The 57408-nt window shown below is 63.1% G+C and carries 56 protein-coding genes and 1 tRNA gene (2 of these 57 running past the window's edge); 29 read left to right on the top strand and 28 right to left on the bottom strand.

What is annotated here, in order from left to right:
• On the top strand, positions 1–1188 hold the 3' portion of the coding sequence (locus JQ600_RS13090) for a cation diffusion facilitator family transporter (protein WP_212386817.1). It extends 201 nt beyond the left edge of the window; only the last 1188 of its 1389 coding nucleotides appear in the window; the start codon falls outside the window, past its left edge; the stop codon is at positions 1186–1188.
• A 229-nt stretch (positions 1189–1417) separates the two neighbouring features.
• On the top strand, positions 1418–3718 hold the full coding sequence (locus JQ600_RS13095) for a PAS domain-containing sensor histidine kinase (protein ID WP_212386820.1): 2301 nt from the start codon (positions 1418–1420) through the stop codon (positions 3716–3718).
• A 7-nt stretch (positions 3719–3725) separates the two neighbouring features.
• Here JQ600_RS13095 and JQ600_RS13100 read toward each other — a convergent pair whose 3' ends face one another.
• A complete protein-coding gene (locus JQ600_RS13100) occupies positions 3726–4622 on the bottom strand; it encodes a LysR family transcriptional regulator (RefSeq protein WP_212205530.1) in 897 nt (298 codons plus the stop codon).
• 533 nt (positions 4623–5155) lie between these two features.
• Here JQ600_RS13100 and JQ600_RS13105 point away from each other — a divergent pair.
• The gene (locus JQ600_RS13105; RefSeq protein ID WP_249135855.1) at positions 5156–6322 is read left to right on the top strand and encodes an acyl-CoA desaturase; all 1167 of its coding nucleotides are present in this window, start codon (positions 5156–5158) and stop codon (positions 6320–6322) included.
• An 85-nt stretch (positions 6323–6407) separates the two neighbouring features.
• Here JQ600_RS13105 and JQ600_RS13110 read toward each other — a convergent pair whose 3' ends face one another.
• The 6 genes from JQ600_RS13110 to JQ600_RS13135 form a co-directional block, all read right to left on the bottom strand.
• On the bottom strand, positions 6408–6608 hold the full coding sequence (locus JQ600_RS13110) for a hypothetical protein (protein WP_212386822.1): 201 nt from the start codon (positions 6606–6608) through the stop codon (positions 6408–6410).
• Positions 6609–8249: 1641 nt separating this feature from the next.
• The gene (locus JQ600_RS13115; protein ID WP_212265827.1) at positions 8250–8408 is read right to left on the bottom strand and encodes a hypothetical protein; all 159 of its coding nucleotides are present in this window, start codon (positions 8406–8408) and stop codon (positions 8250–8252) included.
• A gap of 145 nt (positions 8409–8553) precedes the next feature.
• On the bottom strand, positions 8554–8739 hold the full coding sequence (locus tag JQ600_RS13120; protein WP_212489941.1) for a hypothetical protein: 186 nt from the start codon (positions 8737–8739) through the stop codon (positions 8554–8556).
• A 7-nt stretch (positions 8740–8746) separates the two neighbouring features.
• Positions 8747–9124 (bottom strand): hypothetical protein, encoded by a 378-nt coding sequence (locus tag JQ600_RS13125; protein WP_212386825.1) that lies wholly within the window; start codon positions 9122–9124, stop codon positions 8747–8749.
• Between the two features lie 181 nt (positions 9125–9305).
• Positions 9306–12266, bottom strand: coding sequence for a bifunctional [glutamine synthetase] adenylyltransferase/[glutamine synthetase]-adenylyl-L-tyrosine phosphorylase (locus JQ600_RS13130; RefSeq protein WP_212386828.1), 2961 nt, complete (start codon positions 12264–12266; stop codon positions 9306–9308).
• Positions 12263–13729 carry an ATP-binding protein gene (locus JQ600_RS13135; RefSeq protein WP_212386831.1) on the bottom strand — a complete coding sequence of 489 codons (1467 nt, stop codon included), beginning with the start codon at positions 13727–13729 and terminating at the stop codon, positions 12263–12265. Before JQ600_RS13135 ends, JQ600_RS13130 begins: the two co-directional genes overlap by 4 nt.
• 355 nt (positions 13730–14084) lie before the next feature.
• Here JQ600_RS13135 and JQ600_RS13140 point away from each other — a divergent pair, with 355 nt between their 5' ends.
• Entirely contained in the window at positions 14085–14828 is a 744-nt protein-coding gene (locus tag JQ600_RS13140; RefSeq protein WP_212386833.1) for a phage integrase central domain-containing protein, read from the top strand.
• A 597-nt stretch (positions 14829–15425) separates the two neighbouring features.
• Here JQ600_RS13140 and JQ600_RS13145 read toward each other — a convergent pair.
• Positions 15426–16493: a hypothetical protein gene (locus JQ600_RS13145; protein ID WP_212265834.1), complete on the bottom strand. Its 1068-nt coding sequence runs from the start codon at positions 16491–16493 to the stop codon at positions 15426–15428.
• 233 nt (positions 16494–16726) lie between these two features.
• Between JQ600_RS13145 and JQ600_RS13150 the strand changes: the two genes are divergently transcribed.
• Entirely contained in the window at positions 16727–17782 is a 1056-nt protein-coding gene (locus tag JQ600_RS13150; protein ID WP_312010908.1) for a patatin-like phospholipase family protein, read from the top strand.
• Between the two features lie 3 nt (positions 17783–17785).
• Here the strand turns inward: JQ600_RS13150 and JQ600_RS13155 are convergent, their stop codons facing one another.
• Together JQ600_RS13155 and JQ600_RS13160 are read right to left on the bottom strand one after the other, a co-directional pair.
• Entirely contained in the window at positions 17786–18214 is a 429-nt protein-coding gene (locus tag JQ600_RS13155) for a CBS domain-containing protein (RefSeq protein WP_212265835.1), read from the bottom strand.
• 206 nt (positions 18215–18420) lie between these two features.
• Positions 18421–19215 (bottom strand): rhomboid family intramembrane serine protease, encoded by a 795-nt coding sequence (locus tag JQ600_RS13160; protein WP_212386835.1) that lies wholly within the window; start codon positions 19213–19215, stop codon positions 18421–18423.
• Positions 19216–19786: 571 nt separating this feature from the next.
• Here JQ600_RS13160 and JQ600_RS13165 point away from each other — a divergent pair.
• Positions 19787–20347 (top strand): PAS domain-containing protein, encoded by a 561-nt coding sequence (locus JQ600_RS13165; RefSeq protein WP_212386837.1) that lies wholly within the window; start codon positions 19787–19789, stop codon positions 20345–20347.
• Here the strand turns inward: JQ600_RS13165 and JQ600_RS13170 are convergent.
• Positions 20334–21107 (bottom strand): enoyl-CoA hydratase-related protein, encoded by a 774-nt coding sequence (locus JQ600_RS13170; protein ID WP_212386839.1) that lies wholly within the window; start codon positions 21105–21107, stop codon positions 20334–20336. The two genes, JQ600_RS13165 and JQ600_RS13170, sit on opposite strands and share 14 nt — an antisense overlap.
• Positions 21108–21254: 147 nt before the next feature.
• On the opposite strand from JQ600_RS13170, the gene JQ600_RS13175 reads away from it, so the two are divergent.
• The 8 genes from JQ600_RS13175 to JQ600_RS13210 all read left to right on the top strand — a co-directional run bounded on the left by JQ600_RS13175 (position 21255) and on the right by JQ600_RS13210 (position 28604).
• Positions 21255–21641, top strand: coding sequence for a hypothetical protein (locus tag JQ600_RS13175; protein ID WP_212386841.1), 387 nt, complete (start codon positions 21255–21257; stop codon positions 21639–21641).
• A gap of 99 nt (positions 21642–21740) precedes the next feature.
• Positions 21741–22904 carry a CynX/NimT family MFS transporter gene (locus JQ600_RS13180; protein ID WP_212386843.1) on the top strand — a complete coding sequence of 388 codons (1164 nt, stop codon included), beginning with the start codon at positions 21741–21743 and terminating at the stop codon, positions 22902–22904.
• A 96-nt stretch (positions 22905–23000) separates the two neighbouring features.
• Positions 23001–23615: a PilZ domain-containing protein gene (locus JQ600_RS13185; RefSeq protein ID WP_212204845.1), complete on the top strand. Its 615-nt coding sequence runs from the start codon at positions 23001–23003 to the stop codon at positions 23613–23615.
• 330 nt (positions 23616–23945) lie between these two features.
• Positions 23946–24575: a transglutaminase-like cysteine peptidase gene (locus JQ600_RS13190; protein ID WP_212265841.1), complete on the top strand. Its 630-nt coding sequence runs from the start codon at positions 23946–23948 to the stop codon at positions 24573–24575.
• A 135-nt stretch (positions 24576–24710) separates the two neighbouring features.
• Positions 24711–25331 carry a hypothetical protein gene (locus JQ600_RS13195; RefSeq protein ID WP_212489942.1) on the top strand — a complete coding sequence of 207 codons (621 nt, stop codon included), beginning with the start codon at positions 24711–24713 and terminating at the stop codon, positions 25329–25331.
• A gap of 202 nt (positions 25332–25533) precedes the next feature.
• Positions 25534–26430, top strand: a complete 897-nt coding sequence (locus tag JQ600_RS13200; protein WP_212386847.1) for an alpha/beta hydrolase — start codon at positions 25534–25536, stop codon at positions 26428–26430.
• Positions 26431–26598: 168 nt separating this feature from the next.
• Entirely contained in the window at positions 26599–27117 is a 519-nt protein-coding gene (locus JQ600_RS13205) for a hypothetical protein (RefSeq protein ID WP_212386850.1), read from the top strand.
• 674 nt (positions 27118–27791) lie between these two features.
• Positions 27792–28604 (top strand): dienelactone hydrolase family protein, encoded by an 813-nt coding sequence (locus JQ600_RS13210; RefSeq protein ID WP_212387294.1) that lies wholly within the window; start codon positions 27792–27794, stop codon positions 28602–28604.
• Positions 28605–28922: 318 nt separating this feature from the next.
• On the opposite strand, the gene JQ600_RS13215 is transcribed toward JQ600_RS13210, so the two are convergent.
• Both JQ600_RS13215 and JQ600_RS36840 read right to left on the bottom strand, forming a co-directional pair.
• On the bottom strand, positions 28923–29435 hold the full coding sequence (locus JQ600_RS13215; protein WP_212386851.1) for a hypothetical protein: 513 nt from the start codon (positions 29433–29435) through the stop codon (positions 28923–28925).
• A gap of 134 nt (positions 29436–29569) precedes the next feature.
• A complete protein-coding gene (locus tag JQ600_RS36840) occupies positions 29570–30052 on the bottom strand; it encodes a hypothetical protein (RefSeq protein ID WP_249135856.1) in 483 nt (160 codons plus the stop codon).
• A gap of 114 nt (positions 30053–30166) precedes the next feature.
• On the opposite strand from JQ600_RS36840, the gene JQ600_RS13225 reads away from it, so the two are divergent.
• Both JQ600_RS13225 and JQ600_RS13230 read left to right on the top strand, forming a co-directional pair.
• The gene (locus JQ600_RS13225; RefSeq protein WP_212265959.1) at positions 30167–30403 is read left to right on the top strand and encodes a hypothetical protein; all 237 of its coding nucleotides are present in this window, start codon (positions 30167–30169) and stop codon (positions 30401–30403) included.
• Positions 30400–30567: a hypothetical protein gene (locus JQ600_RS13230; RefSeq protein ID WP_212265848.1), complete on the top strand. Its 168-nt coding sequence runs from the start codon at positions 30400–30402 to the stop codon at positions 30565–30567. The genes JQ600_RS13225 and JQ600_RS13230 overlap by 4 nt, the downstream gene beginning before the upstream one ends.
• An 8-nt stretch (positions 30568–30575) precedes the next feature.
• Here JQ600_RS13230 and JQ600_RS13235 read toward each other — a convergent pair whose 3' ends face one another.
• Positions 30576–31106: a gamma carbonic anhydrase family protein gene (locus JQ600_RS13235; RefSeq protein ID WP_211996227.1), complete on the bottom strand. Its 531-nt coding sequence runs from the start codon at positions 31104–31106 to the stop codon at positions 30576–30578.
• Between the two features lie 104 nt (positions 31107–31210).
• Positions 31211–31540, bottom strand: coding sequence for a DUF6949 family protein (locus tag JQ600_RS13240; RefSeq protein ID WP_212386853.1), 330 nt, complete (start codon positions 31538–31540; stop codon positions 31211–31213).
• Between the two features lie 222 nt (positions 31541–31762).
• Here JQ600_RS13240 and JQ600_RS13245 point away from each other — a divergent pair, with 222 nt between their 5' ends.
• Positions 31763–32476 (top strand): hypothetical protein, encoded by a 714-nt coding sequence (locus tag JQ600_RS13245; protein ID WP_212386855.1) that lies wholly within the window; start codon positions 31763–31765, stop codon positions 32474–32476.
• Positions 32477–32498: 22 nt separating this feature from the next.
• Here JQ600_RS13245 and JQ600_RS13250 read toward each other — a convergent pair whose 3' ends face one another.
• Both JQ600_RS13250 and cysE read right to left on the bottom strand, forming a co-directional pair.
• Positions 32499–32717, bottom strand: coding sequence for a DUF3126 family protein (locus tag JQ600_RS13250; RefSeq protein WP_192734033.1), 219 nt, complete (start codon positions 32715–32717; stop codon positions 32499–32501).
• 109 nt (positions 32718–32826) lie between these two features.
• Complete coding sequence (cysE, locus tag JQ600_RS13255) at positions 32827–33654, bottom strand: serine O-acetyltransferase (RefSeq protein WP_212265851.1); 828 nt, start codon at positions 33652–33654, stop codon at positions 32827–32829.
• 189 nt (positions 33655–33843) lie between these two features.
• On the opposite strand from cysE, the gene JQ600_RS13260 reads away from it, so the two are divergent.
• Positions 33844–35271, top strand: a complete 1428-nt coding sequence (locus JQ600_RS13260) for a hypothetical protein (protein ID WP_409410656.1) — start codon at positions 33844–33846, stop codon at positions 35269–35271.
• Here the strand turns inward: JQ600_RS13260 and JQ600_RS13265 are convergent.
• Positions 35257–36009: an alpha/beta fold hydrolase gene (locus JQ600_RS13265; RefSeq protein ID WP_212386857.1), complete on the bottom strand. Its 753-nt coding sequence runs from the start codon at positions 36007–36009 to the stop codon at positions 35257–35259. The two genes, JQ600_RS13260 and JQ600_RS13265, sit on opposite strands and share 15 nt — an antisense overlap.
• A gap of 117 nt (positions 36010–36126) precedes the next feature.
• On the bottom strand, positions 36127–37275 hold the full coding sequence (locus JQ600_RS13270) for a hypothetical protein (protein ID WP_212386859.1): 1149 nt from the start codon (positions 37273–37275) through the stop codon (positions 36127–36129).
• Positions 37276–37526: 251 nt separating this feature from the next.
• Between JQ600_RS13270 and JQ600_RS13275 the strand changes: the two genes are divergently transcribed.
• Together JQ600_RS13275 and JQ600_RS13280 are read left to right on the top strand one after the other, a co-directional pair.
• The gene (locus JQ600_RS13275) at positions 37527–37772 is read left to right on the top strand and encodes a zinc-finger domain-containing protein (protein ID WP_192734038.1); all 246 of its coding nucleotides are present in this window, start codon (positions 37527–37529) and stop codon (positions 37770–37772) included.
• Between the two features lie 10 nt (positions 37773–37782).
• Entirely contained in the window at positions 37783–38982 is a 1200-nt protein-coding gene (locus JQ600_RS13280) for an FAD-dependent monooxygenase (protein ID WP_212265854.1), read from the top strand.
• A gap of 46 nt (positions 38983–39028) precedes the next feature.
• Here the strand turns inward: JQ600_RS13280 and JQ600_RS13285 are convergent, their stop codons facing one another.
• Positions 39029–39475: a twin-arginine translocation pathway signal gene (locus tag JQ600_RS13285; RefSeq protein WP_212386861.1), complete on the bottom strand. Its 447-nt coding sequence runs from the start codon at positions 39473–39475 to the stop codon at positions 39029–39031.
• Between the two features lie 172 nt (positions 39476–39647).
• On the opposite strand from JQ600_RS13285, the gene JQ600_RS13290 reads away from it, so the two are divergent.
• Together JQ600_RS13290 and JQ600_RS13295 are read left to right on the top strand one after the other, a co-directional pair.
• Positions 39648–39734 (top strand) — tRNA-Leu (locus JQ600_RS13290).
• Positions 39735–39944: 210 nt separating this feature from the next.
• The gene (locus JQ600_RS13295) at positions 39945–40502 is read left to right on the top strand and encodes a TMEM175 family protein (protein ID WP_212265961.1); all 558 of its coding nucleotides are present in this window, start codon (positions 39945–39947) and stop codon (positions 40500–40502) included.
• 121 nt (positions 40503–40623) lie between these two features.
• On the opposite strand, the gene JQ600_RS13300 is transcribed toward JQ600_RS13295, so the two are convergent.
• On the bottom strand, positions 40624–41352 hold the full coding sequence (locus JQ600_RS13300) for a 1-acyl-sn-glycerol-3-phosphate acyltransferase (protein ID WP_212386874.1): 729 nt from the start codon (positions 41350–41352) through the stop codon (positions 40624–40626).
• Between the two features lie 154 nt (positions 41353–41506).
• On the opposite strand from JQ600_RS13300, the gene JQ600_RS13305 reads away from it, so the two are divergent.
• Complete coding sequence (locus tag JQ600_RS13305) at positions 41507–42367, top strand: alpha/beta fold hydrolase (RefSeq protein ID WP_212386876.1); 861 nt, start codon at positions 41507–41509, stop codon at positions 42365–42367.
• A 15-nt stretch (positions 42368–42382) separates the two neighbouring features.
• On the opposite strand, the gene JQ600_RS13310 is transcribed toward JQ600_RS13305, so the two are convergent.
• The 4 genes from JQ600_RS13310 to JQ600_RS13325 all read right to left on the bottom strand — a co-directional run bounded on the left by JQ600_RS13310 (position 42383) and on the right by JQ600_RS13325 (position 47510).
• Positions 42383–43999 (bottom strand): ABC transporter ATP-binding protein, encoded by a 1617-nt coding sequence (locus JQ600_RS13310; protein ID WP_212386878.1) that lies wholly within the window; start codon positions 43997–43999, stop codon positions 42383–42385.
• 1 nt (position 44000) lies between these two features.
• Entirely contained in the window at positions 44001–44924 is a 924-nt protein-coding gene (locus tag JQ600_RS13315) for an ABC transporter permease (RefSeq protein WP_212265859.1), read from the bottom strand.
• The gene (locus JQ600_RS13320) at positions 44924–45865 is read right to left on the bottom strand and encodes an ABC transporter permease (RefSeq protein WP_212265860.1); all 942 of its coding nucleotides are present in this window, start codon (positions 45863–45865) and stop codon (positions 44924–44926) included. The genes JQ600_RS13315 and JQ600_RS13320 overlap by 1 nt, the downstream gene beginning before the upstream one ends.
• 64 nt (positions 45866–45929) lie before the next feature.
• Complete coding sequence (locus JQ600_RS13325; protein ID WP_212265861.1) at positions 45930–47510, bottom strand: ABC transporter substrate-binding protein; 1581 nt, start codon at positions 47508–47510, stop codon at positions 45930–45932.
• Positions 47511–47900: 390 nt separating this feature from the next.
• On the opposite strand from JQ600_RS13325, the gene JQ600_RS13330 reads away from it, so the two are divergent.
• From JQ600_RS13330 to JQ600_RS13355, 6 genes are all read left to right on the top strand, one after another.
• Complete coding sequence (locus JQ600_RS13330) at positions 47901–49031, top strand: M20/M25/M40 family metallo-hydrolase (RefSeq protein ID WP_212386880.1); 1131 nt, start codon at positions 47901–47903, stop codon at positions 49029–49031.
• Positions 49032–49290: 259 nt separating this feature from the next.
• Positions 49291–50820, top strand: a complete 1530-nt coding sequence (locus JQ600_RS13335) for a M81 family metallopeptidase (RefSeq protein WP_212386883.1) — start codon at positions 49291–49293, stop codon at positions 50818–50820.
• Positions 50821–50826: 6 nt separating this feature from the next.
• Positions 50827–51990, top strand: a complete 1164-nt coding sequence (locus JQ600_RS13340; RefSeq protein WP_212265864.1) for a M20 aminoacylase family protein — start codon at positions 50827–50829, stop codon at positions 51988–51990.
• Between the two features lie 6 nt (positions 51991–51996).
• A complete protein-coding gene (locus tag JQ600_RS13345; RefSeq protein ID WP_212386885.1) occupies positions 51997–53418 on the top strand; it encodes an amidase in 1422 nt (473 codons plus the stop codon).
• 129 nt (positions 53419–53547) lie between these two features.
• Positions 53548–54438, top strand: coding sequence for a crotonase/enoyl-CoA hydratase family protein (locus JQ600_RS13350; RefSeq protein ID WP_192734048.1), 891 nt, complete (start codon positions 53548–53550; stop codon positions 54436–54438).
• Positions 54439–54549: 111 nt separating this feature from the next.
• Entirely contained in the window at positions 54550–55221 is a 672-nt protein-coding gene (locus JQ600_RS13355; protein ID WP_212489943.1) for a triacylglycerol lipase, read from the top strand.
• 144 nt (positions 55222–55365) lie between these two features.
• Here the strand turns inward: JQ600_RS13355 and JQ600_RS13360 are convergent, their stop codons facing one another.
• The 3 genes from JQ600_RS13360 to JQ600_RS13370 all read right to left on the bottom strand — a co-directional run.
• The gene (locus JQ600_RS13360; protein WP_212386890.1) at positions 55366–56340 is read right to left on the bottom strand and encodes an NADPH:quinone oxidoreductase family protein; all 975 of its coding nucleotides are present in this window, start codon (positions 56338–56340) and stop codon (positions 55366–55368) included.
• Positions 56340–56960, bottom strand: coding sequence for a 2-hydroxychromene-2-carboxylate isomerase (locus tag JQ600_RS13365; RefSeq protein WP_212489944.1), 621 nt, complete (start codon positions 56958–56960; stop codon positions 56340–56342). Before JQ600_RS13365 ends, JQ600_RS13360 begins: the two co-directional genes overlap by 1 nt.
• Positions 56961–57083: 123 nt before the next feature.
• A protein-coding gene (locus JQ600_RS13370) for a glutathione S-transferase N-terminal domain-containing protein (RefSeq protein ID WP_212386895.1) crosses the window boundary here: on the bottom strand, positions 57084–57408 show its 3' portion. It continues 377 nt past the right edge of the window; the window shows 325 of its 702 coding nt (coding positions 378–702); its start codon lies beyond the right edge, outside the window — the gene reads right to left on this strand; it ends in the stop codon at positions 57084–57086.

The following is a 57408-nucleotide window of genomic DNA, read 5'->3' on the forward strand; positions in this document are numbered from 1 at the left end:
CAGCCGGCCGACGCGGAACATCATTACGGCCACGGCAAGTTCGAAAGCCTGTCGGCGCTGTTCGTCATCGCGCTGCTCTATGTGCTGGCCGGCGGCATCCTGGTGGAATCCTGGAGCCGCCTGCGCGAAGGCGCCGCGCCGCCGACGCTCTCGGCCGTGCCCTTCGTGGTGCTGGTGATCGACATCGGCGTGAATTTCTGGCGGGCGCGGGCGCTGCATCGCACCGCGCGCGAAACCAAGAGCCAGGCGCTGGCCGCCGACGCGCTGCATTTTGCCTCCGATGTGCTGGGTTCGATCGCCGTCATCATCGGCCTGGTGCTGACCGGCTTCGGCTATGCGTGGGGCGACACGGCGGCGGCAATCGCGGTCGCCGTGATGATATCGCTGCTGGGCTTGCGGCTGGGACGATCCACCATCGAAACCCTGCTCGATCGCGCGCCGGAAGGCGCGGCGGAGAAGGCCACCATCGCGATCCGCGCCGTACCCGGCGTGGTCGGCGTCGAGCGCCTGCGCGTGCGCATGGTCGGGCCGACCCATTTCATCGACGCCATCGTCAACGTGCCGCGCACCACCCCGATCGACCGGGTCGAGGCGATCAAGCGGACCGCGCAGGCGGCGGTGAGCCAGGCGCTCGGCGACGCCGATTTGACGTTCACCGCGGTGCCGGTGGCGCGCGACAATGAGAGCGTGCGCGAGCGCATCATGGTGATCGCGCGCAATTCCGGCCTCGCGGTCCACCATGTCACGGTGCACGATCTCGGCGGCCGGCTGACGGTCAGCATCGACCTCGAAGTCGACGGCGACATGGTGCTATCAGCGGCGCACGACATCGCCCATGAACTGGAACGCAGCATCCGCGAGGACTTTGGCGAGGATGTCGAGGTCGACACCCATATCGAGCCGCTGGAGCCCGAACTGCCCCACGGCACCGACGCCTCACCCGAACGGGTGGAAGTCATCAAGGCGGCGCTGGCGGGTTTCGCGGCCAACGGCGCCATCCACGACATCCATAATGTGCGGGTGCGCGACACCGACGCCGGCGAAATCGTCAACTTCCATTGCCGCGCCGCGCCCTCGATGAGCGTCATCAAGGTGCATGAGAACGTCGACGAGATCGAGCGCGCGCTGCGCCGCGCCTTCCCGACCATCAAGCGCGTGATCAGCCACGCCGAACCGCCTTATCTGTGATTCCTGTTTTCGCTCGAAAACGCCATGCTGCGTAATATTACGGACGCGTTCCTGTTTCGGACTCTTTTTGGAGTCCCCGATTCGTCGTTGGACAAGATTTATTTCATATTAACGAATCGTTGACTCTCGACAGCCCGGGAAAAACGGATTCAAATCGCTGTGATTCGGAAACGACGTGGGGTTCTTCCGAACGATGTGAAAAAATTAATTTCGGCGGGGGTTTATTAGCATGGCGCGCGCGCATGCGGCGAACGCGTGTGTCCAATCCGACTCGATCAAGGGATTGGCGCAATCGATCGCTAAACCGGCTTACCACAGGCTGCTCATCGCCGAGCCGGCGCTGCGACGCGCCGTGCCGACCCTGATCATTGCCTTCCTGATCACGATCTGCCTCGGCGCGGTCGTGCAGGTGATCGACCAGACCCGGCAGAAGCGCGCCGCCATGAAGCGCGACCTCGCCGCCGTCACCGACCTCATGGCCGAACGCATCGATCGCCTCGCCTCCGTCCGGCAGGATCGCGCCCTCACCATCGACCGGCTGCAGAGCCTGCTGCCCGAACTCATTCCCTCCTGGGGCAACGCGGCCGGCCGCCATTTCATCATCACCGGGGTTGAGCATCGCGTGCTGGCGCGGATTCCGGTCGAAGGCCTCAGCGGAAGCGACCGCGTGCTCGACGTGATCTCCACCGCGCAACTGCTCGCCGCGCCGGCTCAGCAGGGCGTCGTCAACGACATGACGCTGCCGAGCGGCAACGGCGCGCTGGCGATTTCGCGGCTGGTCAAGGCGCTGCCCGGCCAGGTCATCGTGATCCAGGAGAAGAGCGATCCGCTGTGGGGATCGGACGCGGCGCTGTCGATGACGCTGTCCGCCACCACCGGCTTCGTCGTGCTGATCCTCGGCTTTGCGTTCCACTGGCAATCGACCCGCGCCCGCGAGGGCGACCTGATCAATGACGCGGTGCGCGGGCGGATCGACACCGCGCTCAACCGCGGCCGTTGCGGCCTGTGGGACTGGGACCTGTCGCGCGGGCGCATTTTCTGGTCGCAGTCGATGTTCACGATGCTCGGGCTCGACTCCCGCAACGACCTGCTGACGTTCGGCGAAGTCAACGCGCTGGTGAAATCCGACGACATCGATCTGTTCGCGATCGCCGACCAGCTGATCTCCGGCAAGCTCGACCATATCGACCAGACCTTCCGCATGCAGCACACCGGCGGTCACTGGATCTGGCTGCGGGTCCGCTGCGAACTCAGCCAGGCCGCCGCCGACTCTGGCCTGCATCTGATCGGCATCGCGGTCGACATCACCGAACAGAAGAGCCTTGCCGAGAAAACGGTCGAGGCGGATTTGCGGCTGCGCGACGCGATCGAGACCATTCCGGAAGCCTTCGTGCTGTGGGACGCGGAAGACCGCCTGGTGCTCTGCAACTCGCATTTCCAGCGCCTGCACAAACTGCCTGACTCGGCGGTGACATCAGGCACCTCCTATGAAACCGTGATCGAAGTCGGCAGCATGCCGGAGGTCCGCACCAGGCTGCAGGAGACCGGCGCGCAAGCGCCGGGAGCGCGCACCTTCGAAGCCCAGCTCGACGACGGCAGCTGGCTGCACATCAGCGAACGCCGCACCAAGGACGGCGGCTACGTCTCTGTCGGCACCGACATTACCCGCATCAAGGAGCACGAGCAGAAGCTGGTCGAGAACGACGCGCGGATGCGCGCCAACGTGCTCGATCTGAAGCGCTCGCAATCCGAACTGGCCGACCTCGCCGAGAAATATTCGCAGGAGAGGACCCGCGCCCAGGAAGCCAACCAGGCAAAATCAAAGTTCCTCGCCAATATGAGCCACGAGCTGCGCACACCTCTGAACGCCATCATCGGTTTCTCCGAGATCATGGGCAGCGGCATGTTCGGCGTGCTCGGCTCCGACAAATACCAGGAGTACTGCCACGACATCCTGACATCGGGCAAATATCTGCTCGAAGTCATCAACGACATCCTCGACATGTCGAAGATCGAGGCCGGCCGCATGAAGCTCGACATGGAGCCGCTCGACCTGTCGAACATTCTGGCGGAGTCGCTGCGCGTGGTGTCCGGGCGCGCGGAAGACAAGCATCTGACGCTGGACGCCGATATCGAAAGCACCATCTCGGTCATGGCCGACCGCCGCGCGGTCAAGCAGATCTTCGTCAACCTGCTGTCGAACGCCGTCAAATTCACCCCCGACGACGGCCGGGTCACCGTGCGCGGCCAGGTGCTCAGCGATTCCATCGTGCTCGTGATCGCCGACACCGGCATCGGCATCGCGCCGGATTCGCTGCGGCGGCTGGGCAAACCGTTCGAGCAGGTCGAGAGCCAGCTCACCAAGACCTATCAGGGTTCGGGCCTCGGGCTCGCCATCGCGAGATCGCTGACCAGTCTGCACGGCGGAACGATGCGGCTGCGTTCCAAGCTCGGCACCGGAACGGTGGTGCGGATCAAGCTGCCGCGCGAGCCGCAAAAGCCGAGCGCAAAGCTGTCGGTCGCGGCGTAGCCGGCCCTCAAGCCGATTCCAGGGTCGGCGCGACTTCGCGGGCGATCTGCACCAGGGCTGCGATCAGCGGCGTCATCGGATCGCGCTGCGGGATCACCATGCCGATGCTGTAATCGACCACGGGATCGACGATCGGAATGCTGCGGACGGTGTCCGCGAGCCCCAACGTCTCCGCCAGCTTCGCCGGCATCACGCTCGCCCAGCGTCCGGTTTTGACGTGGGTATAGAGCACCAGCAGCGAGTTCGACGTCAGCGTCGGCATCGCCTCGGCGCCGACCGACGTCAGCGCGCGGTCGATGATCCGGCGGTTCTGCATGTCCGGCGTCAACAGGCACAGCGGCACCTGGCCGACTTCCTTCCAGGTGACCTGCTTGCGATCGCCGAACATCGCATCGGGCGCGGTCAGCAGGCGGTAGCTCTCGTTGTAGAGCGGAATGGTGCGAACCTTGCCGATCGGCTCGTTCTCGATATAGGTCAGCCCGGCGTCGACCTCGAGATTTTCCAACAGCCCCAGCACCTCGGCCGAGGTGCATGACCGGATCTGGAAACGCACATCGGGATGGCGCGCGCGGAACGGCGTGGTGAGCTGCGCCACCATGCCGAGCACGGTGGGGATTGCCGCCAGCCTGATCTCGCCGGAGAGCTTGTCCTTGAGGCTGTTGATCTCCTGCCGCATGGCGCGGGTGTCGCCGACGATCCGCCGCGCCCAGTCGAGCGTGCGTTCGCCCTCGGGCGTAAAACCCTGAAAGCGCGAGCCACGCTGCACCAGCATGACGCCGAGGATTTCCTCGAGCTGCTTGAGGCTCGTCGACATGGTCGGCTGGGTGACGCCGCACGCCTCGGCGGCGCGTCCGAAATGCCGCTCCTTTGCGAGCGCCAGCAATAGTTCAAGCTTATCGAGCAAGAAGGCCTCAGTGAATCTGGTCGGTTAACCCCATCGTCCCGCGGTGACAAATACCACGGCCACCGCTGGACCCATACGTCAAAAGCCGAACTCCGATACACGGTATCGGCGCTCATTGGATACTGATATCGCCCGATTTTCAGGTCCTATCGGGCGAGCGGCATGGAACGGGTTCCCAATAATTGGAACAATTCCAATTCCGATCAGGGCGCGGGGCCGGCCGTCATTTCGCCTGCCCTTTCGCCTGCCCCGCGCCCCTTTCGGCCGAGTGCGACCCACGGCCTCAGGATCGGTACCGGACATTGCCTTGCGCCGCCAGCTGGCCGGAACTATTTATGGTGATCGAACTTCGGCCGACCGACTTGGCCCCGCCCATAGTGCGCGTGACTGACGAGCCTCAGCCCACTCTCGACTAACATCGTCCGGCCCCTCAGCGGGTCTTTAACCGGTGGATGCGATCATCACCTCGTCCATCAGCCGTGAGTCATGCCCGGCAGCGGCCGGCATGCGCCAGGGAGCCAAGTACGCACTTCATGTCCGACAAGCCAGACAATGCCGACGCCCAAACCGCCGATGCGCATGACGACATCATGTACCCGTCCGCGCTGCCGTTCATCGTGCTGCACCTCAGCTGCTTTGCCGCGTTCTGGACCGGCATCACCTGGCAGGCCGTCGCGATCTGCGTGACGCTGTACTGGCTGCGCATGTTCGCGATCACGGCGGGATATCACCGCTACTTCTCGCACCGCTCCTATTCGACCAGCCGGCTGTTTCAATTCGTGCTGGCGTTCCTGGCCCAAAGCACCACCCAGAAGAGCGTGCTGTGGTGGGCCGCCAAGCATCGCCACCACCATCTGCATTCCGATACGCAACATGACGTGCATTCGCCGCGCCACAAGGGCTTCTTCTACAGCCATGTCGGATGGATTTTTTACCGGCAACACGACCTGACCGATCTGGTCAAGATCGCGGATTTTGCGGCCTTTCCGGAATTGAGGTTCCTGCACCGGTTCGAACAGCTGCCGAGCGTGATCCTCGCGATCACCTGTTTCCTGATCGGCGGATGGTCTGGCCTCGTGGTCGGTTTCGTCTGGAGCACGGTGCTGCTCTATCACGCGACCTTCTGCATCAATTCGCTGGCGCATGTTCACGGCCGCAAGCGCTACGTCACCGGCGATGATTCCCGCAACAACTGGCTGCTGGCGTTCTTCACCATGGGCGAAGGCTGGCACAACAACCATCACGCCTACCAGAGCAGCGCCCGCCAGGGTTTTCGCTGGTGGGAAATCGACGTCACCTTTTATATCCTGAAGGCGCTGTCATTCGTTCGCGTCGTCCGGGACCTGAAGACGCCGCCCGCGGAGGTGCTGCGCAACGAGCAGCGGCTGGGTTCGCGCGTCATCAATCGCGCCGCCGACGAACTCGTCGCATGGTTCAATCCCGAGCGGATTGCGCTCGCCGTTTCGTCGGCGCTGCATTCATCCGAATTGCTGGCGTTGCAGGAGACGCTGAGCCAGGCCCGGTCGCAAACGGCCGAAGTACTGGCGTCGTTCCATCCGAGGATTCCCACGCGCGACGAATTACTGGCGCAGGCGCAGGCCATGTTTGCGCGCACCCGCTCGCTCGACGAAATCGTCGATCGCGCGCACCAGCTCCTGCTGGGCGCGGTCGGCTCGCAGCTGATTGCGGTGCGGGCTTAGGAAAAAGCGGCGGAATGGATTCCGCCTTCGCCCGTTGGGCTACGGCGTGACAAGTGCCATTCCGCCCTGCAAGCCATTCAGACTATCAGAATCCAATGGGGCCGAGCGCCCTGACTGAATCCATGGTCAGATAGCCGGGGAACGGCTTCCACCAATCCGGCGCACCGGTGCCGGAGCCGCCGGTCGTGGTGGTGGTGGTCGGCAGCTTATCAAACGCCGATTTCAAGCCGCCTCCACTGATCAGATCCAGCTCATCGATGCGCAGTTCATGATTGACCTTGGTCATGGCAAGTCTCCATCCGTTGGCGCAAGCGATCATCGCTCGTTGTGATTGCAACCTATGCCGGCAAGGCCAACTCTTCCGTGACTGTCGTCACGTGAGCGCCGCGCGGGCCCAGGACAGGCTGCGGGGCCATCGCCCACCACAAAAACTGGCGGAATAGTTTCCGCCTTCTGTTAGCCTTTGCGCGCAAAAGTTCCGACATCCATGGTGCGCGGTCAAAAACATTTGGCTTGCATGAGCACTATTGATTGGCACTTTCGCGTAATAGCGCGCATCCTGCCTTATCACCGCCCTGCCCGTGGCACCCTTCGGTGACTGAGAGTTCGGTAACACTCCCGCCTCAGTTCGAGGTCAGTTCATGGATCGATTGATCCGCGAACGAGATCTCGCTCGCAAAGCGCTGTCGGGAATGACCGACCCAGTGAAACGTCAGCGGCATTGACGCTCTGACGGGCAAGTGAACGTCCGCCGCTACCGCGCGATTTGAAACCAGCTTGATGCGCAACATCGACTGGTGGGACTGCAAGCGATCAACCCTGTTGGAGGATGTCATGGAAACAAGTTTTGGATCAACGTTCCTTGCATGCGGGGGGATATTCGTCCTCTCGTTCGTTGCCATCTGGGCATTCTGGTATGTCGAACGATTGCGCGGATCGAGCGCGCCTCACGTCTAGAGCCACGGTCTGTCGCTGCGGTGACAATGTGCGAAGTCATTGGCTGTCTCCATGGTTGGTCCGGCAACGGACCACCCGTTGTCGGACCGGCAGCCTCATGTCGGCCGACGATCGCGGCTGTGCGCGCCATCACGGATAAGCGCTGCTTGCCCCAAGGCGCTTCGCCTTCATTGCGCTTCCGATTCAAATTTCAAACAGCCCAGCACGTCGTTGCGCTTCTCAGCTCTCTCCACTCGTCGTCCGGCGAAGGCCGGGACCCATACTCCGTGACGCTCGTTGTTGCGGAAGGTCACTAATGCCGGCGCTCTTACCGATGGGCCGCGGCGTATGGGTCCCGGCCCCCCGTGCGCAATTGCGCACTAGGCCGGGACGACGCGGATATAGTTTCGCGTTCTCGCGGCGCGGTGCGTCCGAGGTTTGCTATCAAATTCTTCACCCCCAAAATTCAGAGGGCGCAGGGAATGCCGGATGCGCGCTGCACCCGCGGTCTCATGTGCGATTGTGCATAAGAATGCTGCACATGAGCATACAGGGCAGCGGAGAGCATCCGACATTCCCTGCGCAGTGGCTTTACGGCTTATAACGCGCTCTCCCCGGTGAGACGGCCTCTATTGCCACCGTCGCCCCTCGGAAGCGTTAGCTCCCGAAAGACTTGACGCCGTTACGGGCGCCAGGACCACACGCCTTCACCGTACGCATCAGCCGCGACCGTCAATCGCAACATCAGCGTCCACCGCGACCCGCCCCTCGTTGTGACGATGGCCAACGCCCCTCTGAGTGGGACGGGATGGCGAGAATGTGCCGATGATTTGGGTCGAAGGAAAGGAAAATATTTTTGATTTTCGGAAATTCTGGACTTGACACGATTTCCGTAAATCAGAATTGATTTGCCCGTCGGGCAAATTTTGTTGATTGCGCTCGCCTTTTTTGCGTCATTCCCGATCGGCAATTGCGTATCGTACAAGGCACCTCAATCAGCGTCGGTAATTTTTCCTTTGCCGGTACAGGCCACGCACTTGGCCGGATAGATTCTGCGGGTTGCCAGCACAGGCTGCTTCACCACGGGGAAGCCCGTTCCTTTGCAGGCGGAGCACGTATGCTCCCTGATTTTTTGCGTCATGATTTTCATTCGCTGCCTCCTGGGTGGTGATCCCGCCAATATGCACGCTGGCCGCCCCAAGACGCTGATCAATATTGCTCATCCTGTGCGAATTTGTACAAGCGGCGGCGGGTCGGGAAAAAGCGCAGCCTGGGTCGATTTGGCAATACAGCTATCATTTCCTTGAAATGAGAGACGCCAATTTCATGTCATTGTTCAAAATGGACTGTTCGGCCCGATTATCCCATTTAAGGGATACGCCCGACCAGTTCCTCTCCGTGACGGTTGCCTGATCGCCTTCATCTGCACCCCAGCGAATGCGACTACCGACCTTGAGATTCCTTGATTCATCGCCGGTCATGGTCGGCTCATGTCCCCGGTGGCCGCTGCCCCTGGAATTGGATGCCGCACTTCTTGATGTTTGCGGCTTGTTCAATGGCAACCATCTGCCCCTTCATTTGGGCAAGCTCGGCTGCGGTCTGCTTGTCGCCGCCGACGAAAAACGCGGCTGGCCAAAAGATGACAACGGCCGCGGCGGTTGCCAGGCCGTCGTTGGTTCGCTTTTGATCCTGAACGCCCGATAGCGAAGCGGCCCGGGTTGAAACGGCCTGTGCTTCCTGAGCCAGTTGCTGACACGTATAACTCTGATACGCGACCGGCGAGACGTAAGCCGGCATGATATCAGATGAACTCGACGCGCAGCCAGCCAGCGCGGTGCAAAGCACCACGATCCCGAGATTTCGCATTTTTGACTTCCCCCTGCCCAGGAGGTGTTGCGCCTACTGTGGCGGGAACACAAGGCACTCGCAGGCAGTTTGGCGCTTCCCGGTATTAGTACTGCCTTCCCGCCAAATGATGCGCGGGATTTCCATGGCCAACAAAAGGTTGCTGCTTAGCGAATCCACGACGCATCGCACATCCTGTGAATTACCCCCCACCCACCAGCGCCAGAAACACCCGTCGCACCTCCGCCTCGGTCTCCCTTACCCTTGCCTGCAGCGTCGAGAAATCCGGGGTGTCGCCGGCGCGCGCCATTACGCGCTGCAGATTCTCGCCTGCGGTTTCCGGGTTGAACTTGCCGTTCACGCACAAACGCAAAATCTGGGTCAGGTCGTGATAGAGCCGCGCAGCCTGGCGCAGCACTTCGGCTTCGGCTTGCGGCAGCACGCCTGACCGAGCGGCGTTGTCGAGCACCTGCAGGGTGGAGACGCTGAGGATTTCGGGCTTCTGGGAGGCATGTGCGAGCTGCAGATATTGCGCGATGAAATCGATATCGACGAGGCCGCCGGCGGCGAGTTTCAAATCCCAGATGTCGTCCTCGCCCTTTTCCAGCGCGATGGCGCGGCGCATGTCGGCGACGTCGGTCGCGGTGCTGGCGGGATCGCGGGAGCGGATCAAGACGCCGCGGATGATGTCCTCGATCTTCTTGCGGAACGCAGGGGATGCCGAAATCACCCGCGCCCTCGTCAGCGCCATGTGCTCCCAGGTCCAGGCCTCGCGTTCCTGATAGTCGGCGAATGAATCGATCCGCGACGCCACCGGGCCGGCGCGGCCCGAGGGGCGCAGCCGCATGTCGACGTCATAGAGCACGCCGTAATTGGTCCGCGTCGTGAAGGCCGAGATCAGGCGCTGGGTCAGCCGCGCAAAATACTGCGCGCCGTGCAGCGACCGCTCGCCGTCGGAATCCGGATACTCCTCGTCGAAATCATAAAGCAGGATCAGATCGAGATCGGAGGACGCGGTCATCTCGCGGCTGCCGAGCCGGCCCATCGCAATGATCGCGGTCTCCTGCCCTTTGATCCTGCCATATTGGGTCGCGAACTGGTCGGTGACGAGACCATGCACGGTGTTCACGATACCTTCGGCCACATCGGCAAAGGCGACGCTGGCCTGCTGCGCCGATACGGTACCTGAAAGAATGCGCGTGCCGATCAGGAACAGGCTTTCCTGGCCGAACAACCGCAACCGGTCGAGAAAGTCCTCGTAGGAATCCGCGTCCTTCAATGTCGTCGCAAGCCGCGCGGACAATTCCTTCTGGTCCGGCATCGCGCCGAAAAAGCGCGGGTCGATCAAGCCGTCCATGATCTGCGGCTGACGCGCCAGCATGTCGCCGAGCCGCGGCGCGGCGCCGAGGATCAGCGCCACCAGCGCAACGAGATCGCGGTTCTGGCTCAATAGCGAGATCAACCGCCCGCCGCGCTGCAGCGCGCCGAGGAAACGGTCGAACGCCGTCACGGCATCGTCGGGGTCCTCGGCATGCGCGAGGCCGTCGATCAGGCCGGGGATGAATTCGATGAACGCGCTTTTGGTGGCCTCGTTACGCAGCCCGCGATAATCGCCCGTCATCCATTGCTGCAGGGTGCCTGCGACCATGACCGGCTTCTTGAAACCGAGCGTCGCCAAATGATCCAGCAGCCGCGGGTCTTCGGGTCCCGCGCCGTAATTGACATCGGGCAGTTTCTCGGTGCCGGTCGGATCGCCCTCGAACAGCTTGCTGTAATGCCCCTGCACTGTCTTGAGGTGGCCGAGCAAATCTTTTGCGAAGGCGGCGCGGCTCTCATAGCCGAAGAAGTTTGCGAAACGCTCCATGGCTTCGGGCTCGTCGGGCAGCGCATGGGTCTGCTCGTCCGATATCATCTGCAGCCGGTGCTCGACGCGGCGCAGATATTCGTAAGCGATGGTGAGCTCTTCCTGCGCCTGAAACGTGATCCAGTTGCTGGTCGCCAGCACCTGCAACGCCTGCAGCGTCGGCCGCACCCGCAAATGCGGATGCCGGCCACCCGCGATCAATTGCTGGGTCTGGGCGAAGAATTCGATTTCGCGGATGCCGCCGCGGCCGACCTTGACGTTATGGCCCTCGACCGAGATCTCGCTTTGGCCGCGATAGGTCTGCATCTGCCGCTTCATGTCATGGACGTCGGCAAGCGCGGCGAAATCGAGATGCTTGCGCCAGACAAACGGTGCCAGTTCGGCAATCAGCGCCTCGCCGGCCTTGGGATCACCGGCGCAGGGCCGCGCCTTGATCATCGCGGCGCGTTCCCAGGTGCGCCCTTCCCGCTCGTAATAATGCAGCGCCGCGTCGGTCGACATCGCGACTTGCGTCGAGGCGGGATCGGGGCGCAGCCGCAGATCGACGCGGAACACATAGCCGTCGCCGCTGCGCTGCTGCAGAATCCGTGCGAGCGCCTGCGTGACGCGCACGAAGAACGGCGCCGGTTCGATGTCGGCGACGAGCGAGGTCGCGGCGGGATCGAAGAACACGATCAGGTCGATGTCGCTGGAGTAGTTCAGTTCGCCTGCGCCCATCTTGCCCATCGCGAGCACGATCAGGCCGCAGCCTTCCTCGGGCCGGTCATGGTTGGCTGCATTCATCCGGCCGCGCACGACCTCCTGTCGGAGCAGGAACCGCAGCGCCGCCTGCACTGAAGCGACCGCGAGATCGGTCAGCGCCGCCGTCACGCGCATCACAGGCCAGACCCCGCCGATGTCGCACAGCGCGGTCATCAACGCGGCTTCCGCCTTCATGCGGCGAAGCAGATGCATCACGTCGGCTTCGCTGGCCGCATTGAATACGTCGCTGGTGGTTTTCTCGATCAGCGAGGAAAGGTGCGACTCCGGGTCGCACGCCAGCAAGCGGATCAGCCGCGCGGCGTCGGCGCGGAACAGATCGAACAGATAGGGCGAGAACTCCGCGATGCCCAGCAGGATGCGCCTGGCGAACGGCTGCGCCAGCACGGCCTCGAGCGCAGCCGACTGCGCCGGCTCCAGTTCGGAGAGCCAGGCTGAAAATATCTGTTCGGCATTGCTGGAAGCGGAGACATGCGGCCCGTCCACGAAGCGCGCGGCGAGGCCCTGTCCTTCCGCGTTGCCCGGCGCGGATGAGTTCATGCCACCTTCTGTGGCACATCCTGCGTTTGAGCCGCAAGCCTGTCACCGGAGGCCGCGCGCGCCGGAATGGCCAGCGTCGCGACCAGGCCCGGATGCGCATCGCCGAGCCGCAGTTCGCCGCCATGCAGGGTTGCCACCGCCGAGGCCAGGCTGAGGCCGAGGCCGGACCCCGGCAGCGTCCGGCTGGCCTCCAGCCGCACGAACCGTTCCACCGCGTGCTTGCGATCGCCTTCGGGAATGCCGGGGCCGTGATCGGTGACGCTGAGCAGCACGGTATCGCCCTCGCGCCGCGACTCGATCAGGATCTCCCGGGAACGTGCCGCCACCGCGGCGTCCAGCGGCTGCACCGCCGGATCCGGCTTGCCGTATTTGATCGCGTTCTCGACCAGATTGGCCAGCGCCTGGCTGATCAGCTCGCGGTTGCCGTGCAGGGCTGCGGGTGCGGCCCTGACGCGCAAGGTCAGGCCGTCGTCTTCGGCCAGCGGCTCGTAGAGTTCGTGGATGCCTTTTGCGACGTCGGCGGCGTCGAAATCGTCCATGTTGCCGCGCGCCTGCCCGGACTCGGCGCGCGCGATCATCAACAGCGCGTTGAAGGTGCGGATCAGGCCGTCGGATTCCTCGATGGTGCGTTCGAGCGCGGCGCGGTATTCGCTCTCGCTGCCTGAACTCGCCAATGCCTCCTCGGCGCGGTTGCGCAGCCGCGTCAGCGGTGTCTTCAGGTCATGGGCGATGTTGTCGGAGACTTCCTTGAGCCCCGTCATCAGGGCCTCGATCCGCTCCAGCATGGCGTTGAGGTTTTCCGCGAGCCGGTCGAGTTCGTCGCCGCTGCGGCCCACCGGCAGCCGGCCGGAGAGATCGCCGGCCATGATGCGCCGGGTGGTGCCGGTCATGGCGTCGATCCGGTGCAGCACCCGCCGCGCCACGAAGATGCCACCGCCGAGACCGAGCACGATGACGACCAGCAGCGACCATTGCGCGGCGTTGGCGACGATGCCGAACATCCGCCTTCGTTCCTCGAGGTCGCGTCCGACCAGCAGCCGAAAACCGTTGTCGAGTTGGGTGACGCGCACCAGCGCGCGATGGTGGGCGGTGTCCTGCTCGTCGAGCCGGCGGTACGCCGTCTCGGACCAGCCCGAAGAGGCCATTACGCCCGGAGACAGCGATTCGACATTGCCGCCGAACGCCGTTCCTGCCGGCGTGGTGACGAGATAGAGGTTGGCGCCGGGCCGCAGCGTGCGGCGGCCGAGCGTGAGGGCAAGGCCCTGCAGCCCGCGGCGTGCGTAGATGATCTCGATCTCGGCGATCTCGGCGTTGACGGTCGCGGTGATCTGCTCGTTGATCAGCCGGCGCGTATTCCAGGCGAAATAGCCCAGCAACGAAGCGGCAAACAGCGCAAACAAAAACAGGTAGACCAGCGTCAGGCGAAACGCCGTGGTGCGGATCAGTTTACCGAATGCCGTCACGGATCATGTATCCAATCTGAGTGCTTCGTCTGTTATCACTGACCGTCGTCACAGCTTTTATTTCCATTTATTTTCAATGTATTGCTGGCATCTACCGTCGTCTGGCTTCGCTAAAAATCGCCGAACGCCGGCCGGTTTTGGTGAAATAATGGCAAGTTAACGCTGCTTTCCCTCGTAAAGTATCCGTGATGGTCACCGATCCAAAGCAGGTCGATTTTGGAACAACTAACCATCACGACCGAGCATCCGTGACGGTAAGTGGTAAGCAGAACGGGAACGTTAAAGTGGCACTCAATTCGAACCAAGTTAAATCCCTGCAACCTGGCGTGCATGCGGACGGTGGGGGCTTTATCTGGTGGTGCGCGAGAGCGGTGATCGGGTGTGGGCCTTCCGCTTCACCGACCTCGAGGGCAAGCGGGCGCAGATGGAGTTCGCCAGGGCTGGCGACCGCGACGGCGCAAGCGGTGACGTTCTGACCCTTGGGGCGCGCGAGAAGGCGCGCGACTATAAGGTCGCGTTGAAGCGCGAGGGCATCGATCCGCGCGTCAAAAAGCGGGCCACCGCTCAGGGCAGCAAGACCTTCAAGGAGTTTGCCGAGGAGCAGTATCCTGATTGGTGCCAAGGGCTGTCCGAAGAGGAGTTAAAGCAGTGGCAGCGCTCCATCCGGGACGTGCCGAGCCTGCACAACAAGAAGCTCCAGGAGATCACCACCGAGCACGTATTGGAGGCGCTCAAGGCGATCTGGACCGTGAAGCCGGTCACAGCGTCGCGGACGCGCCAGCGGATCGAGCGGCTGATAGATGCTGCCAAAGCGTTGAGACTGCGCGCGGGCGAGAACCCGGCCGCATGGCGCGGCAACCTCAAACACCTGCTGCCGTCGCCTCGCAAGCTGAATCGCAAGAAGGGGCATCAGTCCGCGCCATATACGAAGATGCCGGGAATGATGACAGGGCTGCGCTATGATCCCGGCAACGCCGCGCGCTGCACAGAAGTCGGCATCCTCACCGTGTCGCGGAGGCAGGAAATCCGGCTGATGGAGTGGACGGAGCTCGACTTCGAAGCAAGGACGTGGATGGTTCCGGCTGAGAAGATGGGCTGACTTCATCAAGCCGCGCAAGGATACGTCGAGCGAGCAGCCACCAAGAAAGCGGCCAAAGCTCAATCTCGTCGCCTAACGAGGCGCACAAACCTACAGCATGCGGTGTCAGCTTAGTGCTGCTTGGTGCACTCAATTCCAACATGAGAATAGTTTGATGCCAACGCCCCCACGCAGGTTAGAAGACATTGTAGAGGCGCTGCGGCCGAAACCAGGCACAACGCGAAAATGCACCGTGCTACTTGGTGCTGGCTGTTCGATCAGCGCGGGGATTCCGTCGGCAGGTGCAGTGGTAGAGCATATTGGGCTCTATTGGGTAGGCTATGGAAAGGCGCCGCCGGCCCATGTCTCTCTCCAAACGGCTCCTCGCCCCCGGACGGCTCGGCTGACTATCTTCGATGGATAGAAGAACAGGTGTTCTGACAGGGTCTTGATAAGCATGGCGAGAGAGCTGCAAAGCAGCGACCCTGCTCACGATTGGTTTCCTCGCTTGTTAGATCTAACGCGGCCGTCTCGAGGGACGGGCCACGGGCCTCACGGTTCGCCCGGCGAAGCATCGTCCGGAGACGCGCGAAGACGCGCTCCTCACCATGAGGTTCGCTACCGCGCCACGACCTCGACCTCGCCATCAACGCCGTTGACGACGTTGAACGGGCGCTCGAACACCTTGCCTTCGTTCTTGGCGATGGCGCGGTATTCGCCTTCGGACAGGACGACGCGGGGAAATGCGCCGATCGATTCCTTGATGACGTCGCCGCCCGGCGTGATGACGGACCAGGCGGTGTTGGCGAGCGCCTCGCCGCCCTTGTCGCTGACCAGCTTTAGCGTGATCACAGCGGCGCGATGGGTGACGATCACGTCGGTCAGCTTGCCGGCCTGCACGCGGATGTCGGAACGGACAACGGAATTGGCATCGCCGTAGTTGGAGATGATGTAGTAGGTGCCCTCCGGCAGCAGCGCGACGTCGCCGCCGGCGACGTTGGGCAACAGCGAGGTCCGCTCCGCGCCGTCGAACTGGCTGCCTTTATAAATCGCGAACGAAATCTGGTTCGGCGGGATCTTGGAGGTGCCGACGCGGCCTTCGATGCGCAGGCCGCCGGCCGGAAGCACGAAGGATTCCCGATCGGTCTCCGACTTCAGGCTCACCGCCCGCACCGCGCTGACGAGGCCGAGCGCGACGTGCACGACATAATTGCCCGGCGGCAGCACGATGTTCGGGGTCGCACCGCGGTCCTCGCGGATCAGGCGGAACGTGCCGTTATCGTCCGGCTTGTCCGCGAACACCCGCCACACCAACCCGCTGTTGATGACCGGCAAATCCTTGCCGTAGCGCGCCGTCAACGACAGCACGGCCTGGCCAGGCGTCGCGGCGCCCGGCGGCGGCGCAACCGGCGGGACGGTGGCGATCGACGGCGGCACCAGGGTCGGCTGCGTCAGCGTTGGCGGCAGGGCGGGAATCGAGCCCGGCGGCGCCAGGTTCATCGCAGGACCCGACGGTGCATCCGGAATCGAACCCGGCGGCACCGGCGGCGGGCGATCGGAGAACATCTGGGCCGAAGCCGGGCCAGGTGCCAGCAACACCAAGGCAAACATTGAGGCAAGCAGAAGCCGCGGGAAAAGCCGCCATGCGCTCCCGTCCCCGCCGATGCCATTGCCTCGCCAAGTCATCGCCATGCTTTTCACTGAAAACGCGGCAAATTCAAGCCTGCAGAGTAGCCCGAAAGAGCAGCCCGAAGCCTCCTGGACCAAGGAACCGGCAGTTGATCACGCGGTCGCAGTCCAGTCATAATCTCCGCCTAGGCCGCTTTGGCCGGGCATAAACCATGCATCTGGAATTGATTGACATGATTCTGGTACGGCCATGCCGCGGCGAATATGCTTGAGCCGCAGGAGAGTTTTTCGTGTTGGATAACTGGATGGGCCGCGGCCAAAAGGGCTCCGACGGCCGTGACGAGGTAGGGCTCGGCAGCATCCGCCGGCCGGTGATCGGGCTGGCGCTGGGCGGCGGCGCCGCGCGCGGGTTCGCCCATATCGGCATCATCAAGACCCTGGTCGCCCACGGTATCCATCCCAATGTCGTGGTGGGAACGTCGATGGGCGCGGTGATCGGCGGCGGCTACGCCTCCGGAAATCTCGAAAAGGTGGAAGAATGGGCGCGCGGCCTGCAGCCGCGCAATATTTTCAGCTATCTCGATATCCGTCTCAACGGCTCCGGCCTGATCGGCGGCAGCAGGCTTGCCGCCCAACTCGAGACGACGATGGGTCAGGGCCTGATCGAGGACCTGCCGGTGAAATTCGCCACTGTTGCGACCGAAGTGCGCACCGGCCACGAGATCTGGCTGACCCATGGCCGCATGATCGACGCGATGCAGGCCTCATACGCGCTGCCGGGAATATTCTCGCCGGTCCTGATCGGCGACCGCTGGCTGGTCGATGGCGCGCTGGTCAACCCGGTTCCGGTGTCGGCGGCCCGCGCCCTCGGCGCGGAGATCGTCATCGCCGCCAATCTCTCCAGCGACGTCTTTACCCACTCGACGACGATCTATGCGCATGGCCCTTCCGCCGAGCTTGCGGTTGTGCCGGAAGCAGCGCCTGAACCTGCAACTCCGAAGCGCGGCCTAGGAAAATTCTTCTCCGCCGAACGCACCGTAAAGCGCGAATTCTTCGGCGCGCCCGGCCGGCCGGGAATTTCCACGGTCATGGTCGACGCCTTCAACATCATGCAGGACCGCATCACCCGCGCGCGGCTGGCCGGCGATCCGCCCGATCTCCTGATCTCGCCCCGGGTCGGCAAGATCGGCTTGTTCGATTTTCACCGCGCCGACGATCTGATCGCCCATGGCGTGCGCGCCGCCGAGCGCGCCATCGATTCCATCCAGGAAGCGATCCACATTCTGGCGCCGCCAGCGGCTGGTGCCGCCGCGCCCGCCGAAAAGGCCGGACCAGAGAAAGAATAGGGCTCAGGCGGTCTTGATGTAGTCGCGCAGCGCTTCCTGCTCGGCTTCATATTCGTGGACACGGCGCTTGACGATGTCGCCGATCGAGATCAGGCCGACCACCTTGCCCTCCTCGACGACAGGCAAATGCCTGAACTTGCCCAGCGTCATCATTTCCATGATGCCGCTGACCGTGTCCGACTCCCGGCAACTGACGACCTTGCGCGTCATCACGGCGCTGACCGGCTCATCCAGCACCTTGGCGCCGCGCTCGCCGAGCACACGGACGATGTCGCGTTCCGACAAGATGCCTTCGAGGCGTCCCTGGTTCATGACCAGCACGGCGCCGATCTTGCGCTCGCCCAGGAGCTTGACCGCGGCCGAGAGCTTGGCGTCCGGCTCGACGTTCAGGATGTCATGGCCTTTGGAATCGAGAATTGCACGTACCGTCATTGCCGCCTCCTGAATCGGTGCGCACCCCTTTTGGGGGTTCGACTTGTTCGCGAGTCTTCAATCAACAGTTCCGCGCCGAACTCGTTTCAAGAGCGTTCGTTTCAGGCGCGGTCTACAAGCTCGGCTGTCCAGCATGGCAGCGGGCTTTGTCTTGTGTCACACATGTCAAGATGATGGATGAAATCGCGGTGCGCCGCAAGCGACGATCAGACGCGGTCGGCCTCGTCAGGCGATGACGCATCTGCAGCATGCGCTGCCGCCCGTGGCACCGGATCGAACAGCGAAAACAGCATCAGGCCGGCGAGAAATCCGCCGATATGCGCTTGCCACGCCACGGTGCCGCCGTCGGCGCCGATCGCAATCGATCCGACGCCAAAGATGATGTTGACGCCGAACCACACCGCCAGAAATCCCAGCACGCGCGTGTCGCGAAAGGCCTGTCCGAGCGACAGCGCCGGCACCTTCGCCGCTTCATCCGCGTCGCCGCGGCTGAACGACAGAAAGCTTCCCTTCACAAAGGCAAAGCGAATGGCGGCCGCCATGGTGCCGGACACCGACGCCGACGCGCCGATCATCGGCGCGATCGCGTGTTCATGCGTGAGCAGATGTGCAATCGCGCCGGCCGCGGCCGTCACGGCCATGAACAGGTAAAACCTGACCGCGCCGAACCGGCGCGCCAGCGCGCTGCCGAACGGCAACAGCCACAGCACGTTGAAGCCGATATGGGTGAGATTGGCGTGCAGCAGCGAATAGGTGACGAAGGTCCAGACCTTGGCGCCCGCTCCGCCGGGAAAATCGATGTTGAGCAGCGTCGAATCGTAGCGTTTCGGAATGAAACCGAAGACGTCGATGGTCCAGTTCTCGAGTTCCGGCGGCAGCAGCACCCGCAGGTGAATGACCGCGATCAGCGCGACATAGGCCGTCAGCGCACCCGGCAGGGTCAGGATCGGCTCTCGCGGACCGTCCGGGGCTTCAAGCTGGGTTTCAGGCTGGGATTCCAAGGGGCCAGGGACCTTTAGAGACCTTTAGAGGCGGCTTTGGGGATAATCGGCCCAGATAGGCGGCTTTGCCCGCGCTGTGCAAGTGCACAAAATGGCTGTGGTGGACATACCCGTGTCCCCGGCTCTGCAGTGCACCGCAAGAGCGCTGCACTGCGTCCGGGACACGAGACAGGGTCGCTATGCCAAAAAGAGCAAAGAAAAAGGGAGGACGCTGAGAACGTCCTCCCTCGTCGTGCCGATCTTTTCGCGCCCCTGGAGCTTGGGGGAACATCCCCACCCCTCCCCGCGCGACGACCAAACTGTTTGACGCCACCTGTGTACCAACCGAGCCGGTAAGTCGGAGATAAGCCGGCCGGGCTCGATGCGTTCCACTCTACGCAGGCCGCACCGGGATCGCCAATCTCATAGTTAATTTAACGTTAATAACGCAAAGCCGCCGCCAAAGCGGCCAAACCGCGTCCACGGCATGGACGCTGCACAGCCTGTCCTGCACAACACAGAAGGGACAGCACGTGAGCAAAATCGGGACAGATATGTGCCGCCCTGCCACGGGCGGGGGCGAGGCCAACGTATGAAACATCCATCGAGCCGTCAGTTTTTTGCCTATTGGGACGCAAAACGCGGCCACGCGCGGGCACCTGACCGCAGCGAGATCGAACCTTCCGCGGTACGCGAACTGCTCGGCGACATCTTCGTGCTGGGTTACGAAAACGAGACCGGCTTCCCCTTCCGCGTCGCCGGAACACGGGTCTGCGCCCTGCTCGGCCGCGACGCAAAGGACAGCAGCTTCTCGGCGCTGTTCGCACCAGAGAGCCGCCGCGAAATCGAAGACGTCGTGACTTACGTCGCCGAAGAAATGCTGGCCGCCGTCGCCGGCATCACCGCGACGTCGGAAGACGGCCGGACGGCGCATCTGGAATTGCTGCTGCTGCCGTTCAACAACCGCGCGCACGCGCCGATCAGCGTCACCGGCCTGTTGGCGCCGTTCGAGGACGATCTCGGCACGCTGAAGGATTTCAAGCTGACGTCCTGGCGCTATCTGCACCGGCCGGAAAAACTCGTTCCCCGCGCCTTGCGCAAGCTCGCCATCGCGCGCGGCTTCATGGTGTATGAGGGGATTACCGGCCGCTGAACCGCGCGGCGCGCTTTTCAAGAAACGCGTTGCGTCCCTCCAGCGCATCCGCGCTCTTGCGGATCTCGGCCTGCGTCTCGATTTCGCGCCGGAACTGATCGGCATAGCTGGCGTGTTCGCTCTCCTCGAGCAGGCGGCGCGTCGCAACCAGCGCCCGCGTCGGACCGTTTGCAAGCTTGCGCGCCAGCGCCAGCGCGCCGCCCTGAAGCGCGGCATCATCGAACACTTCCCGGACCAGTCCCCATTCCCTGGCCGTCTCGGCCGATAGCGGCTCGTTCATCAACATCAGTTCGAGCGCGCGCTGCCGGCCGACCAGCCGCGGCAACAGCCAGGTCGAGCCGAGATCAGGCACCAGCGCGATCCGGCTGAAGACCTGAATGAAGCTCGCCGAGCGCGCCGCGACAATCACGTCTCCCGCCATCGCGAGACTGAAGCCGCCGCCGGCGGCGACGCCATTGACCGCCACCACGATCGGCACCTGGCATTCGCGCAGCGCCCTGAAGGCCGGCCAGTAATACCGCATCACCCCATCGACAATGTCGTCGCCGAGGATGGCCGCGGCCTTGAGGTTCTGGCCGGAGCAAAAGCCGCGGCCGGCGCCGGTCAGGACCAGCGCCCGTACCCCGGGATCCTCGGTCATCTCAGGGATCGCGAGGGCAAGATCGCCCAACAGGTCGGGCGTCATCGCATTCAGCGTCGCAGGCTCGTCCAGCGTCAGCACGCCAACGGCATCGTCGCGGTCCCGCTTCACTCCCGGCATCGCATCCCTCCCCGAAATTTGGCCGGCCCTGCCGGGCCCGACATTAAGCATGATGGTACCGAAACAACGCACTGACAAACAATCGCTTTCAGCGGTCTTGACCGAAAACGACCTTTGCCGGGATACTGACCGGATTGGACGTGAGCCATGTTTGAGATCATTATTTTCTGCGTCATTTTACTGGCGGTTTCCTATTGGGCGGTCCTGTGGCTGATGGGACGGCGCGAGGATGTTTTGCACGGCGAGTTCGTCGAAGCCGGCGCGCAGGTCGAGGAGCCCGCTCGATCGGTGTTTCCGGAGCGGCCTGCCCGTAAAGTTCAAGCGGTTCGGCAAGTCTTCCCCGAAAGGCCTGTCTTCCCCGAAAAACCCGTCATCACCGAGAAGCCCGACATCACGGAGAAGCGCGTTCAAACCGCAATCGCGGAGCCGGCCGTTCAAGCTGTCTTGCCGGAGCAACCCGCCTTCAGGCCGGAACGGCTGGAGTCGCTGCTCAACTCGATCAAGCAGGATCTCAATCAGCTGGTCCAGAAGTAGCTTTCGACCGCCGGTCGACGTTCAGGCCGAAATCCGTGCGCGCGTTGACATAGCTCGCTCGCGGTCGGAGGTTGCTCGACAACTCTTGAAGGTGCGGCATTGCGCAATCGCTGGGGCATTCTTGCGATCCTGTTCGTGGTTCGCCTCACGATGGCCTTCCAGTTTCAGAGCGTGGCCGCGGTCGCGCCGTTGCTCGGCAGCAATTTCGGCGTCAGCCTTGCCGATATCGGATTGCTGATCGGTCTTTACTTCACGCCGGGCGTGGCGATTGCGTTGCCGGGCGGCGCAATCGGGCAAAGGTTCGGCGACAAGACCACCGTGCTCGCCGCGCTCACGCTGATGCTGATCGGCGGCCTTGCGATGGCGCTGTCGGATTCCTGGACCGTGCAGATGGCGGGACGGCTGATCGCGGGCGCCGGCGGCGTGCTGCTCAACGTCCAGATGACCAAGATGGTCGCTGACTGGTTCGCCGGTCGCGAGATCGCAACGGCGATGGCGATCTTCATCAATTCATGGCCGGCCGGCATTGCGCTTTCGTTGTTGACCCTGCCCGCGATCGGCACCGCCTGGGGCGTGAGCGCGGTCTATTTCGCGGTCGCAGCCTTGATCGGATGGGGGATCGTTCTTCTTGCCGCGGGCTATCGATCGCCGCCGAATGCGGCTGCGGTCTCCGGCGCTCCCGCACGTCTCGACCGCAACGTAACGATCGCGGTGATCGTCGCGGGGCTGCTCTGGGGCATCTACAATATCGGCTTTGCGATGATCTTCAGCTTTGGACCGTTGTTGCTGGTCGAACGCGGCTGGTCGATCGCGTCAGCAGGATCGACCATCAGCATCGTGCTGTGGCTGGCGGCGCTCGCGGGCCCGGCAGGCGGATTTCTGGCGGATCGAACCAAGCGCCCGCAGACTGTTCTTGTCGGCGGGTGCATCGTGTTCGCGCTGCTGATGCTGATGCTGCCACGCTCCGGCGCCGTGCTGCTGGCAGTCGTCGCGCTCGGCCTCGTCTGCGCGCTGCCGTCGGGGCCGATCATGAGCCTGCCCCCGCAGGTGCTGCAGCCTTCCACCCGCGCGATCGGCATGGGCCTGTTCTACACGGTCTATTATGCGGCGATGATGCTGGGGCCGTTTGTCGGCGGCAGCCTCGCCAAATGGACGGGGACCGCTGCCACCGCATTCGACTTCGGTGCGGCGATGGTTTTGCTGTGCCCGCCGCTGCTGTGGACGTTCAACCGGATTGCGGCGGCACGGACACACACAGCTTGATGCACATACTTGATGCAACCGGCGATAACACATCATTAACCCTGTCGGCCTTAGGGTCTTCCTGACGCCGAAGGACCGGACGTCGGGTGGCGAAGAATGTCGTTTGCGCAAAAAAAATCCACTGTCCCGGTCGCTCAGGAGCGACGGCGCTTCCAGCGCGTGAAAGTCCACCTGCTCGGCCGCTATATGCTGCCGGACCGGCGTGAATTTCCCTGCCAGATCATCAATATGTCGCCGGGTGGATTGGCCCTGCTGGCGCCCGGCATCGGCAATGTCGGCGACCGCGTGATCGCCTATCTCGACCATATCGGCCGGGTTGAGGGCAAGATCACCCGCATCATCGACAATGGTTTTGCCATGACCGTGGGCGCGACCGCGCGCAAACGCGACAAGCTCGCCGCCCAGCTCACCTGGCTCGCCAACCGCGATATCCTCAATCTTCCGGAAGACCGCCGCCACGACCGTATCGTGCCGCGCAACCCGATCGCGCTGCTCACGCTCGAGGACGGCAGTAAGATGACCTGCCGGATCATCGACCTCTCGGCGTCGGGTGCGGCGATTGCCGCGGAAAACCGCCCGCCGCTGAAATCGCTTGTCATGCTGGGCAAGGTCCAGTCCCGGGTGGTGCGAAATCTCGAAGAAGGCTTCGCGCTCGAGTTCGTCCACGAGCAAATTGCCGAGACGCTCGAAGACGCGGTTAGCGCGCGGTAAAGCGCCAGCCGCCCCAATCCTCGATTTCCCGACTTCAAAAGGCGGTATCCGCGTTGCCGGATACCGCCTTTGTGCGCTCTGACGCCGGCCAGAGCAGGTTAACGCCGGGCGCTTTTGCAACCGCAAGTGCCGCTGCGGCAGCGCCTGGCGCGTTAATGCGTACAATTTGAATCAATTGCAGTTGTTTCAAATTTTAGGCGAATTTTATTCAAGTATAGATCGAATTCGCCGCGTCTTTTACTTGTATTCGCGTCAAATGTACTTGGCTGACTTAGCGGCGGCGCAAATCCTTTGTGCGAAACATGGTCCCAACAAGAAACGGGGGCCACAATGTTGTTCAGGGGACAGGGGAAGGGATTGGCGGTTGCCGCCATCCTGCTGGGGATGAGCGTCTCTACGAGTTATCAGGCGAAAGCCGGTGACGCGCTCTATGCCAGCCTTGGCGATACCACGCGTTCGCCGATCGGCTGGGTTGAATTCTGCGCCGAGAATCCCGGCGACTGCCGCGGCGGCGCATCACAGCCGCGGGACATCGTGCTGTCGCAGACGGCATGGCGAGATTTGCTGAGAGTCAACAAGTGGGTCAACGAGACCATCAAGCCGATCACCGACATGGATCATTGGGGTGTGATCGAGAAATGGTCGTTGCCGACAGACGGCTACGGCGACTGCGAGGACTACGTGCTGTTGAAGCGCAAGATGCTGATCGACGCCGGCTGGCCGCGCGAGGCGCTGCTGATCACGGTGGTGCGCGACAAGAAGGGCGAAGGCCACGCGGTGCTCACGGTCAAAACCGACAAGGGCGAATTCGTGCTCGACAACCAGAACGAAAACGTCCTCGCCTGGACGGAGACTGGCTACCGCTTCGTCAAGCGTCAGTCGCAGAGCGACCCGAATCTGTGGGTGTCGCTCGGTGATAACCGCCCCGCGGTCGCCACCGCCAGTTCTCGCGATCGCTAACGACAAAGGAATTTACGAACCCGCGACCCGGTCACATCCCCACCCCTCCCCGTCCCAGACCGGTTCGCGCGCGGCCAGCCTTCCCCCAAAGGCTGGCCGCAACTTTTTTGTGGGTGCCGAAAACATCGAGCTTCCATGTTATCTCCCAACTCAACTTTAGTTTGTGGATATTCCAAGGCTTTCGACAAAATCATAAAACAATACGGCGATGTCCAACTCGACATCAATAATGCCGCAGCTATCGCGAAGAGCCTCGGCAAGTATAGCACTGAAACTGCTGCACTCTCCGAAATTGCCGTTCTCATAAGTGCGGCCGCCGTGGCGGTAACTGAAGAAATAAAATTCGCCAAATTACGAGCCGCCGCGCGAAAATATCAGCCGCTTCTCGAAGAACACGCAAAGTCTCTCAGCGGGCGGCTTTCGGGATTGGACCGCCAGACGACCCAGGATATTGCCGTCTGGAGAGATTGTGTACAGGAGAAATTCAAGATCATCGCAACGTTAGCGAAGCCGACTCTTCTACCGACTTCAGTAATTGAACTGGACGCCGCTTACGGAGCATTTCAGGCTCAATACCGATCTTACGTGGGCACGTCGCCTCAGGTAGGCGACATGATTAAAGACCTGATTGATGCTAACAAGGCAATCTCGGAAGCTCCCGATTCAACTCGCATTAAAGAGAGCATCGAGCGCTACATCATTATCTTCGATAATTCCAAATCGACGATAACGAAGGCAGGCGCTTTACCGATTTAGCGCCTCTCGACTGCAAGTAACAGAAAATAGCAATCTGGAGTAGCGCACGGGATTCGGCTTTCCGCCCGATACCGTTTATTGTTCGCGGTAGGTTTAGCCAACCGTAAGGCGGCGAGCCGCCATACGGTTGGCTGGCCGCAACTTTTTTGGAGTTGGCCAGCAATCTGTGAGATCATGGTGTCTCCAAGCGGGAGAACCGACCTTGGCCGACACTGAGATCGACGCCATCCGTGAATTGCTGGGCTCGAAACCGCGACCGGTCGGATGGTCGGAGCGGCGCCAGCGGCTCGACGAAGTCGGATCGACTTGGCCGGTCGCATCCGATGTGAAATGTGACGCCGTCGATTGCGATGGCGTCCCCGGCGAGTGGTCGCTCGCGCCAGGCAGCGACCCGTCGCGCGTGCTGCTCTATTTCCACGGCGGCGGTTATTGCTCCGGTTCGATCCAGAGCCATCGCCGGATGGTGACGGAAGCCGGCCGCGCGGCGCAGTCGCGCTCGCTCGCGATCGATTACCGCCGCGCGCCGGAGCACCCCTACCCGGCCGCCCACGAGGACGCGCTGACGGCGTGGCGCTTCCTGCGCAAGCAAGGCATACCGGCAGCAAACATCGCCGTCGGCGGCGACAGTGCCGGCGGTAATCTCGCGCTCGGGCTGATCGGCCGGTTGCGTGCGGAAGGCGAGCAGCTGCCCGGCTGCGCCTGGCTGGTCTCGCCCTGGACCGACCTGACGATGTCGGGCACCACGCTCGACACCAAGGATGCGACGGACCCGCTGATCCACCGGGCCTATCTCGCCGAACTCGCGGACGCCTATGCGCCGTCGCCGATCGATCGCAGGGATCCGCTGATCTCGCCATTATTTGCGGATCTCGCCGGCTTTCCGCCGCTCCTGATCCAGGTCGGCTCGGCCGAAACGCTGCTGGCGGACGCCACACGGCTGGCGGCCGCCGCCGGATCTGATAACGTCGAGGTGAGCCTCGAAATCTGGCCGCACATGATCCATGCGTGGCCGGTCTGGAATGCGAGATTGGAAGATGGCCGCCGCGCATTGGCGAAGGCGGGGCAATTTGTCCGCGCGCATCTGCAAAGACCGCCGTAGAGCGTGTGCAGGCCGCGCAGGCCGCCCAAGGCCATTCTGCAGCGCAAAAGCCCGGGATTATTGATGTTTTACCCGGAATCCCGCCTCGACTGGGTGAATCCCTGGTTTCGGCGCAGCCAAGCCTGTGGTAATCGAGGGCATTGAAATTACGTCCGGATTTAGAGTCTCATGATCGAACCCACCCCCCGGAATACCAGTGCGCTTGCGCGCATCAGTGGCCAGCCGATCGCAATCGGCGCTGCGGCCCTCGTCATTGTCGTGTTGGGAATAGGTTCAATCACGCTGTGGCGGGCCTATACCGGCACCGCGCCCGAAACCGACCGCGTCGTCGCGGTCAGGCAATTGCAGGCGCGTACCGCGCAGGCGTCCGAACAGCTGGTCGAGAAAACCAAGGGCATCGAAGCCACCCAGCAGGAATCGATCGATCAGCTCCAAGTGGTCCAGGATCAATTACTGACGGTGCGCCGCCTGCTCGCCGCGCAGCAGGCCGATACCAGAAAGCTCTCCGAACAGGTCGGCACCCTGACCGAATCGATCGACGGCTTGCGGCAATCGTTCGCGAGCGCGCAGGCGGCCGAACCGGCCGCCCCGCCCTCTGCCCGCAAACGGTCGGTCAGGAAATCCAACGCGGCAAAGCCGCGCGCCAGCAAGAGCGCCAAACTCAAGCGCGGCAGGTCGAACGGCTGACGCCCGCCCCGGACGCGGTCCGGGACCGTCCCTCAAAGCCAGAGGAACGGACTGAGCGCCTTGGTGATATCCCCGAACGATCAGTACCCTTTGCGCGGCTGATCGTGACGCGTTCAGCCCAGTCCGCCGTGCCCGGCTGCAGGCCGGCGGCAGCTCTCCACCAGATGCCACCAAAAATCCGCCTTCCTGCCAATTTTGTGTTCCGAGTGTGAACTGCTTCACATATGGCCGCGGGAATCTCCTGCATGCTGCAGTTCACCGGATGGCGTGAGCCGATTTCAATATCCGGGGCTGGCAAGGTCGTTGACGGTATATTGCGTCGACGGCCTTGTTTTTTGGCCCCCATTCATCCCTCGCCCCGGCGCTTCCGAAATCCCGATCAGATTTAACTCGCAGGCAGGTGATTTGCCTTTGGCCGGCATTGTTTGCTGAATGCGGCTCTCTTGAGCCCGTGCGATCCTGATACATGAGGACCGCACTCTACTCGTTTGTTTTTGATGCGTTTTCGGCGCAGATAAGTCTACGCAATCTGCGTAAACTTGATCGCTATGCGGGGGAAACCCCTTGCGCCGGAAGACGCCATGCAAGGAGCCTCCCCAATGAGCGCCGAACCCCTGCCGACCGCCGATGTCATCGGACTGACGAAAATCGCGCCGTTTTCCCGCCGCAGCTTCATGACCGCGACGGCCGCCGTCACGGCCGGCTATACGCTGGCCGCCGGGCCGGTGCGGGCCGACGTTATCAAGACCGACACCAACGGCCTTAACGCCGGCGATGCCCGGATCAAGGTGACCGACGGTGAGATGCCCGGCTATTTCGCCCGTCCCGAAGGCGCCGCCAATCCGCCGGTCGTGCTGGTAGCGATGGAGATTTTCGGGCTGCATGAATACATCAAGGACGTGACGCGGCGCCTCGCCAAGCTCGGCGTGTTTGCGGTGGCGCCGGATTATTATTTCCGCAAGGGCACCGATCTCACCAAGGTCACCGACATCCCCCAACTGCTGCCGATCGTGAATTCGAAACCGGACGCCGAATTGCTGTCCGACCTCGACAGCACGGTGGCGTGGGCGAAGTCGCAGGGCGGCGATACTTCGCGGCTCGGCATCATCGGGTTCTGCCGCGGCGGGCGGACGGTTTGGGAATATGCCGCCCATAATCCCACGCTGAAGGCAGGCGCCGCGTTTTACGGCCCGCCGGTCGATCCGCCGAACCCGCTCTGGCCGAAGAGCCCGACGCAGCTCGCGCCCGAGATGAAGGCGCCGGTGCTGGGCCTCTATGGTGAAGCCGATAGCGGCATTCCCGTCGCCGCCGTGGAAGCCCTGAAAGCCGCCCTGGCGGCGAACAAGAAGACCGCCGAGTTCAAGATCTATCCGGGCGCCCCGCATGGCTTCCACGCCGACTATCGTGCCAGCTATCGCAAGGAAGCGGCCGACGATGCGTGGGCGCAGATGCAGGCCTGGTTCAAGAAATACGGCGTGCTGAGCTAAAAATAGCTACGGGCAAACCACAGGCGTGAAAAATGGCGCGCAGCCAACGGCTGCGCGCTATTTCAAGGGACGGCCTATCCGACGCGATCGCTGTTGCGATGCGGCCTGGATACCGTCTGCTCGATTTCCCAGAGTATCCAGACGACGGCCGCTCCCAGACTGACAACGATACCCAGGAGCACGAACGTCAAAGCCGGGACTGTGAGCATGTTCAGCATCCCTGATGTGATGCAAGCGACGTACCAGCAAACCAAACGCGGCCTCGGTGATTAAACACCGGGGCCGCCGAAATAATCCCGATAACCCGCCAGGCCGGGATTAGTTGCAAACCTGAACCGGCTGGAGGCGCCAGCCATAGGGGGTCAGCACGCGCTGCTGAACGACGTAGCAGCCGCCATCGCCGTAATCGTAGCCGTAATTGGCGTAATACGGGTAACCGTCATCATAGCCGCTGTAATAGCCGTACGGTCCGTAGAGCCCGTAGCCGAGGCCGGCGCCGACGACGGCTGCAGCGGCAAGGGGAAATCCACGATGACGGAAGCCGTGATGGTACCCGCCGCGATAACCGGCAAAGTTGCCGCCGCGAAATCCAGCCGCTACGGGAAGCGCCGCCGCACGGAAACCACCGCCGATCGCTGCGGCGCGAAAGCCTCCGCCGCCGATGCCAATCCCGCCGCCCCGGAAGCCGCCGCCGTGGAAACCACCGCCATGGAAGCCGCCACCGCCGCGAAACCCTCCGCCGCCGAAGCCGCCGCGGGCCGAAGCTGTGTCCGGCACCAGCATGGCGAGCGATGCGGCCGCGACCAAGGCGATCATCGTTTTGCGTAACATCACACATTCTCCTGCTAAGGACTCGCCGCAAGCGAGTGGAAAACATTCTGCTTCCCACCACAAATCTAGGACGGGTTCTCAGCAATCGCGCTGCCTGTTTTCTCACTTCTGCGCGACTGGCAACGTGCAACGTTCTAGCAGCCCCGGCAGATGCTCTTCACCTTGCGGTCGATGGTCCTGTTTTCCTGTTGGATGGCGGCATCGACATCCGCTTGCGGTTGCGCCGTCGCCCCTGTGCCCGCAGCACCGGTCGTAACCCCGGCCCCGGTGTTCACGGCCGGGCCCGACGATTGGGCGGTGCCGGCGCTGTTGGTGCCGGGCGCAGCGGGAAGCCTGGCCGCGTTGCCGCTCGGATCGTTGCCCGAATTGTTCAGACCGGCCGCGTTTGCCGGGCCGGGTGGCACGCCATTGATGGAAGTCGGGCCGGCGCCCGCCGATCCCGCATTGGGCGTACCCACCGAGCTGCTGCTTCCTGATGTCGAGCCGCTTGCGGCGCCGCCAGCACTTGTGCCGCCAGCACTTCCGCTGCCGCCGCCTGCGCTTTGCGCGAACGAAATGGCCGGCACCGTCAGGATGGTGAGCGCGATCATTGCTGCAAATGCGGTTGGTTTGGTCATCGAGAACTCCTTTCCTGGTTCAACGACGGCGAAACAGGCTTGTTCCGGCCGGAACGATTTCGGCCGCGGACCATTATGCAAGCGTATCCGCCACGTTGCCGGAGCCGAGGACGCTTGCGCAAACTGATCGCTTTCGACGACGACACGTTCGACAAGCTGACCCAGCTTGGACGCGACCGGATGGCGACGATTCAGGAACTGGCCGATGAAGCCTTTGCTGACGTTTTGAAGAAGCACGGCATCCCGATCGATCTCAAGGACGCACTTCGCAAGAGCGCAAAACTTTCCAGCGCCAAAACAGAAAAAATTGCAAAACAGAAGAAGTCAAAGGCCCGGAAGGCAACATCGTGACGACCGAGCCCGATCCGTTCGAGCAGGGTCAGCGCGCCGCGCGCGCGAACATTCCGGCTGAAGCAAATCCATATCAGGACGGCAGCGAACAGCACGCACTCTGGGCAGCCGGGCACGAACAGGTTGCCAGCGCGGCAGAGGTCAACGAATCCGAAGATACCTGACGCTGTGTTCAGCCGATCTTCTTCAAACCTTTTTTGAAGCGCGGCCCGTTGATGGCGTAGGACTTCGCCGCACGTCCCATCGCCGTCGCCTGCTCGGGCGAAAGCGTGCGGATCACGCGCGCGGGCGATCCGATGATCAGGGAATGCTCGGGAAATTCCTTGCCCTCGGTGATAACGGATCCCGCGCCGACGACGCTGCCACGGCCGATCTTCGCGCCGTTCATCACGATCGAGCCCATCCCGACCAGCGCGCCATCCTCGAGCGTGCAGCCGTGCAGGATGACGTTGTGGCCGACGGTGCAGTTTTTCCCGATCGTCAGCGGAAAGCCGGGGTCGGTGTGGCAGGTCGAATTGTCCTGCACGTTGGAGCCTTCGCCGATCTCGATCCACTCATTGTCGCCGCGGAGCACCGCGCCGAACCACACGCTGGCCCCATTCTTCAGACGCACCTTGCCGATGACGGTGGCGGTATCGGCGATGAAATAGTTTCCGTCCGCGGGAAGATCGGGCCCCTGCCCGTCAAGTTCGTAGATCGCCATGATGATCAGGTCTCCGTTTGTGGAGACCTTGGCACAGCCGCCAGCGCATGATCAAGCAAGCGGCCGGATACGCCTCAGGCGAGCAGGCTTTAGGCGAACAGGCTCTAAGCGACCAGGCCTGCGGCCCGCAGCGTCATCAGGAAGAACGTGCCGGACATCAGGCTCCAGAAACCGGCGAGCACGGTCGCCATCATCACGAATTCGAAGCGGCGGCGCTCGATCCTGGCGCCGCGCAGCGTATTGCGCATGATGATGAAGGGGGCAGCAAAAACCAGGAACGGAACCGCGGCGAACGTCTTCGGCGCCACGCCATCCCCGAGTAGCCCGAAACCGGCGGGCCGCGCCGCCATGGCCTGGTAGCCGCAGGTCAACGCGCCGGCGAGCGCAAAACCGATGCAAAGGGAAAACAGGGAATTCAACGCATCGGGCGACATGGAACACATCCGCTACAGAGCAAACCGCGCCCTGCTTTCGCAAAATCGGGGACCCGCCGCCACAGCATCCTTAAGGAAAGGTTAACAGCGGGCGGCCGCAGCCCCGTTTGCGCATGGCTCGCGCTTGCCCGATGCCGGTGAGATCATACGGAAATCCCGCCGCCCGTGGCATATTCGCCGGGTGATTCGGCCTCCGCCTCGAACTCGACCGATACTTCTTTCATGACATTGCTTTCGACGGCCCAGCACATCGCCCGCGACACGCGAAAAGACCCGCGCTCGCACATGGTCCTGATCGTGGTGGCGGCGACCATCACCGCCGGCGCAATCGGGCTCGTGGCCTATCTCCTGTGGCCGACCTGGGGCAATGGTGCAGCCAACGCGCCGTCGCGATTACCGGTCAGCGTGGGCGGTACCCTCTTTAACGTGCCGACGTCGGCGATCCGCAGGAAAATCCAGCGCCATTCCGGTCCACAGGAACGCGTCGATCTCAACTTCACATTCCCTTCGCTCGAAGCGCCCGAGTTGCCCCGGCACATGAGCGCCGATACGGTCGAAGAAAAGGTGCAGCCGATCGACCGGATCTTCCTGTCGATCTCGGCGCACCACGACACACTGGCGCCCGACGTCCGGGTCCGCACCATCTATCCGCGCTATCTGGAGCAGGCCGCAACGCCGATCGACGACGGACTGGCGATGCGCGCGTTTCGCGACGGCTCGCCCTATGCCAACGAGGATTTGTTCACCGCCGGCGCGCCAGGCCTCAACGCGCGCTGCACGCGCGACGGGGTGACGCCCGGAATGTGCCTGAGCGAGCGCCGCGTCGACGGCGCCGACCTGACATTCAGATTTCCGCGGAGCTGGCTATCGCAATGGCGCGACGTCGCCAATGCGATGAACCGTTTGACAGCGCAATTGCACGGGCCGCAAAAATAGCGGCGCGGACGCGCGTTACGCCTCAGCCCTGATCGACCAGGTCTTCCTCGAGGATCGCCATCTGGAACTGGAAGGAACGATCGTCGTCTTCGTCGTCGACGAACAGGACGCCGATGAACTCCTCACCGATATAGACCTCGGCGGAATCATCCTTTTTCGGGCGCGGCACCACGCGAATTTTCTGGTTGCCGAATACGCGCTTGAGATAGGCGTCGAGCTTCCTGACTTCCTGAACGTCCACGGCGGTCTCCAATCGGATATTATGCGGTTTCCGGGGAGTATTAGGCCGAGACGGCGCAGACCGCCAGCCGTATCTTCACGAGTTTGACAGGTCAGAAAGTCCTTGAAAATCAGATCCCGATCGCGTTGAGCATCTGGTCCATGGTGCGCGATGGCTCGGCGCAGCCGGCTTCGCCAACGATCTTGGCCGGAACACCCGCCACGGTGACGTTATGCGGCACCGGCTTGACCACCACCGAGCCTGCGGCGATGCGCGCGCAGTGACCGATCTCGATATTGCCGAGAATTTTCGCGCCCGCCCCGATCAGCACGCCGTGGCGAATCTTGGGATGGCGATCCTCGTTCTCCTTGCCGGTGCCGCCGAGCGTGACACCGTGCAGGATCGAAACGTCGTCCTCGATGACAGCCGTCTCACCGCAGACGAAACCGGTCGCATGATCGAGGAAGATTCCGCGGCCGATGGTCGCCGCCGGGTTGATGTCGGTCTGGAACACCGCGGACGCCCGGCTCTGCAGATAGTAGGCGAAATCCTTCCGCCCTCGCTTGTACAGCCAGTGCGCCAGCCGATGGGTCTGCAGGGCGTGGAAGCCCTTGAAGTAAAGCAAGGGATCGATGAAGCGCGACGTCGCAGGATCGCGGTCATAGACCGCGACCAGATCGGCGCGGAACGCATTGCCGAGATCGGGTTCGTCGCGCAGCGCCTCGTCATAGGTCTGGCGGATCAGATCACCCGACAGCGCCGAATGATCAAGCCGCTCGGCCAGGCGGTGGATCACCGCATCTTCCAGCCGCTCGTGATGCAGCACGGTCGAGTAGATGAAGGACGCCAGTTCCGGCTCGCGGCGAACGATGTCTTCCGCCTCGTTCCGCACGCGATCCCAGATCGGATCGAGCGCGGTCAGCTTCGAACCCTGCGGACTGACCTGATGCACTGCCATGGGTTTCTCTCGGGTTTCTCTCGGGTTTCTCGGCTTGTTTCGCCCGGCCTTATAGCACGGCGGACGGATGGCTGTCCCGGGGCGGGCGCCGGCAGAGTAACCCCCCGCCGAACGCCCCAGGATCGGTCAGGGTCAGTTCAAGGTGGTTGGCGATTTCAGGAAATCAAGCCGGGTAAGGTCCGACTATTGGTGAATTTCGGCCCCCCGGCCATTCCGGGCAAGCTGGCCGAAATTGGGGGGGGAAACCACATCAACACGCAGATTTTGCGCGCGCGGACCGCCGACTCACGGCTGGTCTGGATCGCCGCCATCGCCATCCCCCTGATGTTGCTCGCCCCTGCCCTGTGGAACGGCTATCCGCTGCTCCAATGGGATACCGGCGGCTATCTGGCACGCTGGTATGAAGGCTACCTCGTGCCAAGCCGCTCCACGGTGTTCGGCCTCTATCTGCATTTCGGCGAAGACTCCGCGTTCTGGATCAATCTCGGAATCCAGGCGCTGGCAACGCTGTGGATCCTGCAGCTGACGCTGCGCGCATTCGAAATCGCCCAACCCTTGCGGCTGCTCGCAATGAGCCTGGTGCTGGCCCTGGCCACCGCGCTGCCGTGGCTCGCGAGTACGCTTCTGACCGACCTCTACGCCGGCCTGTCGGTGCTGTCGCTATTCATCCTGGTCGCGCTGGGCGAGCGGACCTCGACAATCGAAAAATGTTCGCTGTTCGTCCTGACGGCGTTCGCCGCGGCTTCGCACAGCGCCACGCTGGCAGTGCTGCTCGGGCTGTGTTGTGTGGGGTGGATCGTGCGTCCGTTTTCGCGCGGACGGATTGCAGTTTCCGGACTGATGCAGGGCAGCCTCACCCTCGTCGCCGGCGCGGCGATGCTGCTGGCGGCGAATTTCGCACTGTCTGGGAAAGTGGCGTGGACGCCCGGCGGCTACGGCGTCGCCTTCGGACGCATGCTGCAGGACGGCATCGTCGCGCGTTACCTGAAGGAGCATTGCCCGCAGCAAAAGTTGAAGCTCTGTCCCTATCGCGACCAGTTGCCTGCAACGGCCGATCAATTTCTGTGGGGCAACAGCATGTTCAACACGCTTGGCCGCTTCAAGGGCCTGGGCGACGAAATGAGCTTCATCGTGCTGCGTTCGCTGGCCGAATATCCGGCACGGCAGCTCGAGGCGGCGATCGCCGGAACCGCGCGGCAACTGGTCCATGTCGCGACCGGCGAAGGCACCAATGAATGGATCGGCCACACCTACGGAATCATCGAGCGTTATATCCCAACGCAGGTCAAGGCGATGCGCGCGGCGAACCAGCAGCGCTGGCGGCTCGACTTCGCCGCCATCAACCGTCTCCACGTTCCGGTGGCACTTGTCTCGATGCTGCTGGCCGTAATCGTGTTCGCTCGCGGCCTGTGGCGGCGGCCGTTCGATGATCTCACGCTCCTCGCGGGAACCGTTACATTGGCCGTGCTCGGCAACGCCTTCATCTGCGCCGTGATATCAGGCCCGCATGACCGCTATGGCGCGCGCATGGCGTGGGTCGCGACCTTCGTGGTGCTGATCGCAGCGGCGCGGCAATTTTTCGGCGAGGACCCGAGCGAACACTCAGCCTCGCCGTGACAGGAAATCGATGACGCCGGCCTTGTAGACCTTGTCGCCGACCGCGCGCATGTGATCGCGGTTCGGAATATCCAGCACCTCGGCGTCCGGAATGATTTCGCCCAGCGCCTGCGCCGAGCCTGCGATTTCGTCTGACGTGCCGACCGCGATCAGCACGGGCACATGGATAGCGGCGGCTTCATCCCGCGTCATCAGGCGCCGCGAGCCGCGCAGGCAGGCCGCCAGCGCGCGGCGGTCGGAACGGGTCTGGTCGGCAAAAGCGCGAAACGTCCGCCCGACCGGATCGGTGACGTCTTCCAGCGACGGCGCCTCGAGTGCGAGGGCTACGTTTTCGCCGGGGCCACCGCCCGTGATCATCCCGATCCCGATGCCGCCCAGGATGGCCGAGCGCAGCCGCTGCGGCTGGCCCAGCGCCATCACCGCCGTCATCCGCGATCCCAGTGAATAGCCCATCACGTCGGCCCGCTCGATTCCCAAATGATCCAGCAGCGCGATGACGTCGCCGGCCATGATCGCGATCTCGTAACTCGCGGCGTCGTAAAGCTTGCCGGAATCGCCATGCCCGCGATTGTCGAGCGCGATCACGCGGCGCCCAGCTTTCTTCAGTTCGGACACCCAGGTCGGATAGACCCAGTTCACGTTCTTGCTCGAGGCAAAGCCGTGTACGAGAACGATCGGATCGCCCTCGCCTTCGTCGAGATAGGCAATTTCGATATCGCCGTTGTGAAAACTCGGCATCGCTAGTTCCATTTTTTGGGGAGTTCAAAATGCGCGATCGAAAAACGATCGCAAGGTTATAGCGTTTTCAAGCGAAGTGGACACCGGTTCGCGTGAAGAAAACGCGTCAAGACAAAACTAGCCGCAGGTGGCGGCGCCCGCCAGAGCCGGGCCGGGAAGCAACGCCGCAGCCGCCGTTTGCTCACGCTGCCGCCTCGCCTTCTTGCGGCGCAGATACGCCATGGTGGCGCGCTCGGTGATCGCCTTGATCGACGACAAGAAGCCGAACAGCGCCAGCAGTGCACTGAATACCCACAGCGACAGATTGAATGCGCCGGCCGCCAGCAGCAGGGCGCCGCGGCCGAGCAGTTTCAGGATCGCCCGGGTCTGGCCACCCTTGGATTCCGCGAGCCGGGCGGCGCGCGCGATATCCTTCGGGCCCTCGGCGATGCGCAGTGTGTCGAGCGCACCGCGCGTACCGGCCTTCTCTCCGATGCGGCCGACGTCCTTGGCCAGCCGAACCAGCGCACCGGCCTTCTCGGCGCGGAACGCCGCCTTGATCGCGTTGACGGTTGCGCCGGGCCGCAGCACCGAGCCGGAGGCGACGGCCTTCTGCAGCATCGGCCCATCGACGACCTCGCGCGCCGAGCGGCCGGCCCACAGCATCAGCCCCTCGCCCAGGCGCCCGACCTTGCGGGCATCCTTGACCATGGTCAGCCCGGCACGCACCGGTAGCGCGCCACCGACCGACACATAGGTCGCCGCCGTCACCGCCAGGCCCACCGTCGCAAGTCCCAGCACCAGATGATCGGTATCCTCGCCCATCGCCAGATGCTTGCTCTCGCGCACCACGTCGCGGATATCGCCGAACACGAAGAGATCGCCGGCCACCGTGCCCGACAGGCTCGCGACATCCTCGGCGTTGCCGGTGACGAGACCGACCGCGAAACGTTTGGCAAAATGCGAGCTTGAGTTCGCGTCCGTGACGGCGTCGTTCACGCGCGTCGACAGCTCTTCGCTAATGGCGATGTTCTTGTCGCGCGCAAGTTCGGTAAAGCTGCCGGCAAGATCGGCATCGCCTGCCGCCAGCGCGGCCTCGATATTTTCTGCAACCAGCGCCGGGTTGTTCCGCAGGACAGAATTGATCCTCAGATCGGCCAATTCGGACGCTTCGTCCTGCGCTGCCAGGATCGCAAAAGCGTCGCGCGCGTGTGGCCAAAGCGCCGCACCCACGGCGATAGTTGCCGCCATGCCCGCCACCGCCAAACTGAGCCCTGCCCGCTTCATCCTGCAAAACCTGGGTTTTCACTGCCCTCAACATAATGTGCCGCATTTGCGACACAACGTCCCCGACGAAAGAAGGGCTTCTCTGGGACGACAAGATTGTGTCGAATTTGCATGAGCAAATGTGCGGCGGCGACCTTCAAGAATCTGGGCTCTAGGAATCAACGGAACCCGTCAGTATGGTGCGCGGCATTTCGGGCCGCCGCATCGCGTTGGTTGCGTCCGTCCGTCATTGCTATCCAAGGTGAAACAAGATGTCCGATCATGTCGTCCCGCACTTTCACAACGACGCCGGCGTCTCGGTAATCGAGATCGGCTCGCAGGAATTCATGTGCGTGGGCGCCAATCCGCCGTTCGACCATCCGCATGTCTTCCTGGACCTCGGCAACGACAACGAGATCATCTGCCCCTATTGTTCGACGCTGTACCGGTTTGCCGCCGATCTCAAAGCCGGCGAAGCGCGCCCCCCGGAATGCGTGCTGAAAGACAAAGTCGCCTGACAGGTCCGCCGTGGCGGTTACGCGCACCATCGTTGTCGCTGGTGCCGGGATCGGAGGACTGACCGCGGCGCTGGCGCTCGCAAAGCAAGGCTTTCGCGTCGTCGTTCTGGAAAAGGCCGAGCGGCTGGAGGAAGCCGGCGCCGGCCTGCAGCTTTCGCCCAACGCCAGCCGCATCCTGGTTGAACTCGGTCTGCAGCCGCGGCTCGCAGCAAGCGCCGTGACGCCCCAATCCATCAACATCATGAGTGCCCGGGGCGGCGGCGAGATCGCCCGCCTGCCGCTTGGTGAGGCCGCGAATTTTCGCGCCGGCGCACCCTATTGGGTGGTGCATCGCGCCGATCTGCAGGCGGCGCTGCAGGCCCAGGTCGACCACAGTCCCGACATCGAATTGCGGCTTGGCTGCCAGTTCGAGGACGTCACCGCGCACGCCAAGGGACTGACGGTCGTGGGGCGCCGCGGCAATGCGCGGCAACAGGAGCTGGCGGTGGCGCTGATTGGCGCCGACGGCATCTGGTCGGCGGTCCGGCATCATTTGTTCCCGGAGGTCCAGCCGCAATTCTCCGGTCTGATCGCCTGGCGCGGCACGCTCGATGCGACGGCGTTGCCGCGCGAATATACTTCGCCCCGGGTGCAACTCTGGATGGGACCAAGAGCGCATCTCGTCGCCTATCCGATCTCGGGCGGGCGGCGCATCAATGTCGTCGCCATCGTGCCGGGGACGTGGAACAGGCCGGGCTGGAGCGCACCGGGCGAGGCTAACGAAATCAAGGCGGCGTTCTCGCAGCAATGGCCGGCGACCGCGCGAATGCTGATCGGCGCCGTTGATGAATGGCGGCGATGGGCGCTGTTCACGGTGCCCGATATTGGCGGATGGAGTGACGGCGCGATCGCGCTGCTCGGCGATGCCGCGCATGCCATGCTGCCGTTCGCCGCGCAAGGCGCGGGAATGGCGATCGAGGACGCCGCGGTACTGGCGAAAGCCTTGAGCGAATGCGCCGGCGACAACACCGCCGGCATCCCGGCGGCCTTGAAGCGCTACGGACGGCTGCGGCGCGCCCGTGTGTTAAGGGTTCAGCGCGCCGCCCGGCGGTCGGGACAAATCTATCATCTGACCGGACCGTTGGCGCTCGCGCGCGATCTCGCCATCAAGTCGCTCGGTCCAAGGCGAATGCTGGCGCGACAGGACTGGATTTACGACTGGCGGGCGTGAACATCCGACGCGAGCGCGTGGCGCGGGAGGACTTCCGCAGGACGCGTCACCGCGACGATGGACGGGATCCCCTGACGCCTGCAGACGGCGCAGGCGGCGTCGCCGCCGCGCTCGCGGCAGGTTTGGATTCCGGCGGCGACTGCGGCGACTCTTGGCATTTGTTGCGCCGCCAGGCCTCCTCGGCGAATTTCGATTGTCCCTGGGTCGCAATGAGTTCGTTGCGATAGGCGAGCTCCGCCACCACTGACCCGCCGACGCCGGTTTCAGCCTTCGCCATCAGGCCGTTCAGTTCCGCCTTGCGCGCAGCAATCCTGACGCGTTCCGTCTCGAGTTGCTTGCATTCGTAGAGGTCGTATTTGGCGGGATCGGCGAACGCCGTCGACATGTTGTCGCCCACGCTGGCACAGCTGGAGAGCCCTGCCCCGACCGCGAGCAGCGCCAACACGCCTGCGGCACGCGAAATTCGCCGGCGATGGGACGTGGATTCGGACATCGGACCTTCATAAGCCAACAACGTTGAGATTGCCTAAAGCAGGACCAGATGTCCGCATTGAGGCTTTGCGTCCGGCCCCGCGTTCCCTTAAGGAAAGGCGCGGTTTCGGGGGCGGATTATCCCATTTCCCCTTCGCCGGCAAACGCGCTAAGTACCTGATCTTCTGACTAAAGCGGACGTGGCGGAATTGGTAGACGCAAGGGACTTAAAATCCCTCGATGGCAACGTCGTGTGGGTTCGAGTCCCACCGCCCGCACCACGCTTCGCCCTGACGGGCTACGCGTGGCGCAGTCACGCTTAGGCCGTAAGGGCGAAGCGTGTCCGGCGTAGCTTGAGCGCAGCGAAAGCGAAGGCGGACTGGTGAGGCAAAGGGGACGCTTTGCCGAATGACGGCTTGGCAAGCCATGCCGGACCGTCGGGACGAAGCGTGGCGGGGGATTCAACTTTGCAGCAGACTAGTCTTTTCGAAATGCGCCGGCTGGAGATGCTGAGCAACACGATCTTCGGCGTTGCGATGACGCTGCTCGCTTACGACCTGCCGAAGGCCGCCAGTTTCGCGAGCGCACCGGCCTGGATCGACCTCGTTCGCGTCTACGCGCAACCGGTCATCGCGCTGACGATCAGCTTCGTGGTCGCCGGCCTGTTCTGGTTCAGCCATCACCGGCGGCTCGCCGTTGCGCCGGAAGCCAGCCGCGGCGTGGTATTTCTCAATCTGCTGTTTCTGCTGTCGATCATCATCCTGCCGGTGACGAACGGTCTGTATGGCAGTTATCGGCTCGACGGCGTGGTCGCCGTGATCTACGGGATTCATCTCGCCACGATCGCCACGCTGAACGGGCTGCTGTGGGTTATCGCCCTCAGGGGCCGCCGCGACATGCCATTACGGGTGACGGTGTTATTTCCGATCCTGGTGTTCGTGATCGGAACTGCCATCGCCACATTCTCCCCGAAGGTGGCGCAGTTTATCTGGTGCCTGGCCTTTTTCTCGCCGATCGCAGGCTGGCTGACGGGACGACGCGCGAGCTAGCTTGCTTCTTTTCGTTCGCAGCTGCCGTTGTTCTCTTGAATATTCGCTGGGTCGCGCGGCCGCCCGGTGTCGCAATCATCGCGAGGAATATTCACTTGTCTCGCCGCGCCCCGAAAACGCTCTAGTTGGCACCGGTTGCCTTGAGCAATCTGCCCGCCTCGTCCGCAATCGCCCGCTCGACCTTCGCCTGAAACTCTTTCCGATCTAAACCCGGCGGAATCGGCGGCATATAGGACAGCGAAATGTTGCCGCTGTGAATCATCAGCGTCTTCTTGCCCCAGAACAATCCGGAATTATGCGCCGTCGGCAACACCGGAATATCGAGATTGGTGTACAGCGCGGCGATGCCGGCCGCATGGAATGTCATGGGCTCGTCGACCGCCTGGCGCGTGCCTTGCGGAAATATCAGGACCTTGCGGCCTTCGCCGATCGCCGCCCTCGCTTCCGCGATCATCTGCTTGAGCGCCTGCCGGCCGGCTGACCGGTCGACCAGGATCATCGGATAGCGGTGAAGGAACCAGCCGACGACCGGGATATTGAGCAATTCTTTCTTGGCGACGATGCTGGCATCGGGAAAAATCACGCAGAGCGCAACCGTCTCCCACAGCGATTGGTGATTGCAGGCGATGATGCATGGGCCAATTGGAATGTTGTCGCGGCCTTGCTCCCTGTAATCCAGCCCCACCACGTATTTCAGAAGAAGCACGATGCCGTGCGACCACAATTGGGACACCGCGCGAACCTTTGCGCTGCTCGCATCGAAAACCCACAACAGGGGTATCGCCGGCGACAGCACCAGCGTCCACAGCAACACCAACGTATCGAATGCGACCGATCTCAGATAATGCAACGATAATATCCCTTGAGGCTTCCGCGATTGACGGGCCCCAAATACAGTACTTTTCGGCCCTTGCATAATTCCGGGCCGCCCCAAACGACCGCCTGCCCCAAAGAAAATCCGTTTCGCCGTGGACCGGCCGGCATTGTCTATCTAGGATTGCCGCGTGTCCGCCCTGGAACAGATCACCATCTCCCCGCGCCTCACCTTCGACGCCCTCGTCGCGGGCGAGGCAGGCGCGCCGCTGGTGTTGCTGCTGCACGGCTTTGCCGAATCGATGCATTGCTGGCGCGCCCAGGTTACGGCGCTCGGCGATATGGGCTACCGCGCGATTGCGCCAAGCCAGCGCGGTTACTCTCCGGGGGCGCGGCCTAACCCCCGCGAGTTCTCGCACTACCTGATCGACCGCCTGATCGACGACGCGCTGGCCATCGCCGCGGCCTCGGGCTATGGCGAGGCGCGCTTTCATCTGGTCGGCCATGACTGGGGCGGCAGCATCGCCTGGGGATTGGCCGACCGTTGCCACGAGCGGCTGGCCTCGCTCACCATCCTTTCGCGGCCCCATCCGAACGCGTTCAATCGCGCGCTGCACATGGCCGACGGCGAACAGGCTAGTCGCTCGCGACACCACAAGGCGTTCCTCGAACCTGACGCCGCCGATGTGGTGCTCGCCGACGACGCCAAATGGCTGCGCGATCGGCTCATTGCCAACGGCGTTCCCGCCGATGCGATCGAACGGCATCTGGCCGTGCTCGGCAACAAGGACGCGATGGAAGCGGCGCTGGCCTGGTACCGCGCGCGCGGCGCGGTCCGCGGGCCGCTCGGTCCGATCCGTGTACCCACGCTCTACGTCTGGGGCGACGCCGACGACACCGTCGGCCGTGTCGCCGCCGAAGGCACCCGCGATTTCGTCGCCGCGCCCTATCAATTCGAAGTCCTGCCCGGCGTCGGGCATTTCGCGGCCGATCAGGCGCCGGAACGGGTCAGCGAGTTATTGCTGGCGCATATCGCGGCGCACCCGGATTGATCCGGTCCCGCGCCATCAAGCGCTGGCGGCGAATTCCTGATGCCGGCCAGGCGCGGCGTCGAACAATGCCCTGGTATATTCGTGCTGGGGCGCGGCGAAGACCTCCGCCGTGGTGCCCTGTTCGACAATTACCCCGCGCTGCATGACCGCGATCCGGTCACAGACCTGGGCTGCGACCCGCAAATCGTGGGTGATGAACAGCACCGCCAGATTAAACTTTCGACGCACCTCGTCCAGGAGCTTCAGCACCTGATCCTGCACGGAGACGTCGAGCGCCGACACCGGCTCGTCGCCAATCAGCAATTCAGGCTCCATCGCCAGCGCCCGCGCAATGCAGATCCTTTGGCGCTGGCCGCCGGAGAACTGGTGCGGGAAGCGATCGATCGCGGCCGGAGGCAGGTGCACGATCGCCATCAGGTCGCGCGCACGCTGCAGCGCCTCCTTGCGGCTGACGCCAAAATTCATCGGCCCCTCGATGATCGCCTCACCGACCGTGCGGCGCGGATTGAGCGATCGATATGGATCCTGGAAGATGAACTGAACGCGCCGGCGCATCGGACGAAACTTCGCCTCCCGCATTGCCGCGATATCGATGCCGTCGATCTTGATGCCGCCGCCGGAGGTGTCGACCAGCCGCGCGACGCAACGCGCCACTGTCGACTTGCCTGAGCCGGACTCGCCGACAATGCCGAGCGTTTCACCGCGACGGATCGTCAGCGAGACGTCCTTGACCGCGGCCACGACGCGCGCTTTCGGCTGGAACAGCGATCGCTTGCCATAAGTCTTGAAGAGATTCTCGGTCTGCAGGACCACCGGACCGGTCACCGGAGATCGCTTCGGCGGCGTCATGCTCGGCACCGCGCGCAACAGCATCCTGGTATAGTCCTCGCGCGGGGCCCGCAGCACTTCCTCACAGGGACCCTGCTCCACGATCCGGCCCATCTGCATCACCACGACACGATCAGCGATCTCGGAAACGACGCCGAAATCGTGGGTGATGAACAGTACGCCGGTTTTCGTGCGCCCCTGCATTTCCCGTACGAGCTTGAGGATCTGAGCCTGCGTGGTGACGTCGAGCGCCGTGGTCGGCTCGTCGGCAATCAGCAGAGCGGGGTCGAGCACCAGCGCAGCCGCGATCATGATCCGCTGGCGTTGGCCGCCGGACAGCTGGTGCGGATAGGCGTCGATCATCTGTTCGGGATCAGGCAGATGCACCGCGCGCATGATTTCGAGCACACGCGCGCGCTGCTCCTTCTGGTCGAGCCTGGTGTGGATCTCCAGCACTTCACGGATCTGGTCGCCGACCCGCTCGACCGGATTGAGCGCCGTCATCGGCTCCTGGAACACCATGGCCATGCGGGTGCCGCGGATCGCGCGCAGCTCGGAATCGGATTTTGTGAGCAGTTCATCGCCCTGCAGCCGGATCGAGCCGGACTCGACCCGCATCGCAGCTTTCGGCAACAGGCCCATCACGGCCTGCGCCGTCACCGACTTGCCGGAACCGGATTCGCCGACCACGCAGACGATCTCGTCGGTACCGACGGTGAGGTTGATACCCTGCACGGCGTGCGTCCGGTCGCCTCCCCTGATGGAGACGGAAAGATCGGAGACTTCGAGTACGGTATTGCTCACATCACACCCGCTTCGCCATCTTGGGATCGAGCGTATCGCGCAAGCCGTCGCCGAGAGTGTTGACGGCAAGGATCGTGAGCGCAAGGCACACCCCGGGATAGATGATATTGTGCGGATACAGGCTGAAGACCTGACGGCCCTCGGCCATGATGTTGCCCCAGGTCGGCACCTCCGGTGGCACGCCGATGCCGAGGAACGACAGGATGGCCTCGATCAGAATGGCCGACGCGCAAATGAACGTGCCCTGCACGATCATGGGCGCGATCGTGTTGGGCAACACGTGCCGCCACAGCAGTTTCGGGGTAGAGGTGCCGAGCGTCACCGCCGCCTCGACATAGGGCTCCTCGCGCACGCTGAGCACGATGGAGCGCACGAGCCGGACCACGCCCGGAATCTGCGGAACCGTGATGGCGATGATCACCGTCCACACGCTGGAACGGAACAGCGACACCATGGCGATCGCAAGCAGGATGGCCGGAATGGCCATCAACCCGTCCATGATCCGCATGATGACGGCGTCGAGCATGCGGAAGAAGCCGGCGAGCAGACCGATGAACAGGCCACAGGCGACGCTGATCAGCGCCACCGTGATGCCGACAAAGAGCGAGACGCGCGCGCCATAGACCACGCGACTGTAGACATCACGTCCCAAGCTGTCTGTGCCGAACTTGGTGATCATCTTGATGCGTTCGCCGGTGTCCGTCCGCATCGTGATTTCCGTGCCGGGCACCTTGTTGCGCGCAATCGGGCTGATCGCCGTCGGATCGATGGTTCCGAGCCAGGGCGCGAGCAGCCCCATCAGCAATACGATCGTGATGACGGCAGCGCCGAACACCACGCCCGGGTTGCGCAGCAATTTGCGATACGCGGCGGGCTTGACCGGGCTCGCCGGCAGCACGGGTTCGAGGATCGTCGCGTCGGCCATCAGTAGCGAATCCTGGGATCGAGAACGGTGTAGATCATGTCGACCGACAGGTTGATCATGACGTAGACGAATGAGAACAGCAGGATCACGGCCTGAATCGTCGGGTAGTCGCGCGCCAGCACCGCATCCACCGTGAGCCTGCCAAGGCCGGGGATCGTGAACACGCTCTCGGTAACGACGACGCCGCCGATCAGGAGCGCCACGCCAAGTCCGATCACCGTGACGATCGGAACGGCGGCATTGCGCAGCGCATGACGGAACAGCACCTTTCGCTCGGATTGTCCCTTGGCCCGCGCGGTGCGGATATAGTCTTCCGACAGCACTTCCAGCACGCTGGTGCGCGTCATGCGCGCGATCAGCGCGATATAGATCACCGACAAGGTCACCGACGGCAGGATCAGCCGCTGCACCCAGCCGCCGATCCCCTCCGAGATTCGCTGATAGCCCTGCACCGGCAGCCAGTTCAAATAGACCGCGAACAAATAGATCAGGAGGTAGCCGATCACGAACACGGGCACGGAAAAGCCGAGCACCGAAAAGCCCATGACGATGCGGTCGATCCACGAACCGTGCCGGTGCGCGGCCAGCACGCCGAGCGGAACAGCGACAAACACCGCAATCAGAATCGTGAACAAGGCGAGCGACAAAGTCGGCTCGATGCGTTCGGCAATCAGCGAGGCCACGGTCTTCTTGAAGAAGAAGCTTTCGCCGAAATTACCCGTCAGCACTCGACCCGACCAGATCACGAACTGCTCGATCATCGGCCGGTCGAGGCCGAGCTGGCTGCGGATCTGCGCCACCTGTTCGGTGGTGGCATTGTCGCCGGCGATGACGGCCGCCGGGTCGGACGGGGTCAGACGCAGCATCAGGAAGATGAAGACCGCAACCACCAGCATCACGGGGATCGTGCCGAGCAATCGCCGGAAGAAGTAGCCATACATAGGTCGATCCCCGAAACCAAGCGGGCGGCGGTAAGCCGCCCGCTTCCTTCACATCACTTGCACATCACTTGGTGACTTCGATGTTCCAATGCACCGGGACCGGCGCCATCAACAGCCCCTTGACGTTCTTGCGAATGGCAATCGGCTGGACATACTCACCGACCGGGATCATGGCCGTGATCTCGATATTACGCTTCTGCACCGCTTCCGCGATCTGTTTCTGCTTTGCCAGATCGGTTGTTCGAGCGAAATCGTCGCGCAGCTTCTCCATTTCCGGGTCGCAGGGCCATCCGAACGAAGCCTTGTCGCACCCCGAATTCACATAGGCGGCAGAGACCGGGTTCATCACGTCGGCCACGACCCAGGCCGTCAGGAAGGCGTTCCAGCCACCGGCGCTCGGTGGATCCTTCTTGGCGCGCCGCGCAACGAGGGTCTGCCAGTCCATCGACTGCATGTCGACCTTGAAGCCGCCTTTCTCCATCAGTGATTTCGCCACTGGCGCGAGGTTGGTCAGAGCCTTCAGGTCGGTGGAGTGCATCAGCAGGACGGGCGTGCCGTCATAGCCCGCTTCCTTCAAGAGCTCCTGCGACTTCTTGGCGTTCGAGTTGAGAATGGCATCCGTTCCATTGGTCGTCCCGAACTGGGTGTCGCAGACGAACAGCGCCTTGCAAGCCTTGATGTAGTTCTCGTCACCGATGGTCGCCATCAGGAAGTCTTCCTGATTGAAGGCGTACCACAGCGCCTGGCGGATTTTCGGGTTGTCGAACGGCTTGTGCAGGTGGTTGGGGCGGAAGACGTACTGCGCCTTGATCTGCGGTACCTGGACGATCGCGATATTGGCATCCTTCTTCAGGGTACCAAGGAGATCATGGCTGGGTTGCTCGATATAGTCGATCTCACCCTTTTGCAGCGCGTTGACCGCCTGCTGCGCGTCGGAAATGGCGCGCCACTCGACGCGGTCCACCTTGACGACCTTGCCGCCGGCAAGACCCGATGCGGGCTCGGCGCGCGGCTTGTACTTATCGAACTTGACGTAGACGGTCTTGTCGCCCGGCTTCCATTCATCCTTGACGAAGACGAACGGGCCGGAGCCGGTGAAATCCTCGATCTGCTTGTTGGCGTCCGTATCGGCGACGCGCTTGGGCATCATGAACGGCACGTTGGACGAGGGCTTTGACAGGCCGAGCAGCACGAGGCCTGTCGGTTCCTTGAGCTTGATGGTGAAAGTTTTGGCATCGACCGCGTCGATGGAGTCGACGAAGGTCATCATCTTCTGACCGAGCGAGTCCTTGACTGCCCAGCGCTTGATCGAAGCGATGCAGTCTTCCGACGTCACCGGCTTGCCGTCGTGCCACAGCAGTCCGTCGCGCAGCGTGAAGGTGTAACTTTTGCCGTCCGCCGCGGCTTCGTACTTCTCGACCATCTGCGGCTTGATCTCGCCCTTTTCATCCTGCGCGAGAAGCGTGTCGTAAATCATGTAGCCATGGTTGCGGACGATGTAGGCCGTGGTCCAGATCGGATCCAGGATCTTCAGATCCGAGTGCATGACGGCGCGCAAGGTAGTCTGGGCCAACGCTGGCGCCGCCACCGTCATCAGGCTGCCGACGCAAGTCGCAGCCAGAATTGTTTTTCTGAACGCATTCATTCCTTCACCTCCATTGTCGCTCGGCGCCCGAACGCTTTTTCTTGTTCGGGCCCCCTGCCCGGTTTCTGACCGGACTATAGGGTCGATCTTGAGCTTCACAACACCCTTTTGGTCCGACGATACGGATGACGCCGGCGTTCAGGTGGAAGTCGGGATAGCCCTCATCCGCGCCTGGCTTGCGCTGGCCGCTGGACGGCCCTATCCGGCTCCGCCAGCACGCCTTCACAAATATCTACAATCAAGAATGATGCCAGAATTCCCATTCCCCGATCCGCTGCGGCGAAAGTCTGACGGCGGGATATTTTCCCTTTACAAAATCCCTGCCGGTCCCTCTCGTACGGACCGATCGGCACCGAGCCCAAACATTCCGGCCGAACCGGGAGAATCCAGATGAATCCTGCCAACCTTCCCTTTGATTCCGAGACCATGCTGCAGGGGCTGCGGACCTGGGTCGAATGCGAAAGCCCCACCTGGGACGCCGGCGCGGTCGACCGCATGCTTGATCTTGCAGCGCGGGAGATGGCCATCATGGGTGCGACCATCGAACGCATCGCCGGGCGGCAGGGCTTTGCCGGCTGCGTCCGCGCGCGCTTTCCCCACCCGAAGCAGGGCGAACCCGGCATCCTGATCGCGGGTCATCTCGATACCGTCCATCCCGTCGGCACGCTGCAAAAGCTGGCGTGGCGGCGCGAGGGCAACAAATGCTACGGCCCGGGCATATTCGACATGAAGGGAGGCAACTACCTCAGCCTGGAGGCGATCCGGCAACTGGCGCGTACATCGTTCACGACGCCGCTGCCGATCACGGTACTGTTCACGCCGGACGAAGAGGTCGGCACGCCATCGACCCGCGACATCATCGAGGCCGAAGCCGCCCGCAACAAATATGTGCTGGTGCCGGAGCCGGGTCGCGCCAACAACGGCGTGGTCACCGGACGATATGCGATTGCCCGGTTCAATCTCGAAGCGATCGGCAAGCCGAGCCATGCCGGCGCCACGCTCTCATCCGGCCGTTCCGCGATCCGCGAGATGGCACGCCAGATTATCGCCATCGATGCCATGACGACTGAAGATTGCACTTTTTCGGTCGGCATCGTGCATGGTGGCCAGTGGGTGAACTGCGTCGCCACCACCTGCACCGGCGAGGCGCTCAGCATGGCCAAGCGGCAGGCAGATCTCGATCGCGGCGTCGAGCGCATGCTCGCGCTTTCCGGGACCAGCAATGACGTCACGTTCAAAGTCACCCGCGGCGTGACCCGGCCGGTGTGGGAGCCTGACGCCGGCACGATGGCGCTCTACGAACAGGCGCGCAACGTGGCCCGCAGCCTGGGCGTCGAGCTGCCGCACGCCAGCGCCGGCGGCGGCTCCGACGGCAACTTTACTGGCGCGATGGGCATCCCAACCCTCGATGGCCTGGGCGTTCGCGGTGCCGACGCGCATACGCTCAACGAACATATCGAAGTCGACAGTCTCGCCGAGCGCGGCCGCTTGATGGCGGGGTTGCTGGCGACATTGACGTGAGTGCCAGGCATCTCTCCCCATCATTGCCTGCGGCAAACGCAGAGCGTTTGCGCATGGGAGCAACGCTCCCAGGCAATGCCTAACGGCGCAAGCCGCTGCATGGATTGCTTCCGCCTTCGCTCGTTGAGCTACGGCGGACAAGTCGCTTCGCTCGCAATGACGCATGGGGCGGCATGCAAAACGGAATTGCTCCACGGCTTGCGCTTGGCGCAATGACACGCTTAACGTCCCCCAACGAGTGCACCGGTGAGAAAACTTGATGACCCGCATTGCCGTTGGTGCCTTTCTGCACGAGACCAACACGTTCGCGCCGACCAAGGCAACCTATGACGATTTCGTTCATGGTGGCGGCTGGCCGTCGATGGCGCATGGCGCCGACGTGCTCAAGGTGATGCGCAAGATCAATATCGGCCTTGCCGGCTTTGTCGAAGCCGCCGAGGCCAATGGCTGGGAGCTGGTGCCGACGATCTCGGCGGCCGCTGTTCCATCAGCCCATGTCACCAAGGATGCCTTCGAACGCATCATGAAGGAAATGGTCGACGGCATCGCAGCGGCCGGACCGATCGATGCCGTCTATCTCGACCTGCACGGCGCCATGGTCACTGAACATTACGACGACGGTGAAGGCGAAACGCTTGCCCGGGTGCGCAAGGTGATCGGCAAGGACCTGCCGCTGGTCGTCAGCCTCGACCTCCATGCCAACGTCTCGCCCGAGATGATGGAACATGCGGACGCGCTCATCGCCTACCGCACCTACCCGCACGTCGACATGGCCGACACCGGCCGGGCCTGCGCAAAGCATCTGGCGCTGATGCTCAAGACGAAGGCGCGCTACGCAAAAGCCTTCCGGCAATTGCCGTTCCTGATTCCGATCAGCTGGCAATGCACCAACGACCAGCCGACCAAGGGCATTTATGAAAAACTGGCGGCGATGGAGAGCGCTTCAGTTCCGACGCTGTCATTCGCGCCCGGATTTCCGGCCGCCGATTTCAGGGATTGTGGTCCCAGCGTATTCGCCTACGGCGCGACGCAGGCCGATGCGGATGCAGCCGCCGACAAACTGGTAGCGCTGATCGAGAGCCATGAGGACGATTTCGACGGCCGCATCTATTCGCCCGACGATGGCGTGCGGCACGCCATCGAGCTGGCGAAGAACGCCAGCAAGCCGATCGTCATCGCCGACACCCAGGACAATCCCGGCGCCGGCGGCGATTCCGACACGACAGGCATGCTGCGTGCGCTGGTCCGCAACAAGGCGACGCGAGCGGCGACCGGCGTGATCTATGATCCGGAGTCAGCCAGGGCCGCGCATGCCGCTGGTATCGGCGCCACCGTGACGCTGTCGCTCGGCGGCAAGTCCGGCATCCCGGGCGACGCGCCGTATCAGGAAACGTTCGTCGTCGAAAAACTGTCGGACGGCAAGTTCGTGGCGTCCGGCCCCTATTATGGCGGCCGCGACATGGACATGGGACCGTCGGCGTGCCTGCGCATCGGCGATGTCCGTGTAGTCGTAAGTTCCTACAAGGCGCAGCTCGCCGACCAGGCGATGTACCGCTATGTCGGGATTGAGCCGACCGAACAGGCGATCCTGGTCAACAAGAGTTCGGTGCACTTCCGCGCCGACTTTGAGCCGATCGCCGAAAAACTCCTGATCTGCGCCGCGCCCGGCGCGATGCCGGCCGACACCGCGACCCTGCCCTGGACGCGGCTGCGTCCGGGTATCCGCATCAAACCGAACGGCCCTGCTTTTGCGACTCCAGCCAAATCTCGTTCAACCGTAACCGGATAAACAGACATGCCCACTATCGAACGCATCGACGGCTATGCCGAAGAACTCACCGCTATCAGGCGCGATCTTCATGCGCATCCCGAGATCGGCTTCGAGGAGGTCCGCACCTCAGGCATCGTCGCCGACAAGCTGACGCAATGGGGCATCGAGGTGCATCGCGGCCTTGGCGGCACCGGCGTCGTCGGCGTGCTCAAGGGCAAGGGCAACAGCGGCATGAAGATCGGCCTGCGCGCCGACATGGACGCGCTGCCGATGGAAGAGAACACCAACCTGCGCTGGCGCTCGACCATTCCCGGCCGCTTCCACGGCTGCGGCCATGACGGCCACACCACCATGCTGCTCGGCACCGCGCGCTATCTCGCCGAGACCAAAAACTTCGACGGCACCGTGCATTTCATCTTCCAGCCCGCCGAAGAAGGTCTCGGCGGCGCTCGCGCCATGATCAAGGACGGCCTGTTCCAGAAATTTCCCTGCGACGAGGTCTACGGCCTGCACAACGCGCCTGACCTGAACCACGGCGAGATCGCGATCCTGCCGGGCCCGGCGATGGCGGGCGCCGATTTCTTCGACATCACGATCGACGGCTACGGCGCCCATGGCGCGATGCCGGAACGCTCCAAGGATGCCGTGATCATCGCGACCACGCTGGCGCAGGCGCTGCAGACCGTCGTCAGCCGCAACGTCCCTCCGCATCACCCTGCGGTGCTGTCGATCACGCAGATCCATGCCGGCTCGGCCTACAACGTCATTCCCGGCCAGGCCAAGCTGTGCGGCACCGTCCGCGCTTTCGATGACGGCGTGCGCGCACTGATCCGCGAGCGCATGCGCGCGATCTGCGCCGGCATCGCTGCGGCGTTCCAGTGCGAGATCACCGCCGATATCCGCGACACCTTCAGCGTGCTGGTGAACCAGGAAGAGCAGTCGCGGATCGTCGAGGCGGTGGCGCGTACGGTGGTCGATCCGGACAAGGTGATCACCCGCACCGAGCCGAAAATGGGCAGCGAGGATTTCGCCGACATGATGCAGGCGGTGCCCGGCGCCTATTTCTGGGTCGGCCATGAAGGCTCGGTGCCGGTGCACAATCCCGGATACGTCCTCGACGACAAGATACTGCCGATCGGCGCCAGCATGTTCGCGCGCATCATCGAGACCCGTATGCCAGTAGGTTAGGTGCCCATGCATAAAACCAAAAAAGAAGAAGAGGTCACGTCGCTGCACGATCTCAGCGCCGTCGACCTTCTCGCCGGCTATCGCGCCAAGCAGTTCTCGCCGTCGGAAGTGCTGGAGGAAGTCCTGGCGCATGTGGCGGCGTGGGAACCGCACATCAAGGCGCTCTATCTGCTCGATCCCGAAGGCGCGCGCGCCGTCGCCAAAGCCTCGACCGAACGCTGGCAGAAGGGCGAGCCGGTCGGCACGCTCGACGGCGTGCCGGTGACGATCAAGGACAATATCGCGACCAAGGACCAGCCGGTGCCGCTCGGCGCTGCCAGCGTCAAGCTGGTGCCCTCACCGAAGGACGCGCCGCCGGCCGCACGGCTGCGCGAAGCCGGCTCCATCATCTTCTCCAAAACGACGATGCCGGATTACGGCATGCTGTCGTCGGGCCTTTCGAGCTTCCATGCCCTCACCCGCAATCCCTGGGACCTCAGCAAGAACCCCGGCGGATCCTCTTCCGGCGCCGGCGCCACCGGCGCGGCCGGTTACGGTCCGCTGCATCTCGGAACGGATATCGGCGGCTCTGTGCGGCTGCCGGCCTGCTGGTGCGGTCTGGTCGGGCTGAAGCCCAGCCTCGGGCGCGTTCCGATGGAGCCGTTCTATGTCGGCCGCGTCGCGGGGCCGATGACCCGCACCGTCGACGATGCGGCGCTGATGATGAGCGTGCTGTCGCGGCCGGACCGGCGCGACGGCATGAGCCTGCCCGCGCATGAGATCAACTGGAAGGGGCTCGACAAATCGCCGCGCAAAGTGCGGATCGGGTTGATGCTCGATGCCGGCACCGGCCAGCCGCTGGAGAAGGAAGTGCGCGAGGTCGCAGTCAAGGCCGCCAAGGCGTTCGAATCCGCCGGCGCGGTCGTTACCGAAATCGACGGCATATTGACGCGTGAGATGCTCGACGGGATCGACAATTTCTTTCGCGCGCGAAGCTGGGACGATATTTCCAGGCTGACGCCGGAGGAGCGCGCCAAGACGTTGCCTTACATCCTTCAATGGGCAGAGGCCGGCGCGAAGCTCTCAGGCCTTGATGTCATCAGGGGCTTCAACGCCACCATGGCGATCCGCACCGCCGCGGCAAAACTGTTCTGCGATCTCGATTACGTAGTTTCTCCGGTGTCGCCGGTGGTGAACTTCCCGGCCGAGTTCGCCTCCCCGGTCAACGATCCCACGAAACCGTTCGAGCACATCGCCTATACCGTGCCGTGGAATATGTCGGAGAACCCGGCCGTCTCGATCAATGGCGGCTACGACAAGAAGGGCTTTCCGATCGGCGTGCAGATCGTCGGCCGGCGGTTCGACGATCTCGGCGTGCTCGGCATGGCCAAGGCGTTCGAAGGCCTGCGCGGCCCGCAAAAGCCGTGGCCGGCCCCGCCGAAGAAGTAGTTTTCTCCGTCATTCCGGGGCGTTGCGCAGCAACGAGCCCGGAATCTCGAGATTCCGGGTTCGCCGCTTTGCGACGCCCCGGAATGACGGGTACAAATCACCAAACAAAGATACAGCAGAGGAAACCCCATGGCGTACGAGACCATCAAGTACGAGGTCGCCGAGCAGATTCTCACCATCACCTTGAACCGGCCCGACAAGCTCAACGCCTTCAACGGCACCATGCAGCAGGAATTGATCGACGCGTTCGACGCGGCCGACAAGGACGACAATGTCAGGGCCATCATCGTCACCGGCGCCGGCCGCGGCTTTTGCGCCGGCGCCGACCTCTCCTCCGGCGCCAACACCTTCGATCGCGACGCGCGGCGCGGGCCGGTGAAACGGCTGGCCGACGGCACTGTCGACTACAGCGATCCGCAGGTGCGCGACGGCGGCGGACAGGTGACGCTGCGCATCTTCAAATGCTTAAAACCCGTGATCGCGGCGGTGAACGGCCCGGCGGTCGGCATCGGCGTCACCATGCAGCTCGCGATGGACATCCGCATTGCGAGCGAAGCCGCGCGCTTCGGTTTTGTGTTCTCCCAGCGCGGCATCGTGCCCGAGGCCGCCTCGAGCTGGTTCCTGCCGCGCCTTGTCGGCATCGCCCAGGCACTGGAGTGGTGCTACACCGGCCGCGTCTTCCCGGCGCAGGAAGCCCTCGCCGGCCGCCTCGTCAGCAAGGTGGTGCCGCCGGATGATTTGCTGCCGACCGCCCGCGCGCTCGCCAAGGAAATCGCCGCCAAGACCGCGCCGGTCTCGGTGGCGCTGATCCGCCAGATGATGTGGCGCATGATGGGCGCCGACGATCCGATGGAAGCGCACAAGGTCGACAGCCGCGGCATCTACGCCCGCGGCCGCTCTGATGACGTCAGGGAAGGCGTGGTGTCGTTTTTGGAAAAGCGCCCGGCGCAATTCAAGAACAAGGTTTCATCAGATATGCCCGACTACTACCCGTGGTGGGACGAGCGGGAGTATAAGTGACGGCGAAGCCGTCATTCCGGGGCGCGAAGCGAACCTCAGGTGCGCAATCGCGCACCGGGGGATCTCGAGATTCCGGGTTCGATGCTCTGCATCGCCCCGGAATGACGGACGATGGAAATGCCCGAAAATAATGACGGCGTCATCCTGCTGCACGGCATCAGCAGAACGGCCCTGTCATTCCGGAAAATGCAGACCGCGCTCGAGGCCGCCGGCTTCGTCACGCTGAACATCGACTATCCCAGCCGCCATCACGCGCTCGAAGCGCTGGCTGAGCACATCCACCCCGCCGTCACACACTTGGCTGCTGGGATCGCAGGCCAGCTTCATTTCGTCGGCCATTCGATGGGCGGCCTGCTCGCCCGCGTCTACCTTTCCAGATACCGGCCGGAGCGCCTGGGCCGCGTCGTGATGCTCGGCACGCCCAATGGCGGCAGCGAGATCGCCGATCGCCTGAAGAACGTGTCGCTCTACCGCGCCTGGTTCGGACCGGCCGGTGAGCAACTCGTGACCCGGCGCGATGCCGCAACCGGCGCATTGTTTCCGCCGGTCGATTTTCCCGTCGGCATCATCGCGGGAAACCGGTCAGTCGATCCGACCGCTGCGCTGTTCCTGCAAAAGCCGCATGACGGCCGGGTGTCGGTGGAGAACACCAAACTCGACGGGATGGCCGACCACATCGTGATAGGCACGGCGCATCCCTGGCTGCCGGGGAATGGTGTGGCGATTGCGCAGACGATTGCGTTTCTGACGGATGGCAGGTTTGGCAGACAAGAGAGCGGATGAGAAGGAGCCAACTCTCCTCACGTCGTCCCGGCCTTGAGCCGGGACCCATAGCCACCGGCTTTAGTTTTGCGAAGAGCGTCTGCCACTTTGCTTCCTCGCTACATCACGCGGTATGGGTCCCGGCTCAAGGCCGGGACGACAAGGTCACCCCATCGTCAGCGCCACGCGGCCGATGGCCTTGCGGTCGATCAACAGCCGCATCGCGCGGGCGTAGTCTTCCAGCGGCAGGCGGTGCGAGATGTTGGGGCGGATTTTTCCGGCTTCCGCCCACTCCGTCAGCACTTTGATCCTGACCTCGCCGAGCGCGGGATTTTTCCGCACCGCTTCGCCGGCGCGCACGCCGAGCGCGCTGGCGCCCTTGATCATCAGGAGATTGGTTTTGGCGAGCCCGATGCCGCCGGTGAATCCGATGATCAAGAGGCGCGCGCCCCAGTTGATGCAGCGCATCGAGTTCTCGAACACCTCGCCGCCGACGGGGTCAAACACGACATCCGCGCCGCGCCCGTCGGTGATGCGCTTGACCGCGTCGCGAAACGGTTCCTGGTCATAGCGCACGAGATGATCGGCGCCCCTCGCCTTGGCGATCGCAAGTTTCTCGTCGCTTGATGCGGTCGCGATCACGGTGGCGCCAATCATCTTACCGATCTCGACAGCGGCAAGCCCGACCCCGCCACCGGCGCCATGCACGAGCAGCACTTCACCCGGCTGAACCTGCCCGCGATCGATCAGCGCATGATAGGCCGTACCGTGGCCGGCCAGGAACGTTGCGCCCTCCGGATAGTCGAAGGTCGATGGCAGCGGCACGAGTTGCGACGGCGTGGCCACGGCCTCGTCGCAATAGGCGCCGTGGCGCATCTTGACGATCACCTTGTCACCGACCTTGACACCCATTGCGTCGTTCACCTCGACGACATCGCCAGCGGCTTCAACGCCGGGCGTGAACGGCAATGGCGGTTTGAGCTGATATTGACCCGCCGCCATCAATATGTCCGGAAAATTGATCCCGGCGGCGCGGATCGCAACACGCACCTGCCCTGGCGCCAACGGTGCACTTTCAAAGGTTTCCAAGCGCAGGCTCTCGGGCGGACCCAGCTCGCGGCAGACGACGGCTTTCGGCATCAGGCAGCCTTCTCTTGCAGCCGCAGCACGGCTTCGCGGATCAGCGGCATGCGGTCGTTGCCAAAGTACATGTCGGTCTTGCCGACGAAGATGGTCGGCGATCCAAAGCCGCCCCGCGCCATCACCTCATCGGTGTTGGCCTTGAGCTGGTCCTTGATCGCCTGCTCGCCAATGCCGGCAAAGAACTTGACGTGATCGACGCCAACGCTCTTGCAGACTTCCGTCAATACCGAGTCCTGCGAAATGTCCTTGTCGCCGCCCCAATAGGTCTCGAACACGGCGCGCGCGAACGGCACCATGTGCCTTTCAGATTCTTTGCCCAGCCAGATGCAGCCGCGCATCGCCTTGACGCTGTTCACCGGAAACACCGTCGGCGGCATCTTGATCGCAAGCCCCGCGGAGCGCGCCCAGTCGGCAATATCCTTTTTCATGTAACGCGCCTTCAGCGGCACCGGCGTTTCGCGCTGGGCGTAAACACTGGGATTGACCGTGTTGAAGATGCCGCCGACCAGGATCGGCCGCCACGAAATTTCGACGCCGAGCTCTTTTGCAAGCGGCTGGATGTTGTGGAAGGCGAGATAGGTCCAGGGACTGGAACAGTCGAAGAAGAATTCGATCATGGCGTTTCCTTTTTGTGTTTCTAGGCCGTCATACAAGCGAAGCGAAGCAATCCATCGCACGGCATAACGGATGGATGGATTGCTTCGTCGCTTCGCTCCTCGCAATGACGGCGCGGCTGGTTCTTACTTCCGCCCGGCCATTTCCTTTGCCTTCTGGCCGAACATATTCCTGCGCGATTCCTCGTCGAACGGTTCTTTCACGAACTTGCCGATCGCCAATCCCGCCTGCACCTGCGGCCGGGCGCGCACGACGGCGTACCAGCGCTTGATGTTGGGATAATCGTCGAGCGTAAAGCCCTGTGCCTTGTGGGTCATGGTCCAGGGGAAGCAGGCGATGTCGGCGATCGAATAATCGCCCGCGATATAGGCGCCGGTCTTGCCGAGCTGCGTGTCGAGCACGCGATAGAGCCGCGCGGCCTCATCCCGGTAGCGCTCGATCGCGTACGGG

Source organism: Bradyrhizobium sp. AUGA SZCCT0176, assembly GCF_018130145.1.
Classification (GTDB): Bacteria; Pseudomonadota; Alphaproteobacteria; order Rhizobiales; family Xanthobacteraceae; genus Bradyrhizobium.

Coding starts and splice junctions, on each gene's coding strand:
- JQ600_RS13095 (WP_212386820.1), top strand. CDS start 1,418: ATGGCGCGCGCGCATGCGGCGAACGCGTGTGTCCAATCCGACTCGATC.
- JQ600_RS13340 (WP_212265864.1), top strand. CDS start 50,827: ATGCCCACTATCGAACGCATCGACGGCTATGCCGAAGAACTCACCGCT.
- JQ600_RS13360 (WP_212386890.1), bottom strand. CDS start 56,340: ATGCCGAAAGCCGTCGTCTGCCGCGAGCTGGGTCCGCCCGAGAGCCTG.
- JQ600_RS13145 (WP_212265834.1), bottom strand. CDS start 16,493: ATGACTTGGCGAGGCAATGGCATCGGCGGGGACGGGAGCGCATGGCGG.
- JQ600_RS13365 (WP_212489944.1), bottom strand. CDS start 56,960: ATGATCGAATTCTTCTTCGACTGTTCCAGTCCCTGGACCTATCTCGCC.
- JQ600_RS13110 (WP_212386822.1), bottom strand. CDS start 6,608: ATGACCAAGGTCAATCATGAACTGCGCATCGATGAGCTGGATCTGATC.
- JQ600_RS13240 (WP_212386853.1), bottom strand. CDS start 31,540: ATGTCGCCCGATGCGTTGAATTCCCTGTTTTCCCTTTGCATCGGTTTT.
- JQ600_RS13175 (WP_212386841.1), top strand. CDS start 21,255: ATGTTTGAGATCATTATTTTCTGCGTCATTTTACTGGCGGTTTCCTAT.
- JQ600_RS13295 (WP_212265961.1), top strand. CDS start 39,945: ATGCGCCGGCTGGAGATGCTGAGCAACACGATCTTCGGCGTTGCGATG.
- JQ600_RS13235 (WP_211996227.1), bottom strand. CDS start 31,106: ATGGCGATCTACGAACTTGACGGGCAGGGGCCCGATCTTCCCGCGGAC.
- JQ600_RS13190 (WP_212265841.1), top strand. CDS start 23,946: ATGTTGTTCAGGGGACAGGGGAAGGGATTGGCGGTTGCCGCCATCCTG.
- JQ600_RS13170 (WP_212386839.1), bottom strand. CDS start 21,107: ATGCCGGGAGTGAAGCGGGACCGCGACGATGCCGTTGGCGTGCTGACG.
- JQ600_RS36840 (WP_249135856.1), bottom strand. CDS start 30,052: ATGACCAAACCAACCGCATTTGCAGCAATGATCGCGCTCACCATCCTG.
- cysE (WP_212265851.1), bottom strand. CDS start 33,654: ATGGCAGTGCATCAGGTCAGTCCGCAGGGTTCGAAGCTGACCGCGCTC.
- JQ600_RS13130 (WP_212386828.1), bottom strand. CDS start 12,266: ATGAACTCATCCGCGCCGGGCAACGCGGAAGGACAGGGCCTCGCCGCG.
- JQ600_RS13245 (WP_212386855.1), top strand. CDS start 31,763: ATGACATTGCTTTCGACGGCCCAGCACATCGCCCGCGACACGCGAAAA.
- JQ600_RS13320 (WP_212265860.1), bottom strand. CDS start 45,865: ATGTATGGCTACTTCTTCCGGCGATTGCTCGGCACGATCCCCGTGATG.
- JQ600_RS13335 (WP_212386883.1), top strand. CDS start 49,291: ATGACCCGCATTGCCGTTGGTGCCTTTCTGCACGAGACCAACACGTTC.
- JQ600_RS13355 (WP_212489943.1), top strand. CDS start 54,550: ATGGAAATGCCCGAAAATAATGACGGCGTCATCCTGCTGCACGGCATC.
- JQ600_RS13105 (WP_249135855.1), top strand. CDS start 5,156: ATGTCCGACAAGCCAGACAATGCCGACGCCCAAACCGCCGATGCGCAT.
- JQ600_RS13285 (WP_212386861.1), bottom strand. CDS start 39,475: ATGTCCGAATCCACGTCCCATCGCCGGCGAATTTCGCGTGCCGCAGGC.
- JQ600_RS13115 (WP_212265827.1), bottom strand. CDS start 8,408: ATGAAAATCATGACGCAAAAAATCAGGGAGCATACGTGCTCCGCCTGC.
- JQ600_RS13315 (WP_212265859.1), bottom strand. CDS start 44,924: ATGGCCGACGCGACGATCCTCGAACCCGTGCTGCCGGCGAGCCCGGTC.
- JQ600_RS13120 (WP_212489941.1), bottom strand. CDS start 8,739: ATGACCGGCGATGAATCAAGGAATCTCAAGGTCGGTAGTCGCATTCGC.
- JQ600_RS13265 (WP_212386857.1), bottom strand. CDS start 36,009: ATGCCGAGTTTTCACAACGGCGATATCGAAATTGCCTATCTCGACGAA.
- JQ600_RS13270 (WP_212386859.1), bottom strand. CDS start 37,275: ATGAAGCGGGCAGGGCTCAGTTTGGCGGTGGCGGGCATGGCGGCAACT.
- JQ600_RS13330 (WP_212386880.1), top strand. CDS start 47,901: ATGAATCCTGCCAACCTTCCCTTTGATTCCGAGACCATGCTGCAGGGG.
- JQ600_RS13185 (WP_212204845.1), top strand. CDS start 23,001: ATGTCGTTTGCGCAAAAAAAATCCACTGTCCCGGTCGCTCAGGAGCGA.
- JQ600_RS13350 (WP_192734048.1), top strand. CDS start 53,548: ATGGCGTACGAGACCATCAAGTACGAGGTCGCCGAGCAGATTCTCACC.
- JQ600_RS13325 (WP_212265861.1), bottom strand. CDS start 47,510: ATGAATGCGTTCAGAAAAACAATTCTGGCTGCGACTTGCGTCGGCAGC.
- JQ600_RS13275 (WP_192734038.1), top strand. CDS start 37,527: ATGTCCGATCATGTCGTCCCGCACTTTCACAACGACGCCGGCGTCTCG.
- JQ600_RS13215 (WP_212386851.1), bottom strand. CDS start 29,435: ATGTTACGCAAAACGATGATCGCCTTGGTCGCGGCCGCATCGCTCGCC.
- JQ600_RS13125 (WP_212386825.1), bottom strand. CDS start 9,124: ATGCGAAATCTCGGGATCGTGGTGCTTTGCACCGCGCTGGCTGGCTGC.
- JQ600_RS13155 (WP_212265835.1), bottom strand. CDS start 18,214: ATGACGGTACGTGCAATTCTCGATTCCAAAGGCCATGACATCCTGAAC.
- JQ600_RS13195 (WP_212489942.1), top strand. CDS start 24,711: ATGTTATCTCCCAACTCAACTTTAGTTTGTGGATATTCCAAGGCTTTC.
- JQ600_RS13205 (WP_212386850.1), top strand. CDS start 26,599: ATGATCGAACCCACCCCCCGGAATACCAGTGCGCTTGCGCGCATCAGT.
- JQ600_RS13210 (WP_212387294.1), top strand. CDS start 27,792: ATGACCGCGACGGCCGCCGTCACGGCCGGCTATACGCTGGCCGCCGGG.
- JQ600_RS13165 (WP_212386837.1), top strand. CDS start 19,787: ATGAAACATCCATCGAGCCGTCAGTTTTTTGCCTATTGGGACGCAAAA.
- JQ600_RS13345 (WP_212386885.1), top strand. CDS start 51,997: ATGCATAAAACCAAAAAAGAAGAAGAGGTCACGTCGCTGCACGATCTC.